Origin of the sequence: Brachybacterium sacelli (assembly GCF_017876545.1) — a bacterium.
In the GTDB taxonomy this organism is placed as follows: Bacteria; Actinomycetota; Actinomycetes; order Actinomycetales; family Dermabacteraceae; genus Brachybacterium; species Brachybacterium sacelli.
In genome coordinates this window covers 1,423,348-1,479,571 of the sequence record NZ_JAGIOD010000001.1, presented here as the reverse complement: position 1 = coordinate 1,479,571, position 56,224 = coordinate 1,423,348, and the positions used below count along the sequence as shown (strand labels likewise).

Here is a 56,224-nt window from a genome sequence, read left to right as displayed (position 1 = left end):
CGTACATCCGGTCGACGACCGCCCGGCGCGCCGGGTCATCCTCCAGGAAGGTGGAGATCCGGTAGCCGGAGGAGCGGAAGACCGGTGCCACGCGGGCCTCCTCCGCCTCGGGCAGCCCGAGGTGCACGTCCAGGTCGTAGGGCTCGGCCAGCTCGGTGCGCAGCAGAGTGCCGACGCTGCTGCCGGTGGCCCGGCGCAGGATCTCGGCCATGAGATAGCCGTAGGTCAGGGCGTGGTAGGCCACCTTCGTGCCCGGTTCCCACAGCGTCGGCTGCGCAGCCAGGCGCTCGGCCATCAGGATGTTGTCGACGGCCTCGGTCTGATCGACCGGGTCGGGGTCGACGTAGGGCAGACCGATCGTGTGGTCCAGCACGTGGTGGACCCGGGCGTCGACCTTGCCCCGCGCGGCGAACTCGGGCCAGTACTCGGCGATCGGTGCGTCCGGGTCCAGCTGCCCGCGGCCGGTCACCATCGCGGCGAGGGTGGCGGTCAGTCCCTTGGTGCCGGAGAACAGCACCGCGAGCGTGTCCGCGCTCCACGGCCTGCCCTCCGCGGCCATCCCGCCGTGCAGCTGAAGCAGAGGCTCGCCGGCGCGATAGACCGAGAACGCCATCCCGCCCTCGCCGGCGGCGACGTGCCCGCGGAACGACTCGGTCAGGCGCTCGACGAGGTCACCGGGCAGTCCCCCCGCCTCGCGGACGGTGACGGCCTCTCCGGCAGTGGACGCGGTGGACTCGGCGGACGTGGACATCAATGAACAGCTCCTCGAAAGCGATGGATGGTGATGGGCGTGCGGGCGATCTCCGCCGCCCGCAAGGGTGCTTCGTGGGTGATGGTGGGCAGGCGACAGATCTCCGCCGCCCGCAAGGGTGCTCTGGGGCAGCCGGTCTCCGCCGTCCGCAGGGGTGCTCTGGGGGCGGCCGGTCTCCGCCGCCCGCAGGGGTGCTCGGGGGCAGCCGATCTCTGCCGCCCGCAGGCAGGTCCGCTCTGCGCTTGTCAGGTACTGGCGCTATAGCGTGCGCTCTGGCACATGCACCAGTGCGCACGCTATAGCGCCAGTACTCGCACAACTACGACTCAGACTGACCGGGCAGGTGCTGCCGACAGCCCGCCCCGGTAGGTGCTGCCCTGCCGCTCAACCCGCGTCCCAGCAGGTGCTGCGCGCAACCCGTCCCAGCAGGTGCTGCGGACAGCCCGAGCTGGGCAGATTGAGCGGTGCAGGTGCTGCCCGGCCGCGGGGGCGTCAGATCCGGATCGCGCGCCCGATCCAGTCCGGCGCGGACGCGGCCCCGTGCTCAGTGATCCGCGCGGCGACCGCGTCGGGGAAGGGCGCGGCCCGGGCCGGCTCCCCCGCGACGTGCAGGCACAGGATCTCCTCGGTGGCCACGAGCTCGTCGTCCACGGTCATCTCGTGCGCCAGGTGCAGCTTCCTGGCCGCCGAGCCCGCGATGGTCGTGGTCACGGCGAGCTCTGCGCCGCGGGCCACCTCCTGCAGGTAGCGCACGTGGGCCTCGACGGTGTACAGCGAGGAGCCGGCCGCCTCCCGCGAGGCGGCATCGAGCCCGATCCGGTCCATCACCTGATCGGTGGCGAAGCCGAACACGAGCACGTAGTAGGCCTCGGAGAGGTGCCCGTTGTAGTCGATCCAGTCCTCCCGCACGGGGGTGCGGTAGACCGGCAGGGCGCTCACGCGGCGTCCCGGCGCAGCTGGTCGATCACCTGGCGCACGGCGATGATCGCCCGGTCGCGCTCGGCGACCAGGTCGGGCACCGAGCGCCCTGCAGCCTCCTCGTCGCAGCCGGCGACCACGGACTCGCGCAGCTCGTCGGTCAGCTCGGGTGCTTCCAGGCGGGTCCACGGGGACTTCAGGGACGGTCCGAAGTGGTCGAGCATGTGGGCCATGCCTCCGGGGCCGCCGGCCAGGTGGAAGGTGAGCATCGGACCCTGCAGGGGCCAGCGCAGGCCGGGGCCGTCGGTGATGGAGCGGTCGATCTGCTCGACCGTCGCCTCGCCGTTGTCGACCATGTGCAGGGCCTCGCGCCACAGCGCCTCCTGCAGGCGGTTGGCGATGAAGCCGGGCACCTCGCGATCCATGGTGATCACGGACTTGCCCAGGTGCTCGTACCACTGCGAGGCCCACTGCACGGCCGCCGGGTCGGTGGCTTCCCCGCCGACCACCTCGACCAGCGGGATCAGGTACGGCGGGTTGAAGGGGTGGCCCACGACCAGCCGCTCGGGGTTCGCCGCCTGCACGGCCATCTCCGTCATCGAGTAGCCGGAGGTGGAGGAGGCGATCACGACGCCGTCGGCTGCGTGCGCATCGATGTCCGCCAGCAGCTGCTGCTTCATCTCGAGCACCTCGGGGGCGCTCTCCTGGACGAACTGGGCACCGTCGAGGGCCTCGGCGAGGTCGGTGTGGACGCTGATGTTCTCGGGGTCGGCGTTCTCGGACAGGCCGAGCTGGGTGAGCGCGGGCCAGGCGGCGTCGATCAATCGGCGCACGCGGTTACCGGCCTCGGGCGAGGGGTCCCAGGCCTGCACGCGGTAGCCGCGGGCCAGGAAGTAGGCGGCCCAGCCGCCGCCGATGGTGCCGATGCCGACGCAGGCGATCGTGGTGATCGACTCCGGGGCAGGCGTCGCGGGAGTAGTGGGGGTGGAGGCGTCATCCGTCATGCGGCACCTGCCTTCCGGTCGAGCTGGAGGATGTCGCGGGCCTCGTCGGGCGTGGCCACGGCATCGCCCAGGGAATCGATGATCTTCCCGGCCTCCTCGACCAGTTGCGCGTTGGTGGCCTTGACGCCCTTGCGCAGGTACAGGTTGTCCTCCAGGCCCACGCGGACGTGACCGCCCAGCAGCACCGACTGCGCCACCCAGCGCAGCTGGTCACGGCCGATCGCGAAGGACGTCCACTGCGCGCCCTCGGGCAGCAGGTGGACCATCGCGTTCAGCAGTCCGGGGCTCGCCGGGGCGCCGTAGGGGATGCCCATGCACAGCTGGTACAGCGGCGGCGGGGCGATCAGGCCCTCGGCGACCATGACGTTCGCGAACCACAGCTGGCCGGTATCGAAGATCTCCATCTCCGGCTTCACGCCGAGTTCCTTGATGCGAGCGGCGCCCTCGCGGAGCATGTCCGGGGTGCTGACGTAGATCTGGCTGCCCTCGCCGAAGTTCAGCGAGCCGCAGTCGATGGTGCAGATCTCCGGGAGCAGCTGCTCGACGTGGGGCAGGCGCTCCAGGCCGCTGACCAGGTCGGTGCCCGGCAGCTGCGCGGTGGGGTCGCTGGGGTCGATCACCAGGTCGCCGCCCATGCCTGCGGTGAGGTTGATGACCGGATCGACGTCGCTGGCGCCGACCAGGCGCACGACCTCGCGGTAGAGCTCCACGTCGCGGGAACCCTGCCCGGTCGCCACGTCGCGCACGTGGACGTGGACGACGGAGGCGCCCGCGCGGGCGGCCGCGATCGCGTCGGCAGCGATCTGCTCGGGGGTGACGGGCACGTGCTCGCTCTTGCCGGTGGTGTCACCGGCTCCGGTGAGAGCACAGGTGAGGATGACCTTGCGGCTCATGGGTGGTCCCTTTCGTGCGGGGTGGAGTCTGTCTCGGGGGTCGGGGCGGTCTCTGGGGTCTGGGTGGTCTCGGAAGTCTCGGAAGTCTCGGATGTCTCGGAAGTCTCGGAAGTCTCGGAAGTCTCGGAGGACTCAGAAGTCTCCGAAGTCTCGGAGGAAGCGTTCGTTCCGGGGGCGGGGCAGAGCGGTGTCTCGCTCTCGGTGAGGACGACACGGCCGATGAAGCGGTGGAGCTGGGTGCGCATCTGCTCGACGCCGAGGGTGCCGACGAGCACCTTGATGCCGAGGCCGTCCAACAGACTGGTCAGCTGCGTGGTGAGGTCCTCGAGCGGGTCGGCGACGAACACCCCCGCCTGCTGCCCTTCGCGCAGCACGTCGAAGACGGTGCGGTACCAGCGCTGATAGGCGTCGGCCTGGTTCTGTTGGGAGCCGGCCCCGACGGCGACCTCGGACCAGCTCTGCAGCCAGATCGAGAACTCGTGCGAGCCGGCGCTCCCGGTGGGCAGCTGGAGCCCGATGAGGTGTTCGAGCCGTTCACGCGGGCCCGTGATCAGGTGCAGGGAGGCCACCTGCCGATCGAAGGCGAGCTTGACCGAGTAGCGCAGAGTCTCCTCGAACAGCTCCCGCTTGCTGGCGAAGTAGTAGTACACGGCGGCGGTGCTGACCCCGCAGTCGGCGGCGATCTCGGAGATCCGCACCCCGTGCAGGCCGCGGGAGGCGAACAGCCGCCACCCGGATTCGACGATCTCCTGGCGCCGGCGCACCTGCTCCGGGGTCTCGCGGATCTTGCGCGGCAGGCTGGCGGCCGCCGGCACCGCGGCCGGTCCGCTGGCGGAGTCCGAGCCGGAGATCAGCCAGTTGACGGTGACGCCGCCGACGGTCGCGATCCGGACCAGTTCGGCCGGGCTGAACCGTCGGGTCCCCCGCAGGGACTTGGACAGCTTGGTCTCGTCGAGCTCGAGGCGACGCGCGAACTCGCGCTGGGCGAGCCCGGAGTCGGCGATGCAGGTCCGGACCCGGGCCCGGACCCCGTCGGCGTCCCCCGTTTGCGATTCTTCGGTCACGGACTGAACGGTAGTCAGGTGGTGCGATGTCGGCAATGCATCTCCCCTGCGTCGATCGCTGCGCGGGGCGGGCCGTGACCGGGTCGGTCGAGCTCGCCCCCGTCCCGGCCTAGAGGGTCGGGACGTTCTGCAGCAGCTCCTGGGTGTAGGCGTGGCTCGGTGCGGTCAGCACCTGGTCGGTGGGGCCCTCGTCGACGATCACGCCGTGGTCGAGGACCGCGACGCGCTCGGCCACGTGCCGGGCCAGGGCGATGTTGTGGGTGACGAAGAGCATCGACAGGCCCCGCTCCTCGCGTAGACGCGAGAGCAGGTCGATGATGCTGGCCTGGACCGAGACATCCAGGGCCGAGGTGATCTCGTCGCACACGAGCACGCGGGGCATGTTCACCAGAGCGCGGGCGATCGCCGCGCGCTGGCGCTCACCCCCGGAGAGGTCCCCTGGCCGGCGCTCGAAGAACGACCGGCCCAGGCGGACGGCGTCCAGCGCCTCGCGCACCCGCTCCCGGCGCTCGGCCGCGCCCAGCTCACCGGACATCTCCAGCGGCACCGCGAGCGACTGGCCCAGCGTGCGCCGGGGGTTCAGGGAGGAGAACGGGGACTGGAAGACGTACTGGATGTCCTGGCGCTGGCCGACGGTGCGCTGCCGGGTCGAGGTCGCCAGATCCACCCCGTCGTAGCGCACCTGTCCCGTGCCGTGATCCAGCAGCCCGGCGATCACGCGCGACAGCGTGGTCTTGCCCGAGCCGGACTCCCCCAGCAGCAGCGTGCACTCCGAGGTGCGCAGCGTGAGGTCGACGCTGGTGAGCACCTGCTTGTCTCCGTACGACAGCGACAGATCGCGCACCTCGATCAAGGGCTCGCCGGCGGTCAGGGCCGGGGCCGCGTCCTGCCCGGCGGGCTCGTCGGCGCGGCGGAGGGCGGGGAGGGAGCCGGTCGTCGTGGTGCTCGGCTCCGGAGCGGACTCGGCGGCTGCGCCGCGCCGGCCAGGGCCGTCGGCCGCGCCAGGCCGGGCGGTGGCGTCGGCCGCCTCGGGCAGGGCGGGACCGTCAGACGCCTCGGGCCGGGTGGGACCGTCGGCCGCGCCGGCTGCTGCCTGCACGTCCTCCGCGGTGCGGTCCGCCTCCGCACTCTCGCGCTGGGCCAGCTCGGCGGCCTCGGCCTGCTCGGCCGCCTCGACGGCCTGGCGGCGGGCCTCGAACTCGCCGATGCGGTTCGTGCCGGCGAGGTCAGGGACCGCTGCCAGCAGCGTCCTGGTGTAGCGGTGCTGCGGGCTGCCGAGCACCCCCTGCGTCCCGCCCTCCTCGACGAGCTCGCCCTGGAGCATGACCGCCACCCGGTCCGCGATCTCGGCGACGACGGCCAGGTCGTGCGTGATGTACAGGCCGGCGACGTTGTTCGTCAGCGTCATCTCCCGGATGGTCTCGAGCACCACCGCCTGCGTGGAGACGTCCAGACCGGTAGTGGGCTCGTCGAGCACCAGCACGTCGGGATACATCGCGAACGCCATCGCGATGCCGATGCGCTGCTGCTGGCCGCCGGAGAGCTGGTGGGGCCAGCGCCGCTGGTGGGCGTCGTCGTCGGGCAGCCCGACCTCGCGCAGCACGCTGCGCACGCGGGCATCCCGCTCGGCGTCGTCGGCCCCGAAGCCGTGGATCTGGAGCACCTCGCGGATCTGTTCGCCGACGCGGATGGACGGGTTCAGCGACAGCGCCGGATCCTGCGGGATGTAGGAGACGCGCGAGCCGCGCAGGCGACGCAGCGCCTCCTCCCCCAGGTCCGTCATCCCGGCAGGGGAGGTGCCGTGGGAGGGATGGACCGTGACCGTGCCGCCGGTGTGGCTCAGCCCGCGGCGGAAGTGCCCCAGCGCCGCCAGCCCCACGGTCGTCTTGCCGGACCCGGACTCTCCGACCAGCGCCAGGATCTCGCCCTGGCGCAGCCGGAGGTCGACGCCCTTGATGACGTCGCGCCCGTCGGCGGTGGTGCTGATCCGGAGATCGTCGATCTCGAGGATGTTCCCTCCGGCGGCGACCTGGGCATGCCAGGCCGAGCCCTCGATCATCGGGGCGCCGGTGGGCGTGAGGGTCACCTCGGTCCCGCGTGCTCTCGACATCACTTCTCCCCTACGTTCGCGCTCGCGGAGGCCCGGGCGATCGAGTCCGCGATCAGGTTGGTTCCGATGGTCAGGACGGCGATCGCGAAGACCGGCAGCATCACGCCCCAGGGCTGGAGAGCCAGGGCGATGCGGTTCTCGTTGATCATCAGTCCCCAGTCCGCCGCCGGCGGCTGCATGCCCAGGCCCAGGAAGGACAGCGAGGCGATCGCGCCGATCGAGTAGGTCAGGCGCAGCCCGGCCTCCACCGTCAGCGGGCCGGTGATGTTGGGCAGGATCTCGCGGAACAGGATCCGGGCCCGCGGCATCGCGTACATCTCCGCGGCGCGGATGTAGTCCTCGTTGATGACGTCCAGGGTGGCCGAGCGGGTCACGCGGGCGATGCGCGGGGCGTGGGTGACGGCGATGACGGTCACCAGCACCCAGGCCTGCGGGCCCAGCACCGTGATGGCCAGCAGCGCGAACACCAGCTGCGGGATCGCCAGCAGCACGTCGTTGGCGCGCATGATCAGCGAGTCCAGCCGGCCGCCGGTGTAGGCGGCGACCATCCCGAACAGCAGTCCGAGGAACAGGCCGCCGGCGGTGGCGATCACCGCGAAGAGGAGCAGCGAGGTGCCGCCGGCCAGGAAGCGTGAGAGCACGTCGCGGCCGAGGTTGTCGGTGCCGAACAGCCCGGCGCCCTGGAAGGGGCGGGCGGCGAAGTCGGTCGCGGTGTAGCCGGTCGCCCAGGGCAGCAGCAGCGGCCCCAGGAACGCGGTGGCGACGACGAGCGCGGTGAGCACCACGCCGACCTTCGCCTGGCGCTGGGCCCAGAAGCGGGTGACGACGGTGTTGCGCCGATCCGGGACGGCGGGTGCGGCGCCGCGCGCGGCCGACGCGGTGCGCGGCTCGGTGTCGGGGGTGGTGGCCTGGGACATCACGAGGCACCTCCGGTGCGCAGCTTCGGGTTGGCCAGGATGCCGACGATGTCGGCCAGCAGGTTCACGACCACGTAGATCACCGCGACGATCATCGTCACCGCCTGCACGACCTGGACGTCGCGGTAGTTGACCGCGTCGATGAGGGCCTGGCCGAGCCCCGGGTAGCGGAACAGGAACTCGACGACGACGACGCCGCCGGCCATCCAGGCCAGCTGGATCGCGACCACCTGGGCGACTGGGCCGATGGCGTGCGGCAGGGCGTGACGCAGGATCACCCGGCGCTCGGGGACGCCCTTGAGCCGGGCCATCTCGACATAGCCGGAGTCGAGCACCTCGAGCATGGTCGCGCGCATCATCCGCGCGATGTAGGGGGTCACCACCAGCACCAGGACGGCGGTGGGCAGGATCAGCTGGCTCGGGAAGTCCCACACCTGACTGCCCGGCGGAGACATCGTCACCGCCGGCAGGACGGTCAGCACCGTGGTGGAGAAGAACGCGACCAGGGCGATGCCGATGACGAACTCCGGCAGCGCCGCCAGCACCAGGGAGACGCCGGTGATCGCGGTGTCCGCGGCGCGGCCGCGGCGCAGCGCCGACCAGACGCCCAGGGCAATGCCGGCCGGGACGCTGATCAGCGCCGCGGCGACCATGAGGAACACCGAGGCTCCGATCCGGTCGCGCAGCAGCTCGGCGACCGACTGCCCCGAGGCGACCGAGGTGCCCAGGTCGCCTGTGAGCAGTCCGCCCAGCCAGGAGAAGTAGCGCTGCCAGGCGGGCTGGTCCAGATGCATCTGCTGATGCAGCGCGGCGATCCGCTCCGGGGTCGCCTGCTGGCCGAGGATCGCCCGGGCCGGGTCGCCGGGCAGCAGCAGCGTGGCGCAGAAGATGAGCAGGGAGACGGCGAACAGGATCACGAGGCTGATGGCCAGCCGACGGACGATGAGCTTGGCGATCACTTGGTCTCTCCGATCCACACGCGGTCCAGCCGAAAACCTGACAGCGGGATGCCCGTGCGGTTCTCGACGAAGCCGCCGAGGTAGCCCTGGTAGGCATCGACCTGGTTGGCGAATCCCCAGACGAGGTAGCCGCCGCGGTCGTACAGGATCTGCTGCGCCTGCAGCACGAGCTCGCCGCGAGCGGCCTCGTCGACCTCGGCGCGGGCCTGCTCGACCAGCGCGTTGAACTCCTCGTCGTCCCAGTGCGTCTCGTTGAACGGAGCCCCGGGGGTGACGGCGGCGTTCGCCTGGGCGAGGAAGTTGCGGGTGTACCAGAACGACTGCGAGAAGTCGTACCCCAGGTAATCCGTCCAGTAGGCGGTGAGGTCCATCCGGTTGATGGTCACGGTGATGCCGGCGTCGGCGGCGTGCTCGGCGAAGACCTGTGCGGCTTCGACCACGCCGGCCTGGATGGGAGCAGTGGCCAGCTCGACCTCCAGGCCGTCGGGGTACCCGGCCTCGGCCAGCAGCCGCTTCGCCTCGGCGATGTCCTGGGCGCGCTGGGGCAGCTGGTCGGGATAGGCGGGGTCGAAGACGGCGAACATGTCATTGCCGATGGTCCCCTTGCCGGAGAGGACCTGCTCGACCATGCCCTCGCGGTCGGCGGCGAGGCGGAAGGCCTGGCGCACGCGCTCGTCGTCGAAGGGCGCCTTGTCCACGCGCATGGTGAAGGGCAGGTACATGCCGGTCTCGGAGTTCAGGATCCGGATGCGCTCGTCGGAGGCGATGACCTCGGTGAGCGCCGGCGGGATCTGGGCGACGGCGTCGACCTGGTTGGATAGCAGCGCATTGATCAGCGCGTCGGTGTCGTTGAAGTTCAACAGGCTGATCTCGTCGAGGTACGGGCCGTCCGCGCCCCAGTAGTGCGGGTTGCGCGTGAGCACTGTGGACTGGGCGGCAGTGAAGCTCTCGAGCATGAACGGGCCGGTGCCCACCGGGTCCTCGACCGTGAAATCAGCCGGGACGATGATCGAGGTGTACTGGCCGAGCTCCTCGTCCAGTGCGGTGTCCGAGGTGGACAGGCGGAACTCGAGGGTGTGCTCCCCGGTCTTGACGATCTCCTCGAGATGGCCGAGGGCGGCGGCGCCGCTCTTGGGATCCTCGGGGTCGATGATCCGCTCGAAGCTGGCGATGACGTCCTCGGCCGTCATCGGCCGCCCGTCGCAGAAGGAGACGTCCTCGCGCAGCTCGGCGGTCCACACGGTCGCGTCGTCATTGGGGGTGACCGAGGTGGCCAGCAGGGGTTGGAGGACGTAGTCGTCATCGAAGTACAGCAGCGTGTTGTACATGTTCACGGCGCGGGCGATGTCGCCGAGGTTGGTGGCGATCGCACCATCGAGGGTGTCGGAGGCGCCGCCGCCGACGAAGCCGACGCGGACGGTGCCGCCCTGCTGCGGCGGGCCCTCGAGGTCGACCTGCTGCACCGGGACCGCGCCGTCACCGCAGGCGGCCAGGACGGCGCTCAGGCCCAGTCCCAGGCCTCCGCCGAGGACCCCGCGACGGGTGGTCAGCCCCGGGCCGGGGCCGGGGCCTTGTGCGGCCCCGCCGTCGGGCGTCGCACCCGCACGATTCGGTGTAGTCATGAACGCCGATCCCCTTTCGTAGGCAACGGTTGTCCTCAGCGCCGCGGTCGACCATAGCCAGTAGTTGCGACAATCGCAAAGTTGACTGACTGCCATGAAGGGGCTATCGCAAGTTGCGGGGAGGCAGGATCGAGGGGAGGTCCGGGGCGCGTTCGCGGGACGACGACCCGTATCCTGGCCACGTGTTCTTCCTCATCGGGCTCGACACGAAGCTGCGACACCTCGGGGACGGGGAGACCCGCGAGTGCCCGCGCTGCCACAACACCACGCGGTGGCTCCGGATGCGCTCCTTCCGCCAGCTCACGCTGTTCTTCGTCCTACCGGTGCTGCGCTGGAAGCGGCGTCGGTACGAGAGCTGCGGGATCTGCGGAGCCGTGATCGACCTCTGAGGCTCGCGCCGCGCTCTTCCCTCCACCTCACGTCACACCCTCCCTCCGCCCCACGTCACGCCTACCCCTTTTCGTCCGTTCCCTCGATATGCCCCGAAGGAAGCACGTTTCAGGGGAACGGGCGTGCGCAACGCCCCCGCCCCCGGCGAGGCGGGGCCTCGCCGGAACAGGGTCGATGCACACGTCCCGCGCTGCCGGGGCCGCCGAGCCCTCAGTCCTCGCCTCCCACGCGCGGCGCGACCCGCCACGCCGCCGCCAGCACGAGCGCGAACGGGCCCGGCGCCAGCAGGAACAGGCCATTGGAGAGAGTCACCGAGACCCACACCCCGAGGGCGCCCACGACGAGCGCCGCGAGGAACGGCACCGGCGAGCGCGCCAGGACGTGCAGGGCGAGCAGCCAGCACCGCAGGCCCGTCGGACCCGTACCACCGGCACGCATCGGCAGCGACACCACGGCCCCGAGACCCGTCAGCACGGTGGTGGTGGCGCCGAGCGCGGTGGGCACGAGCATGACTGCTCCCCCGCCGGATGCGTGGGCGAGCAACGCGTTCAGGGTGAGATTCGCGAGCAGCGTGGGCACCGCGCAGATCCCGATCGCCCGTGGTGCGAGCCGGCGCAGGTCCCGTGCGTGCTCACGCAGGGCAGGCTGTGCGCCGTCGAGGACCTTGAGACTCGTCGCGATCAGCGCCATCAGCGTCGGCGCCACGGAGACCAGGCCGACCCCCGCGCCCACCAGCAGCCCGGCGCGGCTCGCCACCACCGTGGCGAGGGCGGCCAGTGTCACGAGCGCGCTGCCGAGGAGCAGCACCGGCAGGCTGCTCCAGGCCTCTCGGGCGGCGGCCCGCAGGTCGAGGCCACCCACCCCCGTCTCAGACAGCGGGTCGGACCCCGTCTCGGCCGTCGCGGCGGAGCCGGCACCCGCCTCGACCCCTGACCAGGCGCCACCGCCAGCACCGGCGACACCGGCATCGCCGAGCCCGGCACCACCGCCGACACCGGCGACACCAGCCCCGGTGCCGACCGGCGCCGCGCGGGCCCCACCCCTGACGGATTCCGCCATGCCTCAGCCCCGCACCCCGGCGGTGGCGATGCTGGCCACGAACTGCCGCTGGAAGATCAGGAACACGATCAGCACCGGCAGTACGATCATGGTGATCGCGGCGAACACCGTCGCCGGGGCCGCTCCCGCCTGGGCATCCTGCAGCGCCACCAGGCCCAGGGGCAGCGTCATGTTCTCCGGCGTGCTGAGGAAGATCAGCGGGGCGAAGTAGTTGTTCCAGGAGGCTTCGAACACCAGGATCGCCAGCGCCGACAGTGCCGGGCCGGACAGCGGCACCAGCATCCGGAACAGGATCCACAGGTGCCCGGCGCCGTCGAGGATCGCCGCCTCGTCGAGGTCGCGGGGGATGGAGTTGAAGTACTGGCGCAGGAAGAAGATCGAGAACACGTGGATCAGTCCGGGCAGCCACAGTGCGACCAGGGTGTCCACCAGTCCCAGGGTGCGCATCAGGATGAACACCGGGATGATCAGCAGCTGCGCGGGCACCATCATCGCGCTGAGCATGATGAGGAACGCGCTGGAGCGGCCGCGGAACTCGAAGCGGGAGAAGGCGTAGGCCGCCAGCACGCTGACGATCAGCGAGCCGCCGGTGGTGATCACGGCGACCATCACGCTGTTCAGGGCCATCTGCCCGACCGGGATCAGCTCGCCCACCGCGCGGAAGTTCTCCGTGGTGGTGCCGATCGGCAGCCAGTTCGGCGGGATTCGGAACGCCTCGGCCGGGTCGGTGAGACTGGTGGAGATCAGCCACACCAGGGGTGCCGCCATGATCGCGGCGAAGACCAGCAGCGCGAGGTTCAGCGCGATCCTGCCGGGCCGCGGCCCGCGGCGCCGGGTCGAGGGCGCACCCGCGGGGGGAGGCGTCGTGTCCGTCCGCGTCGTCGTCGTGGTCCCCGGGTTCGTCGTGCTCACTGCTGATGCACCCACTTCCTGGCGCCCCAGAACTGCAGCAGCGTCACCGCCATGATCACCACGAACACGAGGAACGCCACGGCGGAGGCGTAGCCGATCCGGAAGGACTGGAATCCCTGCTCGTACAGGTACATCACCAGCGTCAGCGTTGCGTCGTCGGGGCCGCCGCCGGTGATGATCTGGATCGGGTCGAAGATCTGGAACGCCCCGATGAAGGTGACCACCATGGCGAAGAACAGGGTGGGGGACATCATCGGCACGGTGACGTGCCAGAACACCTGGCGCCGGCCCGCCCCGTCGGTCTGCGCCGCCTCGATCAGCTGCTTCGGAACGGTCTGCAGGCCGGCCAGCATGATGATGAACGTGAACCCCAGGGTGTGCCAGAAGTCGATCCCGATGATCGCCGGCAGTGCCCAGGCGGGGTCGAGGAACCAGTCCGGCGGGGTGAGGCCGATCCGGTCGATGTAGTGGGTGATCACCCCGAAGCCGGGATCGAGCATGTACTGCCACAGCAGCGCCACCGCAGCCCAGGAGATGATGAAGGGGAAGAATACGGCGGTGCGCACCAGGTAGGAGACGACGCGGCTCGCGAGCGCGTTGACGGCCAGGGCCAGCAGCAGCGCGCCGACGACATGGGTGAGCACCGAGGCGAACGCGAACAGGAAGGTGTTGGCGAAGGCCTGGATCAGCACCGGGTCCTGCAGCAGCGTCGTGAAATTCTCCAGCCCCACGAACTCCGGCGGGGTCAGCAGGTCCCAGGAGTACAGGCTGAGCGCGATCGCGACCAGGAACGGGCCACCGATGAACAGCACGAACAGCAGCGCCGCCGGGCTGAGGAAGACGTACCCCAGCCAGTTCTGACGCAGGTCGCGGCGTCGCGGCCGCCCCGGCGACGGGGCCGCGGGGCTCGGCGTGGGCAGTGCGGCCGCGGCGCTCACAGCAGCGGTCCGATCTTGTCGTAGGTGCGCTTCAGCTGGCGCTCGGGCTCGGCGTATCCGGCGATGATCTGCAGCCAGCCCTCCTCGACGATGTCCTGGATCTCGGGGCCGCGCTCCGGGGAAGGCACCGGGGTGGCCGTCTCCAGGGCGTCGACCAGGCACAGCGCACCCTCAGGGGCGCCCTCGAGGAAGGCGTCTGAGGTGGCGACCGAATGCCGGGCGGGGACGATGGTGCCGCCGGCGCGGGCGAAGAACGACGCGCCCTCGACGGACATCAGGTACTTGATGAACACCCACGCCTCGTCGGCGCGCTCGGAGGCCTCGGTGATGTCCCAGGCGTCCCAGCCGACGGGCGAGCCGTGGACGCCGTTGTGGGGGAAGGGCACCATGCGGATCGCGTCGGTCAGCTCGATGCGCGCGGCGTTGACCATCCCGTAGGCGCCGTCGTGGAAGGCGGCCAGCTGCCCGTTCTGCATCAGGGACGGCGCGTCGTACGTGCCGCCGGGCTCGGGCGAGTAGCCCTTGGCGACCAGCTCCCGGGCGAAGGCGGCGGCCTCGATCGCCTCGGGGCTGTTGATGGTCGCGGTGGCCCAGTCCTCATCGAGGCTCGAGGTGCCGTTGTTGGTCAGCCAAGGAAGCACGTCGTGCCAGTAGCCCTGCTCGACGGTCATCAGGAAGACCCCCTGGGCCTTGAGCCGGCGGCCGGCCTCCATCAGATCGCTCCAGCTGAAGCCGTCCTCGGGCAGCTCCACGCCGGCCCGGTCGAGGAGGTCGGTGCGGCAGTACTGCACGATCGGGTTGTAGCCGCCGGGCATGTAGTAGGTGCTGCCGTCGGGCGAGCCGTACTTCTGCGACCACAGGCGCAGGTTGTCGTGGATGTCGTCGTAGTAGTCCTCGACCTCGTCCTGGTCGCGGGCGATCAGCTGATCCAACGGGGCGAGCACACCCTTGGAGGCGAACAGGCGCTGCCCCTCGGTGGCCATCTGGATGATGTCGGGCGGCTGTCCGCCGGCTATCTGGGTGGCGACGGCGTAGGTGAACTGCGCCCAGGAGCCGGACTTCGCCACCGCCTGCAGGGCGATCTCGGGGTGCTGCTCACCGAACTCGGCGAAGAGCTGCTCGAACTGTTTGCGCTGGTTGACGTCGCCGAGGAAGACGAACTCGACGGCGTCGCCGCCGGCACCCTCGGTGGCGGCGCCGGGGTCCCCGCCGCAGGCGGCCAGACCGGCGGCGAGCGCGCCCAGGCCCATCCCGCCGAGGGCCCCGCGGCGGGTCGGGCGCGGGGCGGTGGTCATGAGGCGCCGGTCCAGGAGGTGGAGCGCACGGGGAGCTGCCCGCCGAGGGTGACGACCTCGACGGCGTCCCCGACGGCGTGCGCATAGCCCCAGCCGGTGCCGGTCAGCAGCGGCACCCGGGTCCCGCCCGTCGGCCGGTCCAGGCGCAGTGCGCCGGTGCGGGCGTCCCAGGAGCGTCCGGTGGCGGCGTCCAGGAGGGTCCAGCCCGCCAAGGAGCGCACGTAGTGGTCGCCGCACTCGATGTGGTTGTAGGGGTTGCGGCGTCTGCCGTCGTAGCGGTCCCGCAGCCCGCGCAGGATCGCCGTTGCCTCGTCGGCCAGGCCCTCGCGCAGGCAGTGGGCGGCGACCTGCTGCTCGGTGCCGGTCCATACCTCGTCGGCGTAGCGCAGTGGGGTGGCCGGGCGGCCGCCGCGGGGCCAGGTGCACACCAGCAACCCGGTGTCGTCGCCGTCGGCGAAGGCCCGGAAGTCGTGCTCGAGGTCCGCGAAGCCGTGGCGGAGGTTGTGGCGCACGATCGCCTGCAGCGCGGAGCGCACGTGGTCCACCGGCAGCAGGTGGCCGAGGTCCAGCTCATGGGCCCACCACTGGCCGATCAACTGGTCGGCGAGGCAGCCTTCGCCCCACTGGAAGGGGCGTTCGGGGCCCTCCTCGAGCTCCTGGACGTAGTACTCCCCCGTGAACAGCAGCTCGTCGTAGGCGGCGCTGCCCCGCTCGAACAGGGCGCGGAGTTCGTCGGCCTCCGTGTGTTCGCCGCGGGGACGGGACATCTCCTCGACGGCGCGCAGGGCTGCGAGCCAGAGGGTGCCCATGAAGGTGTTGGCGCCGGCGAGGTCGATGTCGTGGGTGCTGGGCTGGATGCCGCGCAGCACGCCGGTGGCCTCCGGGTCCCAGGTGGTGCGGATATGGGCCAGCAGTCGGGTCAGGTGCTCCCAGCGCTGGTCGAGCCAGGCGTCGTCGATCGCGCCGGAGCGCAGTTCGCGGTAGGTCTTCAGGAGCACGCCGAGCATGCCGTCCAGGGCCGGGGTGAGCGGTCCGCCGATGGGGCGGTTCCACAGCTGCGGCAGGGAGGTGGGGGCGATGACGCGGTGCGGGACGGAGCCGTCCGGGGCCTGCAGCACGTCCAGCTCCGTCTCGCGCATCGAGCGTTCCAGGGTGGGGAACAGGGCTGCGAGGGCGTGGGCGTAGTTCCACACGTGGGTGCAGTTCAATGGGCAGGATCCGCCGACGACGCCGGCATGCCCGCCGGTCGAGGCGCCGTTGACGCCTTCGAAGCCGTAGAAGGTCCCGTCGGCGGCGTGGAAGCAGGTCGGGCTGCGCAGCACGACGGCCTGGGCGGCGAGGTGCTCGACGGCCTCCTCGTCGAGGCCGGAGTCCGTCAGCAGGTCGGTCCAGCAGCGGGTGGCGGCTTCGAGGTCCTCCCACTCCCGCTGGACCTGCTCGGCGACGGCGAGTGCGTCCGCATGGAGCGTGGCGTAGTGGTTGCCGAGCCAGAGCCGGGTCGGCGCGGACTGTGCGGCGAAGGCCCCGCCCTGGGGGAAGTCGACGTAGCGGTTCGGGAAGTACCAGGTCATCGCGAGGCGGATCGTGGCGGAGGCACCGGGCTCGAGGTGCACCGGGGCGGCGAGCCCGCCGTTCCAGGTGGCGCCGTGCGGGCTGGGGCCGTGGGCGCCGCGGGGCACGCCGGGATGGTGATCGGGCAGGTGCCCCTGCCCCGGAGGCGACGGGCGCTCGACGTGGCCGGTGCGGGCGTGGAGGAAGTCGAGGAACTCGCCGGGATCCTCCCACTGCGGCAGGGCCGTGGTCGCGGGGTGGTCGCAGGTCAGCACGGCCTGCCCGGCGCCCGGGGCGGACGGGTCGAGGCCGGCGTTCTCCAGCACCAGCGCGGTCCAGCCGTCATGGCGCCGCACGCGGTTGGTGTTGCCGCCGTAGCCGGCGGCGCGGACCCCGTCGGGTGCCGTGGTGCCGTCGTGGCCGACGGGGTTCTGCATCGCCGCACCCAGCCGAGCGGTCATCGCCACGGTGCCGGTGTTGGTCAGGGTGATCGTGAACAGCGCGGCCGGCAGGGAGCTGCGGTCGACGTCCTGCGGGATGAGCGGGGTGAAGGCCTGCAGGTGCACGTCCAGCGGGACGTCGAGCTCGTAGTCGACCTCGGCGACGGGATAGGTGGCACGGAAGCGGGTGGCTCGCGCTCCGCCGTGGCGCCCCAGCAGCTCACGCTGCCAGTCGGGGACGTGATCGTCGGTCACCAGCGGGGTGCCCGGCGCCTCCGGAGGCGGGGGCGGTGCCTGCAGGATGCGGGTCGAGTCCAGCGGCGGCTCGGGGTGCTGGGCGCGCACGGCGAAGAAGGTGTGCGGCAGGTCGCCGCCGTGGTTCCCGACGCCCTGCAGCTGCCATTGCCGCAGCGCGCCATCGGCGCAGAGGGCGACGTTGCCGGTGCCGATGCCGCCCAGCGGCATCGCGACATGACGGGCGTCGGTGTGGTCGAGCTGTCTCATACGTGCGCACTCCCATGTGGCAGTAATCGATTTCCTTCTCGTCCTGGCTCGACACCGTAGGCCGTGCGCTGCGCGGGGTCAATGCTCCGACGAGACTCGCGTAGGATGCCGCGAAGCGTTTTCGATGCTTTATGTCCGGATGCCCGCGAGATGGCATGACGGAGAGGCGTATAAGAAGCGAGCTGTCGGCGGGGGCCCCGAACGGAGATCACTGCGCAGAACAGCAGGATGTACCAGCAGGCCAAAGCCAAGGACGGGGTCTAGGTGAGACCGGGGCTCGTACTGTCGGCAGCCCTGAAATGGGCCACGTTCGACCACTGACAAGCTCCGTCCACCTGACAGAATTACCTAGACATCAGCCCTCGGGGACCGCCGTGATCATGCCGAGTCCTACGCTGATCCGGTCTGCGACCTCGATGACGTCCTCCGTGACCATCGGCAGATCGAGGGATCGTAGGTCGCTGATGCGGCCGGATATCGAGAGGGCGGCAACGATTCGGCCTCGCGCGTCGCGGATCGGGGCGGCGGCGCAAAAACGACCGAGGGCCACCTCCTGGTCCTCCATCGCCCATCCACGGCGGCGCGCCACGTCGAGGTCAGCGCCGAGGTCCGCGTGATCGGTAATGGTGCGCTCGGTGTACTTCGGGAGATCGCCGAGGAGACTGATCCGCTCCTGCTCGCTCAGATCGAGCAGCAGGCACTTGCCGAGCGCCGAAGCATGTAGCGGCTGGTCCATACCGATCATCGTGTGGGACTTCGAGGCGCGGGCGCCCTCGAAGTGGCACAAGTAGATCGCTCGACCCTCGTCCCGTACGCCCACATTCGAGGTCAGGCCGATGCGCTGGGCGAGCTCTTGCGCGCGGGCACGGGATTCCCGATGCACCGGGTCGTGGTTCAGTCCTTGGCTCGCCAATAGCAGCGCCGCGGTGCCGATGCGGTAGCCCTGCGGTCCTCGTCGCACGTATCCGAGGTTTTCGAGGGTCGCGAGGATTCGGCCCGTCGTCGAGGCCCCGAGATCGATGATCCGTGCGATGTCCGAGGCGCGCACCGACTCGGCGTCCGCCGTGCCGATCGCCTGGAGGACGGCAACGGCGCGTTCGATGCTCTGGTTCGACGGGGTGTTAGCCATGGCGACATTCTCCTGGACCCGTGCCCGGCTGCGGTGCGCAGCTCACATTCCTGGTCACGGAAGCGTGGTCCGGGCGCTGGGATTCGCGTAGACCTTGATCGCCTGAACCATCGCGTAGGGAGAGCCGTTGGTCCCCTCGACCACGAGACGCAGGGCGTCATACTCGCCCGCGGACACGTCATGGATGCGGTGGCGGATGCGATTGTCCCGCACCCCTGCCAGCTCCCTCCACTCCCCGTCCACGCTCCCCTCGAGCCGGTAGTCACGCACCAGCGTCGGCATAACCTCGTCCTTCGTCCGATGGTGGTGGAGATTGATGAGGTCGGTGTCGACGTCGTCGTTCAGCACGATCCGCACAGAACCGATCCGGACGGGCGCGTCCCATCTCAGGGTGAGGCTGGGCGCCGCCATAGCGTCCAGCGCAACATCGGATGCCCTATCGGTTTGACCTGCTGGGGCGAAGACCGCCTCGGAAGACCAGAGGTGCGGGCCGCCATAGGGGCGCTGGTAGCCGTCGGCGACCGCAGCCGCCCGGTAGGCGTTGGTGTCCGGAGCGATCCGGCCGGCGAAGGACCGCCCGCGGAGAGGACGCGCCTCCCACTGGGTGACGAGCTCGCCCTCCTCACTGGGAATCTGATGGTCGAACTGGGCGTCCCAAGCCTGCTTCCGAGTCAGGGCGAGAAGCCCGTACGGATTGCCATCGGTCAGATGCAGGGCCACCCCGGGGGTCGCCGAAACGACGAGGACGGCGTTCCGCGGCGTCTCCGGAGCCCAATCGAATCTCGCCGTGACCTCCCCCTCACCCACCGGGACCTCCACCTGCGTCGCTGCGATCCTCGCCACGGGCACATAGTTCTGGGGTTTACCCGTGTCCCACAGCTCCACGGTCGTCGACGCCGGCGCCTCCGCCGTGGCGCGCAGCGTAATGCTCTCCAGCGCTGGGTCGACGGGAACGACCAGGGCGACGTCCCGGTCCAGCGGGAATCGGTCCGACGAGGCGGACGGCACGGTGTCGATGGTCGTCAATTCGCTGCTCGCTGTGATCGTGGCCGATCGGGCGAGGTCCTCGTCATCGGTGGCGTGCAGGCCGATGACCGGGGCGTCCTCCCGGTGCAAGGTACGCAACAGCTCGGGCAGGTGATCCTGACCGAGAGCGCGCGGGGTGGTCCCGAGGTGGGCGCTCAGGTGCGCAGCGGTACCGGCCGCCTGGCCCAGCGTGGAGCAGGTGGCCATGACGCGGGTGCTGCCGAAAGCGATGTGGCTCGCGGAGATATTGCGACCGGCGAAGAGAAGATTGTCGACATTGCGGGAGTACAGGCTCCGATACGGGATCGCGTAGGTCCCATTGCTGTACCGCTGCTGCGCGCCGGGCTTCTCCGCATAGACGCCTTCGACAGGGTGCAGGTCGATCGACCAGCCTCCGAAGGCAACGGCATCGGGAAAGCTGCGCTGCTGGAGGATGTCCTGCTGGGTGAGCACGTAATCGCCGAGGAATCGGCGGTACTCCCGCTTCCCCGGGATGGCGCCCACCCATTCGAGGGTGAGGGTATCGGCGTCGAAGTCGCCGGAATTCTTGATGTGGTCCCAGATCCCGTACACGACCGACCAAAGCTCGTCGCGGATCCGCTCGTTCTCATCGACGGTGTCGACTTCCCCGCCCCACTCGATCCACCAGTAGTTGCAGCCGTTGTCGCCGGTGCGGATGATCCGGTTTCGAGGAATGGGGGTCTTTGAGATGTCCTTCGCGATGTTCGGCGGGACGAACTTCTCCGGCGCCCCGGTGTCATGGGTGTAGAAGAACAGGGAGCTGCCCAGGAGCTCGCGGTCGGCCTGCTCGGGCGCCCAGGTCTCCCCGTACTCGTCCTGCGATTCGCGCCCCACTCGGTACTGTGCCCCCGCGAGGTGGCCGACGAGTCCGTCCCCGGTGCAGTCCAGGAAGACAGGGGCGGACAGCTCGGTCTCGATCTCGCTGCCCATCGTCCAGCCCGTGACGGAGCGGATGACCCCCTCGCCCTCCATGTCGAGGGTCCGGACGTCGGTGTTCAGGTGAAGGGAGATGTTCGGCTCCGCGCGCACCAGGTCCAGCACGGTCTGATCCCAGTAGTACGGGTTGCCCTGTGGATTGCGGAACTGGTTCTCCAGGAACAGCTCGCCCATGATCCCGGTCTCCCGGGCGAAGCGCTGGGTACCGTGCGCGGTCGCCCCCACCACCCAGACCCGGATCTCGCTCGAGGAATTGCCTCCCAGGACTGGACGGTTCGTCACCAGCGCAACGCGGGACCCCAGTCGCGCCGCAGCAACCGCGGCGGACGTCCCCGCCAGTCCGCCGCCGACGACCACGATGTCCACGTCTTCCTTGATATGCCGCATGATTCGAGGCTAGCACTCTGCGCGATGCTCAAACCACTCAGTGATAGGCATGACCCGTTGAGTGATACGCTCAGGGACGGTGATCGCGCCCCGTCACGGAGGCGGTGCCCGCCACCCAAGGCGACGACAAGACCGGCCATCCGTGACGACACGGCCGAGGCGCCTTCTCCCGTCACCCCGCGGCATAGTGAGGAAGCTATCCATGACACAGGGATCAGATGCGACGGCAGACGTCGCGCCCCGGCCCTCCCCCCATGAGGGCCACCCACAGCCTCTTGGCAAGGTAGTCATCGCCGCCGGCGCCGGGCACTTCGTCGAGTGGTTCGACTTCGGCCTGTACGGCACCCTTGCCACCGCGATCAGCCTGCACTTCTTCAAGGCAGGCGACACCCACGCCGCCCTACTCTCGGCCTTCGCCGTCTTCGGCGCCGGATTCGTGATGCGGCCGCTCGGCGGACTGTTCTTCGGCTCCATGGGCGACCGCCTCGGGAGAAGAACCACCCTCGCGCTCGTCGTACTCATCACCAGTGTGGCCACCGCCCTGATGGGCGTCCTGCCGACGTGGCAGAACATCGGGGTCATCGCCCCCATCCTCCTGGTGATTCTGCGACTGGTCCAAGGATTCGCGGCCGGGGGCGAGAGCTCCGGCGCGACCGCCCTGCTGGCCGAGTACGCCCCGCCGAACCGTCGCGGATTCGTCTCGAGCTTCGTGGACGTCTTCGGGTTCCTGGCCTTCGTGGTCGGCGCGGGGCTCGTCCTCGCCTTCACGGCACTGCTCGGGGAGGACGCCCTGAACAGCTGGGGATGGCGCGCTCTCTTCCTCGTCGCCGTCCCACTGGGGCTGGTCAGCCTCTACCTTCGGATGAAGCTCGAGGACACCCCCGAGTTCCGCGCCGTGAAGGAGAAGGGGAAGGTCGTCGGAAACCCCCTTCGCACCTCCCTGCAAACTTCATGGAAGGCGCTGCTGTTCTGCGTCTGCTTCGTGGTCGTCAAGGCGGTCGGACACTGGACCCTGCAGACATTCATGCCCTCCTACCTGCAGACCGAACTGGGCTACTCGGCGATCTCGAGCTACGGCGCGCTGGTGATCGGGCTCCTCTTCATCATGCTCATGGTCCCGCTCTTCGGTCTGCTGAGCGACACGGTGGGCCGTCGCCCTGTGATGATCGCGGGCTGCGCCGGGTTCATCGTGTTCACCTACCCGACGCTGACCCTCATGTCTTCGGGGCACTTCCTCGCCGCGGCGGGAGCCTTGATAATCCTCGGGGTTTTCATGGCCGCCTTCGACGGCGCGATGAGCGCCGCGATGGCGGAGCTGTTCCCGACGAACATCCGCTACGGGTCCATGGCGATCGCCTACAACATCTCCGTTGCGGTCTTCGGTGGCATCACCCCGTTCTTCGCCACCTTTCTCATCACGTCGACCGGCAACACCTTCGCCCCGGCGTTCTACGTCATGGCGGCGGCACTGGTTACCTTGATCGCCGTCCTGCGCGCCCGCGAGACCTACGACGCGCCGCTCGCCATCGAGTGACATCGGAAGCACACCGCGCGCTCTCCTACCGCGGGCCGCCCGTCGAAGGACTCGCGTCGGCCCCTCCCCGATCCACTGAGAACACCCCAGGAAGAAGGAACACATGCGCATCGCCGTCACCGGAGCCGCCGGAAGAGTCGGTAGGGCCGTCGCCCAGGAACTCGTCGACCGAGGCCACCAGGTGCTGGGAATCGACCGCGTGCCGGCCGCCTCCCCCGCCGTCGGCATGGAGTACTTGACGGACGATCTGGTGAACCTGCCCGCCCAGGATCCCCGACTGGCAAATCTCGACGCCGTCGCCCACCTCGGGGCATATATGTCCTGGGACTCAGAGCAGGCCGACGCGGTCTTCTCAGCCAATGTCACCGGCACCCATCGGCTGATCCGCGCGCTGGAAGGCTCGCGGGTGAGCCGCTTCATTCTGGCCAGTACCGGCGAGGTCTACCCGGAGAACGCTCCTGAGTACCAGCCGCTCGACGAGCAGCATCCACGACGACCGCGCACCTGGTATGGGGTCTCCAAGGTCCTCGCGGAGGATCTCGTGGAGTTCGCGAGCACCCACGCCGGCTGGGCGACGGTGGTATTGCGGTTCTCCCACACCCAGGACCCTGCGGAAGTCCTCAATCCCGATTCGTTCTTCTCCGGACCTCGATTCTTCGCCTCCCGGCGCATCGGACGCGAGCGTGCCGCAGGTCGTGCGGCGGTCGTCGCCGCACTCGAGCCGGCGTCGCACGACGATGGGACGCTGCTAGTCGCCCACCGCGAGGACGGCGCCCCGGTGCAGATGGGCATCCTGGCCACCGCCGACCTCGCGCACGGCGTCGTGCTCGCTCTCGAGGCAGGGACCACCGCGCACGAGGTCATCGGTCTCGGCCCGGACACGTCCGCCGATCTCGCCCAGTTCAGCCGTGACCTCGCCGGTGCCGCCGGACTGCGGACGGTCGACGTCACGTTCCCGTCCGACGCCGCCCCGAGCTACACGACGTCCAATGTGCGGGCGCACGAACTACTCGGGTTCTCCCCCGAAGTCGGCCACGAGGAGTTCGTGCGCCTAGCCGCCGAAGCGCACGCGCGTCGATGACTAACTGGGCAGGAATGCGCACATCACATTCCGTCTCACGCGAAACTCAGATGCGCTACCCAGGCAGCATACGTTGACAGCGCGTAACCCTGGCCTGGGGTGACGATGGTTTTACCCACGCGTCAGGTATCGCTCTTCCGCACGGCTCGCCGTTATCTCGAGCGCATCTGCGTCTACGGGAGCGAAACGGGTCCCGAGTGGCCAACCAACCAGGATCCGCAATCGAGCAAATCTGCCGGCGGGTGTCCGGCGAGCATCATCGGGACCGCGCAGACCGGGCCGAGTTCGGGGGCACCCCTCCTCACGGGCTCAGCAGCAGCTCCAGGTCCGAGGCGTCCACCAGCGGATCATCGAGGTCCACGGTGATACGGGAGTGCGCCATCAGCCGGGCCCGGCCCGTGATCGTCGAGTTCCAGGCGGGGAAGTCTCCGACGACGGTGTCGCCGATCACGGTGCCGAGGAAGCGATTGCCCCGCGGCGAGATCGTCTCCAGCGTGTCCCCGGGCCCGAGATCCCCCTGCCCCGCCATCAGTGCGAGCCGCGCGGAGGTGCCGGTGCCCGTGGGGCTCCGACAGATCACGCCGGGGTGGACGTAGGTCGCCGAACGGGATTCGACCTTGCCGTTCTCCAGGGTCCGGACCCGCCCCATGAAGTGGACGAACGGCAGCGGGCCGACGTCCCCCAGGGTCGGGTGCTCCTGGCGCAGTCCCGGGCGGGCGGTGCGCACGAAGGCGTCACCGAAGGCGGTCAGGGCGATCTGTTCGTCGGGCGTGAGCTCGAAGCCGTGGTCGGCGGCATGGATCATCGCGAAGTAGGCGCCACTCCACACCAGGTCGAACTCCACGCGGCCGTAGTGGGGGACGTCCACCGACAGCCCGCGCTCGGCGACGTAGGCGGGCTCGCCCTGGGTGGTGATCGACTCGACGCGCCCGCCGACATTGCGAGCAGTGATCCGGGCCAGTCCCGCCGGGGACTCCAGGACCACGTCCTGCAGACCTTCGGTCATCTCGATCATCCCGCTCTGCAGCAGGGCGGTCGCGGCGCAGATGGTGTTGGACCCGGAATACATCGGGTACCCCATGGCCTCCATGATGATGTAGCCGGCCTGCGCCTCGGGATGGCCCGGCTCGACGATGAGATCCACCGACATCGCCGGGTCCCCGTACGGTTCCGAGAGCAGCAGCCGGCGCAGGCCGTCGCCCTCGCTCTGGAGGTAGCGGGCCTTCTCCAGCGCACTGCGGCCCGGCAACGGCTCGATGCCGGCGGTGACGATGCGGCTGACGTCGCCGCCGGACTGGGTGTCGATCAGCTCGACGACTCGTTCACGATCCATACGGCGCCCCCACGGTCTCCCAGTGCCGGTCGGGCACGACGACCAGCTTTCCGATGTACGACTTGCCCATGAACGTGCTCTGGGCCTCGTGGAACTCCGACAGCGGGAAGGTGCGGTCCAGCAGCGGACGGATGGTGCCGTCCTGGATGTAGTCCACCAGGCGTCGGAAGGCGGTGCGGGTCCCCTGGGAGGAGCCGTGCAGCTCGAGCTGCTTGAGGTACATCGTGCGCAGGTCGAGGTCGACCACGGGGCCGCCGATGGCGCCGGCGGTGCTGTAGCGGCCCTCCGGGCGCAGGATCCGCAGCAGGTCGTTGAACATCGGGCCCGCGACCAGATCGGCCACCACGTCCACCGGACCGTCGATGACTCGCTCGACCTCGGCGACCAGGTCCTCGGTGTCTCGCAGGATGACGTCCTCGGCGCCGATCTCCCGCAGCGCCTCCTCCTTGCCGGCGCTGGAGACGGCGTAGGGGATCGCTCCGCGGGCTCGTGCCAGTTGGATGATGGCGGAGCCGACGCCGCCGGAGGCGCCGGTGACGAGCACCCGCTCCCCCGCGGCCAGACGGCTGCGGACGAGCATCTGCTCCGCGGTCAGGTAGGCGCAGCAGAAGGTGGCCAAGCCGGCGTCGGAGATGTCGGCGGTGATCTCGTAGGCGTTCTCCGAGGGCACTGCGACGTACTCGGCGTAGCCGCCGTCGCGGCCGTGGCCGATGTAGTCGATGTCGGCCAGCGACTCGTCGCCCTCAGGACGGTTGTAGATGCTGAAGTCGACCATCACCCGTTCACCGAGGCGATCCTCGGAGACGCCGTCCCCGACCGCGACGATGCTGCCGACGATGTCCGTGCCCTGGATGCGGGGGAACTCCAGCGTCGAGCGGCCGCGCCGCCAGGTGGAGACCTCGCTGGGGTCGGTGTCGCTGCCGTAGGCGCCCTCGCGCACCCAGACATCGGTGTTGTTCATGCCGCAGGCGTGGACGTCGATCAGCACCTCCCCCGCCGCAGGGCTCGGCGTGCGGACGCTCTGGGAATACACGAGCTGGTCGAGCCCGCCGTGTCCCACGAGCTGCACTGCGCTCATCGTCTCTGGAATCGAGGTCACCGGAGTGCCTCCCCTCGTCGCCCTGGTGAGCACGCGGTGCCGCGGCCCGGGGACAGCCTGACCCCGCGAAAGGCGTCGTGTCCACTCGGCGCCACGACCTTCTTCGCGCGGTCCCTCAGGGCGTGACCGAGGAGCAGCCCCACCTCGCGGGATCCGACGCGCTCACTCCTGGTCGGGCCCGTGGAACAGGAGGTCCGCGGTGCTGACCACCACGCCCATGACGGCGAGGTTCGCCGAGAAGTGGGTGTCCGGGGCGGCGCGCTCGGCATCGCGGTGCAGGATGCCGTACGCGGTGAGGCGGACCAGGTCGCTGGTGGTGTACATCAGTCGCAGTGCCTCGTCGAGGTCCGGTCCGCCGTCCGGGCCCCGCGGCACCCGCGGCATGTCGGTGCCGTCATGGAGGACGTCGGGCAGGACGAGACCGTCGGCGCTGGTGACGTAGAACAGGGACGCGAAAGTGTCCGCGCCGCCCTCGAGGCCGCCGTGCTCGGCCTCCTGCTGCGACATCGTCAGCAGCAGGATGCCGAGCAGCGCGCGGGCGAACTGCACGAAGCCCTCCGGGTCCTCCTCGGCCGCCACGTACGGGGTCGCCGCCTCTCCCGGGCGGGCGCGGGTGCTGGTCAGCTCGATCCAGCCGCCGGCGATGAGCGCGGTCCAGGGACCGACGAGCTCCGGGACGTCCCACATCGAGCTGATCTGCTCCGAGCCCGACTCCAGCCCCCACTTCTGGACGAGGGTGTGCACGTCGGCCCGGCGCAGCGCTCCCGTCGCGGTGATCGCGCGGCCCTCGCCCACCAGTTCGAGCAGGCGGACCGCCCGCGGCACCAGCGGGACCCGGGCGTGCAGGGCCGCGAAGGCGGCCGGGTCCTCGGCCGCCTCGCCGTCCTCCTCGGCCGCCTCGCCGTCCTCCTCGGGCCAGTCGGCCCGCTCCTCGTCCGGGTCGGGCAGGAACCAGGGCCAGTCCGGTGCCCCGAGGCCCTCCGCCGCGTCGTCCCACTCGTCGTCCACCGGGTCTGCCCCCGCCCCATCTCCTCCGGGCGGGGGCGGGAAGAAGGCGGAGCCGCCCGTCGGCCGCGGCGACGGTCCGGAGGTCCCGGACGTGAAAGGCCTCCCGGGATTCGCCAGGCGCCCGGTGTCGGTCAGCTCGTGGCGCTCCCCGTCGGTGAGGGCGGTGTTGTACCACTCCATGAAGTCGGCGAGCTCCTGCTGATCCTCGAGCTGCACCCCGAGCGAGGCGGCGTAGTTGAGGATGTTGCCCGAGAAGGAACGACGGTCAGGGTCCTCGGCCGCTTCGAGCACGGAGAACTCGAGCTGCTCGAGCACGGTCCGGGCCCGTGCGGGGTCGATGCTCGCGCGATGCCAGCGCCGCCGCGAGGCGAGGAACTCGAGGAATCCGGTGAGTGCCGGGACGAGCAGCATCGCCTCCTCACGCGGCTGGACCATCTTGCGCGGCACGACCTGCGTGAGCAGCGAGTCGAGGAGTTCTTCGGTCCAATAGGTGGGGTCGGGGCTCTCGAGCTGATCGCCTTTCAGGCGCAGCAGCGTCTCGACCTGCGCCGCCTCGGCGTCGGCCCGGGCCTCCCCGGCAGAGGGACGGCGCCACAGCACGAACTGGGCCAGCAGCGCCCGACGGTCCCGCTCCGCCCGGCGGCTCGAGCCCGAGGCGGCGCCGCCCTGCGCACGGCGTGCGCCCTGTCCGTGTCTCATGTTTCCCATGCCCCCATGGTGACGTGCGAGAGGATGCGACGTCACCTGGGCGCTGAGCGCCTTTTCGTCCGATTGGCCGGAAATACCTGCCGTGAATCTGGATTTGCGCGAGGAGCGCGGACTACACTCGGAAACCGGCACTCCTGCGTCGAAGGAGGCGTCATGGCCGGTAAGAATGCAGGTCTGAAACGCCAGCTGTCCCTCGTCAGCCTCGTCGCCCTCGCGGCCGGCGCCGTGTACTTCCTGGGCTGCCTGTCCGCCTTCCGGCTGCGCGGGACGCACCCCGAGTGGGAGCGCCCCTTCCGCGCTCCCCTGGGCAAGGCGATGTTCGGCCTCGGCATGCTGGTCTCGGCGGCGATCACCCTCGTGGGCGTCACGCTGCTGCCGGCGAACGCATGGCCGCCGATCATCGCCTATCTCGTCATCGGGGCGCTGGTCCCCCTCGCCATGAGGTTCTACCGGGCGCGGGTCGACCCGGACTGCACGCCGATCATCCTGGGACCCGAGGATGTCGGCACCATCGAGGAGCGCGAGAATGCCTGATGTGACACCGGCCGCTGAGCCACCGACCACGTCCCCGACACCGGCACCTGAGCCGTCGCCGGCCGCTGAGGCGGCACCGGTCCCCGGGGCGTCGCCGACGGGGGCCGGCGCGGTCCGCGCCCTCGATCTGGTCCGCGCGCGCTTCCCGCGCACCCCCGAGGAGGACGAGACCGGGCTCCGCGAGCACGCCGCGCACCTCGCCGCGCTGCGGGCGAAGGTGGACGCCGCACCGTTGCGCGGCAGGGAAGCGGCGATGACCTTCGATCCGCGGCAGGGGACGTCATGACCAGCGCCGGCCCGCTCAGCCTGACCCAGGCGGCGCACGCCCTCACCCACGGTGCCACCACGTCGCGCGCACTGACCGAGGACTGCCTGGCCCGGATCGCGGCGCAGGATGCTGACCTGCGCGCCTTCATCAGCGTCGAGGCGGACCTCGCCCGGCGCCAGGCCGAAGCGGCCGACGCGCGGCTCTACGGCGGAGGCCGGCTCGGGACGCTCGACGGGCTGCCGATCGCCGTCAAGGACAACCTGTCCACCGCGGGCGGCGTGACGACGATCGGGTCCGCGATCTTCCGTGACCACGTCGCCACCGAGAACGCCGGGGTCGTCGACCGTCTCGAGGAGCAGGGTGCCGTCCGGGTCGGCAAGACGAACCTGCACGAGTTCGCCCTCGGGGTGACCACCGAGAACCCGCACTTCGGGATCTGCCGCAACCCTTGGGGCCACAAGCGGACCCCCGGCGGCTCGAGCGGCGGATCGGCCGTCGCGGTCGCCACCGGCATGGCGCTGGCCGCGATCGGCTCGGACACCTCGGGATCGATCCGGATCCCCGCCGCCGCCTGCGGGCTCCTCGGTCTGAAACCCACCTACGGACTCGTCAGCAGCCACGGCTGCTATCCCGAGGCGTGGAGCCTGGACCACGTGGGCGTGCTGACCCGTACCGCGCAGGATGCCGCCATCCTGCTCGACGCCCTCAGCGGGCACGATCCGCGGGTGCCCTCCTCGCTGCGGGTGGTCTCCTCACGGGCCGTCCGCGAGCTCGAGGAGACGCGGCCGCTGCGGATCGGCCTCGAGGAGCGATTCTTCCTCGAGGCGGTCGACCCCGACATCGAGACCATCGTGCGCGAGATGCTGGATTCCCTGGCGCGCACCGGGGCCCAGATCGAACTCGTCGCCCTCCCCTCGCTCGACGACGCGATCTACGCGCTCACCGTGATCGACACCGCCGAGACCACCGCCTTCCACGCCGAGCAGTTCCGCGAGCGCCCGCAGGACTACGGCGAGGACGTACGGCTGCTCCTCGAGTGCGGTGCGCTGCCCACCGCCGTCGACTACCTCCAGGCCCAGCAGATCCGTTCCCGGGTCCGCGACGAGTTCCGGCAGGTCTTCGAGCAGGTCGACGTGCTCGCCTCACCGACCCTGCCGATCCGCACCCCACGCGTCGGGGAGTCGACGGTCCGGGTCGGGGAGCAGGAGCGGGATCGCGACGGTGAGCTGATGCGTCTGGTCGGCCCCGCCAACCTCGCCGGCCTCCCCTCGACCTCGGTGCCCTGCGGGATGCTCGACGGCATGCCCGTCGGGATGCAGTTCGTGGGCCCGGCACTGGGAGAGGGCGCGGTGCTCCGGGCCGCCGCGGCGGTGGAGGAGCTGTTCCACCTGCCGCCCGTCACGTCCTGGGGCGAGGAGGGCTGAGGCCGCTGCGGAACGAGGCCGCAGCAGACCGAGGCCCACGCAAGCTGAGATCGCCACGGCCCGAAGCCGCCACAGGCCGGGACCGACGCAGGCCGAGATCGTCACAGGTCGAGGCCCCCGCGCGAAGGTCGACCCGACGGCCCGAGCCGCCCGACGCCCCGAACTGCCGGGGTAGTGGCGCACGTCACCACCCCCGTGTACTCTCTCTGCAACTCGCGACCATCCGCCCCGGTGGAGCTCGCGACATCGTGGCCTCCATCCGCGATGCATCGATTCGTACCAACCTAGTGACCTGCACCGACACTCCCCTGCGCCCTGGTCCGCAGGACCCCGTCGGCCCGGTCGGCCTCGTCGTCGCGGTCGGCCCCGTCAGCTTCGACCCGAACCCCCACCGCCCGAGACCCGATCCCACCGAAGGAGTCGACGATGACGCCCTCCTCCCCTCCCGGCCCACCTTTGAGCAGGCGCACGCTGTTCGCCGCCGGCGGCGCCTTCGCCGCCGCAGGGCTGGCCGGATGCGGCGGCTCCGGCCGCGCCGAGGTGACCTTCTACCAATCCAAGCGGGAGGCGATCCAGTACTTCGCGGGCCTGCTGACCGACTTCGACGATTCCCATCGCGACCTCAGGGTCGTCCATGACATCGCCACCAACCTCTCGGCGAGCTTCGTGCGGAAGACCCCTCCGGACATCGCCTGCCAGAACTACAACCTCGAGATGGCCCGCTTCATGGAACGGGGAGCCCTCTCCGACCTCGCCGACATGCCCGAGGCCGAGATGATCCGCGAGGACGTCCAGGACCTCGCCGACTGGTACCCCACCTACGAGGGCCGCACCTCCGTCATCCCGTTCTCCGTCGCCGGCGCCGCCGTGATCTACAACCGGCGGATCTTCGAGGAGCACGGCCTCGAGGTGCCCGAGACGTGGAGCGACTTCCTGGGCGTGTGCGAGACGCTCCGGGGCGCGGGGGTCACCCCGATCTACGGCACCTTCGCCGACCCCTGGACGGTCAACCAGGGCCTGTTCGACTACACGATCGGCGGCATGATCGACGTCCGCTCGTTCTTCGAGCAGATGAACGAGATCGGCGAGGACGTCGGCCCCGACTCCGAGGTCTCCTTCCAGACCACGATGCTCGAGCCGATCGAGCGCATGCTCGAGCTGCTCCCTTACCACCAGGACGATGCGGCCAGCCGCGTCTACGGCGACGGCAACACCGCCGTTGCCCGGGGCGAGGCCGCGATGCTGTTCCAGGGCCCGTGGGCGCTCGCGGAGATCGAGAAGGCGGGCTCCGAGGAGGAGCTGTCCACCTTCCCGCTGCCGGCCACCGAAGATCCCGCCGAGCGGAAGATCCGCGTCAGCATCGACCTGTCGCTGTGGATCCCCGAGGCCGCCGGCGAGAAGGACGGCGCCCGGGAGCTGTTGTCCTACTTCATGACCCCCGAGGTGCAGCACCCGTACAACGAGGCGCTGCTGGCGCTGGGCACCACGAAGGAGGCGCCCCCGGCGAGTGACCCGCGGATCGCGCCGATGCAGGAGTTCTACGACGCCGGGATGTACACCGGCGCGCCCTCCCAGTTCATCCCGCTGACGATCCCCTGGGAGAACTACCTGCAGTCCATCATCTACGGCGCGGATCCCGAAGGCGTGCTCGCCCGCCTGGACTCCGACTGGGCACGCCTGGCCTACCGCTCCTGACCCCGGACCCGATCAAGGATCAGCCCATGTCACAGACGACATCCACCGCCCCGCGGCGCGGAGCCGCCGAGCCGACGAGTCCCGCACCGAAGCGCGCGTCGACCCCGGCCCGCCGCCGCACCGACCCGATCTACTACTTCTTCCTGTTCCCGGCTCTCGCGCTGTTCACGCTGGCCGTCACGCTGCCGGCGATCGTCGGCTTCGGATACTCCTTCACCAACTCCATCGGCTTCGGCGACTGGGAGTTCATCGGCCTGCGCAACTACATCGCGGTGTTCCGCGACCAGGGCATCCTCGGCGCCTACGGCTTCACCCTCGGCTTCTCGCTGGTGACCGTGATCATCGTGAACCTCATCGCCTTCGCCCTCGCCCTCGGGCTGACCTCGCGGATCCGCTTCCAGGCCGCGCTGCGCACGATCTTCGTGCTGCCGATGGTCATCTCCGGGATCATCATCGCCTTCGTGTTCAAGTTCCTGTTCGCCAACACCCTCCCCGCCGTCGCGCAGGCGCTGGGCATCGACGCGCTGTCCTCCTCGATCCTGGCGAACGAGAGCCTCGCCTGGGTCGGGATCGTCATCGTCACCGCCTGGTCCACGATCCCCTCGACGATGCTCATCTACATCGCGGGACTGGTGACGGTCCCCAGCGATCTCTACGAGGCCGCCGCGATCGACGGCGCGAGCCCCGTGAAGAAGCTGTGGCACGTGACGCTTCCGCTGGTCAGCGGCTATGTCGTCATCAACACGATCCTCGGTTTCAAGAACTACCTCAACGCCTACGACATCGTCGTCGGCCTCACCGACGGCGGACCCGGCACCGCGACCCGCACGGTCGCCATGTCGATCTTCAAGGGATTCGAGGGCGGCGACTACGGCTACCAGATGGCCAATGCCGCGGTCTTCTTCGTCATCAGCATCGTCATCGCGGTGGTGCAGCTGCGCCTGACCCGCGGGAAAGCGACCTTCGGCGCATGAGCACCACCACCCCGCACCTCGCCCCGTCCCCCGCGACCGACGCCCCGGCGCGCCCCCGGCGCCGTTCACGGATCGGCCGCGAACGCCCCCAGTGGGGCGCCACCGTCATCCTGCTGGTCTGCTCGCTCGCGGTCCTGATCCCGCTGCTGGTCACGATCACCATGTCCCTGAAGTCCGACGCGCAGGCCGTCGAAGGAGAGGCTTTCGCGCTGCCCGACCCGTTCTCGCTGACCGGCTTCGTCCAGGCGTGGGAGCTCACGAACTTCCCGCGCAGCCTCGCGATGTCGGCCTTCGTCACCGTCATCGCGGTGACCGGCGAGATCATCGTGAGCTCTCTGGCCGCCTACGCGATCATCCGCAACTGGGATCGGCGCCTGTTCCGCTGGTCGTTCTTCTATCTGCTGGCGGCGATGTTCATCCCCTTCCCGGTGGTCGCGCTGCCGCAGGTGCAGCTGACCGGCATCGTCGGCCTCGACAACCCGCTCGGTGTCGCACTGCTGCACATCGTGTTCGCGCTCGCCTTCAACACGATGCTGTTCACGGCGTTCCTGCGGTCCATCCCGCTCTCGCTGGAGGAGTCGATGCGGGTCGACGGCGCCACCACCTGGCAGGTGTTCTGGCGGCTCATCTTCCCGATGCTCGGCCCGATGGCCGCGACCGTCGGCATCTTCGCGTTCCTGGGCTCCTGGAACGACTTCATGATGCCGAGCCTCATCACCTCCGACCCCACGCTGCAGACCCTGCCGGTGCTGCAGAACATGTTCCAGTCGCAGTTCAACAACAGCTACAACATCGCCTTCGCCAGCTACCTCATGGCCATGGCGCCCGCGATCATCGTCTACCTGTTCACGCAGCGCTGGGTGATCTCGGGACTCACCCAGGGGGCGGTGAAGTAGTCCGATCCCGCGCGAGCAGTTCGTGGAAGGCGGCGCGCACCTCCTCGAAGCCCTGCGAGTTTCTCGATGGGTGGATGCGGTTGGCCAGGAGGCAGTACCAGCTGTCCCGAGACGGGTCGAGCACGAGGCCGGTGCCGGTGAAGCCGGTATGGCCGAAGGCCCGGTCCCCGAAGCCCTCGCCGAGGTAGGTGCACTGCTCGCGCGGCCACCAGCCCAGCGGGCGGCCGTCCTCGGCCCCGAGCATCGCCCGCTGGAGCTCGGGGGCGAGCAGCTCCCCGCACAGCAGGGCCCCCGCAAGGAGTCCGAGGTCGTGCGCCGTGCCGAAGAGCCCGGCGTGCCCGGCCGGGGCTCCGAGCACGACGGCGTTCTCGTCGTGCACCGTGCCGCGCACGAGGCGTCCGCGCCACGGGCAGTCCTCGGTCGCGACGGCACGTGCCGGGTCCACGGGGCCGAAGCGCGTCTCGTGCATGTCCAGCGGATGCGTGATCTCGCGGGCCACGAGCTCATCGAGCGGCAGTCCTGTGGCGCGCTCCGCGACCAGGCCGAGGGCGATGAACCCCATCGAGGAGTAGCGCCAGGTGCCGGGGTCGGTGAACTCCAGGTGGGCGAGGGCGTGCAGGAACGAGTCGCGATCGGCGTGCTCGCGCCACAGCGGCGTCGGCCCGGGCGCTCCCGAGGTGTGGGTGAGCAGGGAGCGCAGGTCGGCGCGAGTGATCGGGGTGTCCGGCCAGTCCTCCAGCGCCTCCCCCACTCGGGTGTCGAGCGCGAGCAGGCCGCGGTCGACCAGGCGCAGCAGGGTGAGGGCGACGATCGGCTTGGTGACCGAGGCCAGGTCGAACAGGGCGTCCGGTCCGATCGGGCGGGGGTCCTGGCGCGAGGGCGTCCCGACCCGACCGCTGCGCTGCACGCCCGCGGAGGAGCCGGCGGCCCATGCGGCGGCGCTGAAGGAGCCGTTCTCGCGCGCTGCGGCCAGCAGATCGTCGACCTCGCGTGCGACCGGGTCGACCTGCCCGCGACCTCCTGGGCTCGACGACGGCGATGACGAGGCCCGGACCCCGCAGGGCTCGCTCGCCGCCGGGTCAGCCGGCATCGCGCAGCCCGGTCATGGCCTCTCCGAGCGCTCGGGCGTGACCGGCGAGCAGCTGGGCCGCGGTCTCGTCCTGCGGCCGCATGAAGGTGAAGCCGACCAGCACCAGGAACGTCGTGCCCTGCTCGTCGGTCGGTGCGGCGAGCGTCCACGTCGATCCGCTCGGGTACTCCTCCACCGGCCCGTCGTCGGTGGTCGCCCCCTCGGACCACAGCGGGTGGGCCGGCAGCTGGTCCCCCACCTGCAGCGCCAGCGGCAGCCGTTGCGGGTTCTCGACGCCGAGCACCACTGCGCGGCCGTCCGCGACGCTCACGCGGGCGGCGAGGTGGCCCGTCGCGCGGGCCAGCGCGTCGAGCGAGTCCGCGCTCACGCCGCCGAGCGGATCGTTGCGCACCACCGCCGCGGCCAGGCCCTGCAGTTGCGGGCCTGCGAGATAGAGGCCGCGGGCGGGCGAGTGTGCGTAGCCCTGGCTGCACAGGTCCAGCAGCAGGCGCCGGCAGGTGCCCTTGCTCGTGTCGCTGACCTCGGACAACTCCGCCAGACGCACGGGGTGCTCCGCGGTCCCGAGCGCGTGCAGAAGTGCCATGACCTTGTCCGCCACGGACCGCGCGGAGGTGTTGACGTCGTCATCCATGCCCACTAGCGTAAGCCACTGTCGTGCCGTTGAACAGAACGCACGTTCCATCTACCGGCATTCATCATCGACGATGAGAGCACGAGGCGAGAGCATGACCCCTCCGCACATCCCCACCCGCCGCGAGGCGCTGCGCCTGGGCGTCTACGGCTCCGCCCTCGGCGCCGTGGGGCTGACCGCCGGCTGCGGCAGCGAGGCCGACGCCACCGGCGCCCGTGCCCTGCGGATCGCCCAGAAGAGCGAGCCGACCGGGCTCGACCCGCATCTCGAGAGCGGCCTGGACGGGATGAACGTCCTCATCAACATCTTCGACATGCTCACCGAGCGCGATGCGGAGGGCGAGCTGGTGCCGCGCCTGGCGAGCGGCTGGGAGGCGATCGACGAGCACCGCTGGCGCTTCCGGCTGCGCGAGGACGTCGTCTTCCACAACGGCGAGGTCTTCGACGCCCGCTCGGTGAAGTTCTCGATCGAGCGCCTGATCGACCCCGAGACCGCCTCGACCATCGTGGAGCTGCGCGCCGTCGACCACGTCGAGATCATCGATGACCACACCGTCGACCTCGTCATGGCCGACCCCGATCCCGTCATTCCCGAGAAGGTCTCCCTCTTCGGCGGGGCCATGCTCCCTCCCCGGCACTTCGCGGAGGTCGGCGCCGAGCGGTTCGCCGCACAGCCCGTCGGCACCGGGCCGTTCCGCTTCGTCTCCTGGCGCAAGGCGCAGCTGCTGCGGCTGGAGGCGAACGAGGAGCACTGGAACGGTCGCCCCGCCTTCGACGAGCTCCACTTCACCGCCATGCCCAATCCCGCCTCGGCGCTCGCCGGCATCCAGTCGGACGTGATCGACATGGTCTCCGCCCTCGACCCGGAGGCCGCCCTCCAGCTCGAGGGGTACAAGGACGTCGAGCTCGCGAAGTACCCCGGCATCCGCATGTACTTCGTCGTCCTCGACACCCAGCACGAGATCCTCCGCGACGTGCGCGTGCGTCGCGCCCTCAACCACGCCGTCGACGTCCCCCTGCTCATCGAGGCCGTCCTGAACGACTCCGGTCGCGAGGCCGCGACGATCGTCCCCCAGGAGGCCTTCGGCCACGACCCCGATGTCCCCGCCTTCGCACGCGACCCGGGAGAGGCCCGGCAGCTCCTCGCGGAAGCCGGTCACGCCGACGGCTTCACGCTGCGCTTCACCTCCTCCAACGAGGACCAGCTGGTCTGCGAGGCCCTCGCCGGCATGCTCGGCGAGATCGGCGTGCAGCTCGACCTCGAACTGCTCGAGCCCGGCACCTTCGCCGAGAGGCTCAGCGCCGAGGACCCCTCGTCGCTGGGCTCGATGTACCTCACCGGCAGCACCGGCTGGACCCTCGACGGCGGCGCGACCCTGCAGTCCTACGTCCGCTCCGACCGCAAGCGCAGCCGCATCCGCTCGGAACGGGCCGACGCGATGATGGACACGATCGAGCAGTCCATCGACCCCGACGTCCGGCTCGAGGCGCTGCACGAGATGCAGCAGTGGCTGCACGAGGAGGCCCCCTTCCTCTTCCTCTACCAGGCCGATCTCGACTTCGCGACCAACGGCGAGATCCAGTGGGAACCCAACGTCAACGGCACCCTGGCGATGGAGACCGCACGATGAGCCCTTCGCGCCGCCGCCTCCTGCGCACCGCCGGCGTGCGCCTGCTGTCCTCCCTCGGCGTCCTCTGGGCCGCCGTCACCATCGTGTTCGTGCTCTCCCGCGCCTCCGGGGACCCCGTCGCCCTGCTGCTGCCGGAGGACGCCGACGCCACGCAGATCGCCCAGATGCAGGCCACCCTCGGCCTGGACCGGCCGCTGATCATCCAGTACCTCGACTACCTCGGCGGGCTGCTGCGCCTCGACCTCGGCGAGTCCCTGCTGTACAAGGAACCGGTCACCAGCCTCATCCTCGAACGACTGCCCGCCACCGGCCTGCTGGCGCTGTCCGCCCTGCTGATCACCGTGGTCGCGGCGTTCCTCGCCGGCTCGGTCGCCGCCCTGCGCCGAGGCAGCGCCGTGGACCGCCTGGTGATGGGCGCGGTGCTGGTGGGCCAGTCGACCCCCGCCTTCTGGGTCGGGATCCTGCTGGTGCTGCTGTTCGGGGTGCAGCTGCAGGTGCTGCCGGCCGCCGGCTACGGCACCCTCGCCCACCTGGTGCTGCCCGCCGTGACCCTCGCGATCTTCTCGGTGGCGGTGGTGGCGCGACTGCTGCGCTCCTCCCTCGTGGAGGTGATGGGGCAGGACCACGTGCGCACCGCCCGGGCGAAAGGGGCCGGGGAGCTGCGGGTCCTCCTCGGCCACGGTCTGCGCAACGCCTCCCTGCCCGTGATCACCGTGCTCGGCCTCGAGCTCGGTGCCCTGCTGGGCGGAGCGATCCTCACCGAGCAGATCTTCAACTGGCCCGGCATTGGCCGGCTCACCATCGACGCCATCAGCTTTCGCGACTTCCCGCTGGTCCAGGGCACCGTCGTGCTCTTCGCCGTCACCTTCGTCGTGGTGAACCTGCTGGTGGACCTCTCCTACGCGGTCATCGACCCGCGAGTGAGGAGCGAGGCATGAACGCCACCGCCCTTCCGGACCTCTCCCCCACCGGTGCGCGGTCCCCGTCGGCCCGCAGCCTCCGGCGCCGTCTCGACCTGCCGCTGCTGGCTTCCACCGGGTTCCTCGGCCTCGTCGTGCTCGCCGCCCTGCTCGGGCCGCTGGTGGTGACGGACCCCGGCGCCCAGAACCTGCTGCAGCGTCTGGCCCCGCCCGGCACCGACGGGCATCTGCTTGGCACCGACCAGCTGGGCCGGGACGTGCTGGCCCGCCTCGTCGCCGGCAGCCGCGTCTCCGTGCTCGTCGGCCTCACCGCGGCGGTGCTGTCGGGCGTGATCGGCTCGGTCATCGGCATCGTCTCCGGCTACGTGGGCGGGGGGATCGACCGGCTGCTGATGCGGCTGACCGACGTGCAGCTCGCCTTCCCCACCCTGCTGCTGGCGCTGGCCGTGATCGGCTTCGTGGGGCCGGGCCTGGTCACCGTGATCGTCGTGCTCGGCATCACCGGCTGGGTGTCCTATGCCCGCGTGCTGCGCGCCGAGGTGATCTCCCTGCGCACCCGGGAGTTCGTCCAGGCCGCCCAGGTGATGGGGGTGCCTGGGCACCGGATCATGCTGCGGCACATGCTGCCCAATGTCGTCGGTCCGCTGGCGACCATCCTGACCCTCCAGGTCGGCACCGTGATCCTCGCCGAGGCCGCCCTGAGCTTCCTCGGCCTGGGGATCCCCGCCTCGATCCCCACCTGGGGCTCCATGCTGGCCGACGGTCAGCTGTACATGGGCACCGCCTGGTGGCTCGCCGTCATGCCCGGCACCGCCCTACTGCTGACCGTGCTGTCCATCAACATCGCCGGGGACGCCGTGCGCGACCGGTGGGACCCGAGGACGTACACCTCATGACCCCGACTCCGCTGCTCGAGATCTCCGACCTGCACATCTCCTTCTCCTCGCACCGCTCCGAGGTGCCCGCCGTGCGCGGCATCGATCTCGCCCTCGAGGCGGGCCGCACCCTCGCCCTGGTCGGTGAATCCGGCTCCGGCAAGTCGAGCACGGCCCTGTCCGTGCTGCGACTGAACCCGGAACCGCCCGCGACCTATCCGCGGGGCCGGGTCGCCTTCGACGGCACCGACCTGTTGAGCCTGGATCCGCGGCGGCTGCGGGCGGTGCGCGGCCGTGACATCTCGATGGTGTTCCAGGACCCGATGGCCACGCTCAACCCGCTGCGGACCGTCGGCAGCCAGCTGATGGAGGTGCTGGCCATCCACCGCACCGGCACCCGCACCGAGCGGCGCCGGCGCATGCTCGAGGCGCTCGAGCAGGCCCGTGTCCCGCAGCCGGACCAGCGCGCCGCCCAGTACCCGCATCAGCTCTCCGGCGGCCTGCGCCAGCGGGTCATGCTCGCCATGGCCCTCATGAGCCGGCCCCGTCTGCTGATCGCCGACGAGCCCACCACCGCCCTGGACGTGACCACCCAGGCGGAGATCCTCGACCTGCTGCGCACCCTCCAGCGCGAGACCGGCATGGGGATCCTCCTGATCACCCACGACCTCGGCGTGGTCGCCTCCGTCGCCGATCACGTGGCCGTCATGCACGGCGGCCTCCTCGCCGAGCAGGGTGACGTGCTGCAGGTGTTCGAGGACCCGCAGGCCGAGTACACCCGCAGCCTGCTCGCGGCCACACCCCGCCTGGAGATCGGAGAGCCCGCATGAGCGAGAGCAGCCACGACACCCCGGTGATCAGCGTCCGCGGTGTCGCCAAGACCTACCGGCGGCGCCACCGCGAGACGACGGTGCTGACGGACATCGACCTCGACATCCGCGCCGGAGAGACCCTCGCCCTGGTCGGCGAGTCCGGCTCCGGCAAGACCACCCTCGCCCGCATCGTCGTCGGCCTCACCGGCGCCACCGCCGGGCAGGTGCTCACGCTGGGCGAGGATCTCGCCGGCGACCGTCGGCGGGCCTCCGCGCAGCGCGCGCACACCCTCCAGATGGTCTTCCAGGACCCCTACGCGAGCATGAACCCGCGCCTGCGGATCCGCGACGTGATCGCCGAGCCGCTGGTGACGCACCGCCGCGCCGCGCTCGGTGCGAGCGGGATCCGCGCCGAGGTGGCGCGGCTGCTGGAGGCGGTGGACCTCGACCCGGATCTGGCCGCTCGCTTCCCGCACGAATGCTCGGGCGGGCAGCGCCAGCGGATCGCGATCGCCCGCGCCCTCGCGCTCGAGCCGCGCCTGCTCGTGCTCGACGAGCCGACCAGCGCCCTGGACGTCTCGGTGCAGGCGACGATCCTGGACCTGCTGCGCGAGATCCAGCAGCGCACCGGGGTGGCGTATCTGTTCGTCAGCCACGACCTCGCGGTGGTCTCCGGGATCGCCGATCGGATCGCGGTGATGGCCGACGGGCGGATCGAGGAGGCCGGCCCGTGCCGCGAGGTGCTCTCCGCCCCGTCCTCGGCGGTGACCCGGCGTCTGCTGGACTCCATCGCCCATCCCGATCCCCGCCGGGCGAATCCCGCCCACGCGAGCGCCGGAGCGACCTCGTGATCCGCGTGCTCACCGGGGCGCCCCTTTGCCCCGCCCGGGGACGCGACGCGGCCGAGCGACACGAAGCGGCGGAGTGGCGCGATGCGGCGGGGCGGTCGACGGCGGGGCGGCGCGTCGCCGCCGCGCGGTCAGCGGCGGGAGGGCACCCCGCGCTGCAGCAGCAGCGCCACCCCGCCCAGCAGCGTCGCGTCGTCCCCGACGATCGTCGTGGTGGCCAGGCGTGGCTCGGTCTCGCCGCCGGTGCGGGAGAGGTCCCGCAGCGTCGCGAGGATCCGCTCGCGGAACCCGGCGCTCGCCCGCGCCGCCTCCCCGTGCAGGATGAACAGCCCCGGCATGCAGAGCTGCTGGATGTTCGCGAGTCCGAGGGCGAGGTTCTCGGCGTACTCCCCGACCACCGCCGCGGCCCGCGGGTCCTCGACCGCTCGGCGCTCCCAGGAAGCCAGATCGTTCTCGATCATGCCCAGCTCGCGGCCCTGTTGACGCAGCCAGGCGGTGGTCGCGATCGTGCGCCAGCAGCCGTATTTGCCGCAGCTGCACTCGAGCTGGCGGCTGGCGACGGTCATGTGCGCACCGCTGCGGCCCCCGTCGGGCGCGAGGATCATGCCCTGGTAGAGGATCCCCACCCCGAGCGTGCCGCCGGTCGCGACGGAGGCGAAGGTCTCCTCTCCCTGCCCGGCCCCGAAGTAGTGGTCGCCGTGGACCTGCAGGCGGGCACGGTGCTCGAGCAGCGCCGGCGCGTCCACCAGGGCGCTGAGGTGATCGGCGACGGCGCATCCCTCCAGCGCCGGCATGTCCACGACCTGCACCATGCGGCCGCGGGCGGTGTCCAGCACACCGCCGGCGGAGAGGACGCAGCCGCCCAGTCGACTGCTCCGGGCGAGCCCGGTCGCCACCCGGTCCAGACCGGCCATGATCTCCTCGCGGGAGCCGGAGGGGTCGAAGGTGAGCTCGCGCCGGGCCCGGAACCGCCCCGACGGGTCGATGAGCGCGCCGTGCACCCGGCCCGGCAGCAGCTCGAGCGCGAGGAAGGAGCCCTCCCGTGAGGCAGGCGGCTCGAAGGACAGGACACGACCGGACATGCGGCCACAGTAATGGTGCCGCCCGACGCTCTGACGAAGGAGCTCACCCATGACCCACCTGGCCACACTGAGACGGCAGGACGTCGCCGCGCTCGCCCCGCACGCGGTGGCGGTGCTGCCGATCGGGTCCCTCGAACAGCACGGGGAGCACCTGCCGCTGGGGACCGACTCCCTGCTGGTGGAGGCCGCCTGCGAGCGCGCCCTGCAGGAGCGGGAGGACGTCGCGCTCTGCCCGACGCTGCCCTACGGCTTCAGCGGCCACCACCAGTTCGCCGTCGCCCTCAGCCTTCCGCCGCAGACCCTGCTCGACGTGCTCTCGGCCTTGCTCGACTCCCTCGTGGCGGCCGGTTTCCGGCGGGTGCTCGTGGTCAACGGGCACGGCGGGAACATCGAGATGATGAGCCAGGCGGTCAAGCTCGCCGCCCTCAAACACCCGATCCTCGCCGGCAGCTGTAGCTACTGGCAGCTCGGCCGCACCTCCCGGGGCACCCCCGGCCACGCGGGCCGCTTCGAGACCGACGCGATGAGCGCCGCCCATCCCGAGCTCGTCGCCGCCGGTGGCGTCGGCCCCCGCGAGCTGCCGCTGTTCGACCAGGAGCTCGTGCCCGGCCTCCACCTCGAGCGCCACGGTGAATGGCCGCGCACCGGCGGGGTCACCGATCCCCCCGGCGAGGGCGATCCGGAGCGGGGCGAGGACATCCTCGCCACGGCGGCCGACGCCCTGAACGCGGCGGTGGACGCCCTGCTCCGCGCCGATCTGCCCTCCGGGGGCCACCCCGCCGACGAAAGAGAGACCCCATGAAGATCGTCGACCTCGAGGTCCACGTGGTGAACCTGCCCATGCGCACCGGATTCACCTCCTCGTTCGAGATCAAGCGCGGAGAGACCCGCACCATCGTGCGCCTGACCACGGACGACGGCCTCGTCGGCTGGGGCGAGACCATGTGGGGCGCCCCCGTGGCGCGCCTGGTTCGTCAGCTGGCCGACGACGTGATCGGCACCGATCCGCGCGCGCTCGAGGCCTTCCACGCCCGCCATCGCATGCTGCCCTTCTTCCACGGCTACCTCGGGTACGCGGCTCTCGCCGCGATCGACGTGGCCTGCTGGGACCTGCTGGGCAAGGCCGCGGGGATGGGCGTGGTCGACCTGCTCGGCGGGCGGGTGCGCGAGCAGATCCCGCTCACGGCGCTGATCACCCGGTCCGACGGCGACGAGCGCGACTACCCGGGGTCCCTCGCGGACGCCGCCGAGCAGGTGGTCGCCGAGCACGGTTTCACCGCGGTCAAGCTCAAGGGCAGCACCGATGCCCGCTCCGACGTCGCCATCATGCGGGCGCTGCGCGAGCGGCTGCCCGAGGTGGAGCTGCGCGTGGATCCCAACGCGGCCTGGAGCGTACCCGCCTCGATCCGGGCCGGGCGGGCGCTGGAGGACCTCGACCTGGAGTACCTCGAGGACCCCTGCGAGGGGCTCGAGCAGATGGCGCGGGTGGCCGAGGCGGTGCGGATCCCGCTGTGCACGAACATGTGCGTGGTGCGCTGGGAGGATCTGGCCCCGGCCGTGCGGCTCAAGGCCGTCCAGGTGATCCACGGGGACGTGTACAAGTGGGGCGGCATCGCGATCACCAAGCACCTCGCCGCGCACTGCGAGGCGTTCGGGCTGGGCATGAACCTGCACAGCGGCGGCGAGCTGGGCATCGCCACCGCCGCCCACCTCGCGATCGTGGCCAGTACCCCGGTGCTCTCCAGTGCGATCGATTCGATGTACTACCTCCACGACGACGACATCATCGACCCGCTCCCGCTGGTCGCCGGCCACCTGCAGCTGCCCGACGGCCCCGGGCTCGGCGTCGAGGTCGACGAGGACAAGCTCGCCCACTACGCGGCCCTGAACGCGCGGGAGGGCGACTACACGGGGTGAGCGCGGGCCGGAGGCGCCCGGCACGACCGCAAGGTCCGTGGGGTTGCCCCGGCACCGAGCCCGTCCCGACAATGAAGCATGACGGTCACCCTCCGGTCCCTGGACATCGCAGTTCCCGCCACCGAGCTCGCGCAGGCGGAGGTCCGAGACGTCTTCGCCGCGCAGGACGACCTCACCCGCCTCGGCAAGCGCCTGGTCGCGACGTCGTTCGACTCCTCGGGGATCGAGCGGCGCTACAGCGCCCTGACCGAGTGGGACGGCCCGCCCGCCGAAGGCGATCCCGTGTTCTTCGAGGCCGGGACCGGACGCTTCCTCAACCCCACCACGGGTGCCCGCAACGAGGTCTTCGTCCGCGAGGCCACCGAGCTGTACACCCGGGTCGCGGGGGAGGCGCTCGAGCACGCCGAGGGGCTCGGGGCCGCGGACGTCACCCACGTCATCACCGTCTCCTGCACCGGGTTCTTCGCCCCCGGACCGGACTACCGGATCGTGCGCGCCCTCGGCCTGAACGCCTCCGTGCAGCGCTATCACCTGGGGTTCATGGGCTGCTACGCCGCGCTGCCGGCCCTGCGCCAGGCCCAGACCATCTGCCGGGCCGACCCCGACGCCGTGGTGCTGGTGGCCACCGTCGAGCTGTGCACCCTGCACGTGCGCACCTCCAACGACCCCGACACCATCGTCGGCTCCTCCCTGTTCGCCGACGGTGCCGCCGCCGCAGTCGTCACCGGACGCGACCTCCCCTCGAGCACACCGCTGCTGCGGCTGGACCACTTCGAGACGGTGCTGACGCCCGTCGGCGAGGAGGCCATGGCCTGGAACATCGGTGACAACGGCTTCGAGATGGTGCTGGGCACCTACGTCCCCCACATCATCGACGAGCACATCACCGGCGCGCTCGTCCCGCTGCTCGCCCATGACCCCGCGCTGGCCGAGATGCCCTATCGCGACATCGAGCACTGGGCGATCCATCCCGGCGGCCGCAGCATCCTGGACAAGGTCGAGGACAAGCTCGAGCTGACCGAGGCACAGCTGCTCCCTGCTCGGGAGACACTGCGCGACTTCGGCAACATGTCCAGCGCGACCGTGATGTTCGTGCTGGCGAAGATCCTGCGCGAGGCGACCCCCGGGACCGAGGAGCGAGTGTGCTCGATGGCCTTCGGTCCCGGCCTCACGGTGGAGACGGCGCTGCTGTCCACGATCGGCGCCCCGGTGGAGCGTCCATGATCCTGCCGCCCCTGGGCGAGCGGGACGTCCGCGCGACCGAGCGGATGGACGACCCCGACTGCGACCGGGCGATGCTCGAGCGCACCTATTCCCAGTTCCGCCTGGTCAACTCCCTGGTCGCCGGCTGGCGCGCCACCTATCGCGAGCGTCTGCGCCCGCACCTCCACCGCGAGGGCGTCACCACACTGCTGGACATCGGCAGCGGCGGCGGGGACCTCGCCCGAGCCCTCGCCCGCTGGGCCCGCCGCGACGGGTTCGACCTGCGGGTGACCGGTATCGATCCCGATGAGCGGGCCCATGCCTGGGCGCGGCATCGGCCGCCCGTGGCGGGGGTGCAGTTCCGTCGGGCGGATTCGAGCGCACTGGTCAGCGCCGGCGAGCGCTTCGACCTCGTCGTCTCCAACCACCTGCTCCACCACCTCGCGCAGGACGCGCTGCAGAACCTGCTGGCCGATTCGTGCCACCTCGCCCGCGCCACCGCCGTCCACAGCGACATCCAGCGGGACCGTCTCGGCTACGCCCTGTTCTCCCTCGGCACCCGGCCCGTCTTCCGCGACTCCTTCATCCGGGAGGACGGGCTGACCTCGATCCGCCGCAGCTACACCACCGGCGAGCTGCGACCGCTGGTGCCCGAGGGCTGGGCGGTGACGGCGACCGCCCGCTGGCGGCTGCTGCTCACCCTCGAGGCCGACAGGTCGTGAGCGAGGAGAACTGCGATGTGCTGATCGTCGGCGGCGGGCCGACGGGGCTCCTGCTCGCCGCCCTGCTGGCCCGGCGCGGTGGGGACGTGCTGGTGCTGGAGCGCCGCACCGCCCCCGCCGAGCACTCGCGCGCCATCGGGCTGCACCCGCCGGCGCTCGCGGCTCTGCGGGACGTGGGCCTGGAGCGCGCCGCCGTGGAGGCCGGGGCACCGATCCGCTGCGGTCGGGCGCGGAGCCGGGGACGGGAGCTGGGCGAGGTGCGGTTCGCGCGGGCGTGGCCGGGCAGGCCCTTCGTGCTGGCCCTGCCCCAGAGCCGCACCGAGGCGCTGCTCGCGGACCGTCTGGCCGCCGTCGCTCCGGACGCGTTGCGGCGCGGGTGGGAGGTGACGGGGCTGCGGGAACTCGGCGGCGGGGTCGAGGTGACTGCTCGTCGGGCCGACGGGAACGGAGCCGACGAGCAGCCCGGGGACCAGGCGACCCACGCGACGGGGAACTCGACGATGGCCGCGACCGTGGCAGCGACGCACGAGGAGGCCGCCGTCTTCCGCGCCCGCGTCGTGGTGGGCGCCGACGGGGCTCGCTCGACCGTGCGCGACCTGCTCGGGATCGACACCACCGGGGTCGAGCACCGCGACACCTACCTCATGGGCGATCTGGCCGATCCCGACGGCGCCGGGGAGGACCGGGACGCGATCATCCATCTCGAGCCCGGCGGCGTCGTCGAATCCTTCCCCCTGCCCGGGGCACGGCGCCGCTGGGTGGTCCACAGCGGACGCGCGGGACTCCCCCGCCGCTCCCCTGAACTGCTGACCGCTCTGATCCAGCAGCGCACCGGCACTCGCCTCGATCCGACGACGACCAGCATGATCAGCCCCTTCACGGTGCGCCGGCGCACGGCGCGGCGCTTGCTGACGGAGCGCTGCGTGCTGCTCGGAGACGCCGCGCACGAGGTCAGCCCCATCGGCGGCCAGGGAATCACCCTGGGGTGGCTGGATGTGCTCGACGTCGCGCCGCTGCTGCAGCGGGCCGCGTCGGATCCCCGCCCGCTGCCCGAGCAGGCGGCCTGGCGCAGGCTCGCCCGTCGCTGGCGGCGCCGCACCCTGGTGGCAGGACTGCTCGGCCATGCCAACACCGCCCTGGGGCGTCCGCTGCCGGCGCCGCTGGCAGGGCTGCGGACCGTCGCGGTGGGAATCGCCCTGCGCACGCCGCTGCGGCACCTCATGGCGTGGACGTACTCTATGGGGTGGGGGCTGCGCATCTAGACTCACGGTGACGGCTGCCGACCCGGCAGATCCCCGCCGTGAATCGTGAGAACAGAAGTCCCACACCCCGTACGGGCGACAATCACTCCAGGAGTACCGAGGCATGCGCAGAACGCTGCCCAGCAAGGCACGCATCACGCGAACAGCTGGCCCGCAGGGGGCTTCCTGGAGCGGAGACGACGGCGCGGAGCACCCGGCTCAGGTGGGCGATGAGTGAGCCGAGCTCGCAGCATGTCGGCCGCTCCCCCCTGCTGACCGGCCTCAGCTACCCGCTTCTCGCGATCGGAATATTCTGCCTTCTCGCAGGAATTGAAGGCATCGGCATGACCTTCATGGCATGTGCGACATTCCTGATCGGCGTCAATGAATTATGCCTGTACATGGCGCGGAGCCGCGTTCCGCAGGAGAACGACACGGCGGAGATCGCCGAATAGCCCCGGCATCAGATACCAGGCACGGGCGCTCACCTCATGCCGCCTGCCGCCGACGGAGCAGCAAGCACATCCGCCGCGAGATCCCGCCGCCCTGCACCCGGTCCGGTGCGGGACAATCGCCCCATGCCCGCCCCCATCACGGTCACCGAGGACTTCCGCCGCGCCCTGGACCACCTGGCCGCCGGTGACCACCTCTTCCTCACCGGCCGAGCCGGCACCGGCAAGTCGACGCTGATCCGGCACTTCCTGGAGACGACGGACCGCAATGCGCTCACGGTCGCCCCCACCGGGATCGCCGCCCTGAACGTGGACGGGTACACGATCCATCGCCTGTTCTCCTTCCCGATCGGGGTGACCGAGGAGATGGTGCGCGGGCCCCGCTACTACCCGGGCCGCTTCGCGAGCACCCTCGCCGAGCTCGACGTCCTCATCATCGACGAGGCCTCGATGGTGCGGGCGGATCTGTTCGACGCCCTCGCCACGGCCCTCGAACGCTTCGGTCCCCGGCCCGGCGAACCCTTCGGCGGGGTGCAGCTGGTGCTGGTCGGCGACCTGTACCAGCTGCCGCCGGTGGTGCACGACAGCGAGGCGGCCCACCTCGAGCAGCGCTACGGCACCCCGTTCTTCTTCTCCGCCCGCTCCTTCGACCGGGACACCGTCGGTGTCGTCGAACTGACCACCGTGTTCCGCCAGATCGGCGACGACCGCCTGGTGGAGCTGCTCAATGCCGTGCGCGAGGGCACCCTGCTCGAGGACGCCCGGGCCGAGCTGAACGCGCGCACGGATCGGGATTTCGAGCCACCGCTGGAGGAGTTCTGGCTGACTCTGGCGACCACCAACCGCATCGTCACCTCCCGTAACCGGCAGATGCTCGAGCGCCTCCCCGATCCGCCGCGGACCTTCACCGCCGAGATCTCCGGGGACACCGACGGCTTCGAGAAGCCCACCGAGGTGCAGCTGCATCTCGCCGTCGGCGCGCAGGTGATGATGCTGAACAACGACCCGCTGGACCGCTGGGTCAACGGCACGTTGGGTCGGATCACCACGATCGGCCGCGACACCGACGGGCCCGTCGTCGAGGTGCGTCTGCGCGACGGGCGCCTCGAGCGGGTGCGCGAGCACACCTGGGACATCACCCGGCCCTCCGTCGAGGGTGGGCATCTGGTCCACCAGGTCATCGGCACCTTCACACAGCTGCCGATGAAGCTCGCCTGGGCGATCACCATCCACAAGTCCCAGGGGCAGACCCTCGACCGCGTCGTCGTGGACCTCACCGGCGGCACCTTCGCCAACGGCCAGCTGTACGTCGCGCTCTCGCGCTGCACCAGCCTCGAGGGGCTGGTGCTGCGGCGCGACGTGCTGCCGCGGGACCTGAAGTCCGATCCCCGGGTGCGGCGCTTCCTGTCCGCCTCGGCCGAACCCGCTGAGACGCTCGGCGAGGTGTACCTCTCCGCGCTGACCGTAGGCAACGTCGGCGACAAGTACCGCCCTCGCCCCGTGGAGATCGCCGTGGTCACGGACGACGGTGACGAGGCCACCACCGTCGTGAACCCCACCAGCGACCTGTTCGCCGCCCGCACCGAGTTCGGGCTGACCACCCGAGATGTGCAGCTGGCTCCTCTGTTGGCGCAGGCCTGGGCGGCGCTGGCTCCGCTGCTGGCCGGCCGTCTCCCCGTCGGCCTCCGCATCGACGAGCAGCTGGCCTGGATCGATTTCGAGCTCAAGCGGGGCGACGTGGTCGAGCCGATGCCACTCGGCATCGACCTGCCCACCACCGCGCTCACGGCCGACGAACGCAGGGCGCTGCGCTCCCCCACCGCGCTCGAACGCGCCCGCGCCACCGCGGAGGTCGTGCGGCGGCTGCGGGCCGAGGACGCCTGGACCGGTCACGGTGCCACGGCGTTCCCGCAGCTCACCCGCGGGACGGGTTACCTGCTCGCCCGCAGCAGCGGCGCGAGCGGCATCGCCGGCCCCGAAGGGTTCGTCGTCGGCGGGAACCTCTCGGCCCAGGACGATCCCGCGCAGGTGCTCGCCGAGTCGCTCGGGGCCGCCTGGGACCGGGTGCCGGCCCCGGACCAGGAGGTCGTGGACCGCCTGCGTGACGTCGAGGCGCACTTCGGGGTGCGGGCGCTGCCGGAGGACTTGGAGGTCGCCGGCCAGCAGGCCGCGGCCGAGGTGCTCGTCCCCGGCGCGCGGGTGTGCTTCACCGGGGAGGTGGTCCATCCCGACCGCGGCTTGCTCGACCGTGAGCGGATGCAGCGCCTGGCCGAGCAGAACGGGTTGACCCCGGTCCAGAACGTCACCAAGACGAGGACCGACGTGCTGGTCGTGGCCGAGCGCGGCACCCAGTCCCGCAAGGCCAAGAATGCCGCCGCCTGGGGAAAGCCCGTGCTGGACGCGGAAGAGTTCCTGGAGTGGGTGGACGCGAACGGCTGACCTCCCAGTCGGCGTGAACCTGCTCTCCTCGCCGAAGATCGCTGGTCCGTTGTCCGGCGCGTGGCCTCTGGGCCGATCAACCGGTGAGGTCACCATCCACGAGCGATCCGTGGCGAGCCCGGTACGGACCGTGCGGCGTCTCGCGAGACCCCGCGGATCCGGATCCTTCCCGCTGTCGGAGTAGTCTGTCGCCGCTGACGAGCCGGTTCGGACGCCTCCCGACCGGCCGCACGACGAACACCCCGGAAGGATGTCGACCATGGGCTCTCCCCGCGTCACGGTGCAGGAAGCTTGGGATGCTCTCGCCCAGGGCAACGAGCGATTCATGCAGGGCCGGCTGCGCCATCCGGAGCAGGATGCGGCACGACGCAGCGAGCTGACCGGCTATCAGGCCCCCGACGCGGCCTTCCTGGGCTGCGCCGATTCCCGGGTGGCCGCCGAGATCCTCTTCGACTGCGGCCTCGGCGACCTGTTCGTGGCGCGCAACATCGGCCAGATCGCCAATGAGAACACCATCGCGACCATGGAGTTCGCGGTCGCCGAGCTCGGGGTCGCCGTGATCGTGGTGCTCGCCCACGGCTCCTGCGGTGCGGTGCGGGCCGCGATCGACCAGACCACCGCCTCCCCGAGCGAGGTCACCCCGGCGATCAAGCAGGAGCTCGAGCTCATCCAGCCCGCCGTGCAGCGCGAGTGGCTCAGCACGCACCAGGACACCCCCTACGTCGACCCGTCTCTGATCGACGCCGACGCGGTCGGGCGCCGCCACCTGGACGAGACGATCCACACCCTCATGCGGTCCTCGCGAGTCATCAGCGACGCGGTCGCGGCCGGCGAGCTCGGCATCGTCGGCTGCCAGTACCAGCTCGAAGAGGGCCGGGTCGCGCCGATCACCGCGGTGGGGCAGCTGACGCTCGAGGCCTGACGCATCGTCGCCCGGCAGATGCCTCTCTCGGCGCGACGCGAACTCGACTGGCACGCGCCCGTTGCCCACCTTGCATAATTCCAGCAAACCCCGGAGACTCGCAGTTCACCACCGTCGAGTCGAGCGAGGTCGCCCCATGTCCCAGCACCCCCAGCGCACCGTCGAGGCTGTCGACAAGTCCTTCCCGCTGAGTCTCGTCGGCCGCCCGATCACCGCGCTCGATGAGCCGCTGGCGGAGTTCTCCACTCCCCTGCTGGTGCTCGACGAGCAGGCGATGGCCCACAACCTGCAGGTGATGGCCGCCTGGACCGCCGAGCGCGGGCTCGAGCTGATGCCGCACGGGAAGACGACGATGGCGCCGGTGCTGTGGCGGCGCCAGCTCGACGCGGGCTGCACCGGGATCACGGTCGCGACCGGCTGGCAGGCCGACGTCGCGCTGCTCGCGGGCGTGCCCACCGTGCAGCTGGCCAACACCTGCACCGATCCCGCGCTGCTGCGCCGCCTGGCCGCTCATCTGCTCGAACATCCCGAGCAGGAACTGGTGTGCTGGGCGGATTCCCTGGCCACCATCGACCTGCTGGAGCGGGAACTGCCTGCCGGCTCGCGCCTGGGCGTGCTGGTGGAGCTCGGGGCCGACGGGGGCCGCACCGGCGCCCGCGACGAGGCCACCGCCGTGGCGATCGCCGAGCGCGTGGCCGCTTCCTCCACGCTCGCCCTGTACGGGGCGGCCGGGTACGAGGGCGCGCTCGCCCATGATCGCGCCGCGGAGTCCCTGCGCGTCGTCGGCGCCTACTGCGACCGCCTGGCCGCGCTCGTCGTGCGGCTCCGCCCGCTGATCGAGGGCACCCCGTGGGTCACCGCGGGCGGCAGCGCCTACTTCGATCTGGTGGCCGACAGCTTCGCACCGCTGACCGACGTGCGGGCGATCCTGCGCTCGGGCGCGTACCTCGTGCACGACTCCGGCTTCTACCGGGGCATCTCCCCGCTGGATACGACGCGGGACGTCGACGAGGCGCAGGCCCTGCTGCCGGCGATGCGCGCCTACGCCCGGGTGGTCTCGATGCCGGAGCCGGGTCTCGCGCTGCTCGATGCCGGCAAGCGCGACGTGCCCTTCGACGAGGGCCTGCCCACACCGCTCGCCCACGCCAGGAGGCTCGGCGGGCAGGAGCAGCCGCTGGAGGCGGAGATCACCGCGCTGAACGACCAGCACGCCTTCCTGCGCTGGGAGGGCGATTCCTCGCTCGCGCTCGGCGACGTGGTCACCCTGGGCCTCTCGCACCCGTGCACGGCCTTCGACAAGTGGCGGCTGATCCCGATCGTCGATTCCGGGACCGGCACCGTGCGTGAGGCCGTCGAGACGTTCTTCTAGGAAGGCTGCGCGGGAGAGTCCGGCCGGGAGCGCCCGCGACTGCTCACCAAACTGCCGGCGCGCCCCCGTCCACGACCAGGACCTGCCCGTCGCGCAGCGCCCAGTACGGCCGCTTCTCGGTGTCGTAGCGCGCCGCGACCTCACCTAGCAGCGTCGTCTCCGGGTGTCCCGGCGAGCGCAGGTGCGGGACGACGGGGCGGTCCAGGATTCCGAGCCCGTCGTAGCGGACCTCGCCGTGGGTCGCGAGGCAGTCCTCCACCGGGTCGCAGTGCTCCAGCCCGTGCAGGCTCGGCGCCAGGACACACGCGCCGGCGCTGAAACCTGCGCAGACGAAGGCGTCCCGTCGCAGGCCGTCGAGCAGGAGCGCGTCCATCCCTGACCTCGCCAACGCCATACGCAGGGTGAAGACGTTCCCGCCGCGGATCCAGAGGAAGTCCGGCCGACCCACGGCGGCCTCGATCGAGGAGGGGTCGTGCTCGCGCAGGTCCAGGTCCACCGCCTCGAGGCCGAGCTCCGCCAGGGAGGCGATCTGGCGCCGGGTATCGGTGGCGCGGCAATCCTGATCCCCACCGTCCAGGGCATTGGCGATCACCGCTCCGCGCCGCTCGCCGCGCACCATGGACGCGAGGAGGTCAGGGCGGTCGCCGAGCTGGTACGACGACAGGTACAGCCTCATGGGAGAGACGATCGCACACCCGCGCGAGGCGACAGCGCCAGCGCTCCGGCGACCAGCACCGCGAGCAGCATGACGGCGCTGTGGGCATACTTCGCCGCCGCGGAGACGTCACCGATCAGCGGGAAGTACGTGAAGGCCATCAGACCGCGTGCGAGCAGGAAGCCCAGCCCGACGGCCGCTGTCTGGCTGATGCCCCACCGCCTCCTGCGCACAGAGAGCAGCAGGAGGACCCCGAACCCAGCGGTGATCGCGACCGCACCGGCCACTCCCGGCCACGTCGGCGGCACGAAGTCCGGAGCCGCCGCGGCCACCAGAGCCGGGAGGACGACCGCCCACAACGGGATCTCGCCGCGGCGCGAGGGCCGCTCGCTCGCCTCTCCTCGTCCGCGACGACCGACGAGGGCGGCCGTGCCCACCAGTACCACGACCACCCCGACGGCGCCCACCAGCTGCGGCATGCTCGCTGACCAGGACTGAGGATCGGTGACGATCAGAGCTGCTGCCGCAAGATACGCGACCCCGGCGAGAACCGTCCCGAGCGGGCCGAGCCACGGCGTCCTCGCCCGTTGCGGCGCCCACGCCTCGGCCAGAGCGACCGGGGCCGCGAAACTGAACAGCAGGTGCCCGATGAGAAAGGTGAAGGCGTTGTATCCGCTGAACCCGAGTGCCGGGATCAGTGTCGGCTCGCGGCTCTCGGCCCAGCCCTCGTAGCCGCCGTAGTCGGCGGCGAACAGCGACTGGTCGATGAGACACGCCTGCACCACACCGAGTGCGGCGAACTGCAGCAGCATGCTCGGCCAACCCCAGCCGGCACGACGGCTCAGCTCACGGACGAGCAGGGCCGGAGCACCGTAGAGCGCCCCGAAGATGACCAGCGCGACGGCGATCGCGATCGGGTCGCCCGTAGTCTCGTCGTACGCGAGCAGCAGCTCGGCCCCGATGCCGCACAGCGCCAGCAGGCCGACGACCTGGGCCGCACGGCCCGACCGCCGGCGGCCGCGACACCCGTGGATCCGGCGCTGTCCGTGAGAAGGCTGCTGTGGGTGCATGCCACCACGCTAGGAATCAGACGGCGTCCCCACATCGGCCGCGCGGCCGGTGCGTCGGATCGCCGGCATCGTCCGAACGGCCCATGCGTCGGCACACACGCGCAACCTCAAGGACTTCCAGGGATGTCCGGGGCTCGACGTCATGAGCCCCTGGGAACTCGGAGCGTAGTTCCCGGCCGCAGCGGCGGCGCCCGGCACGCTGAGCTGCCCGAGGTGGCGTCCTCAGCCCCGCCGCACCTCGTCGAGATACCCGTAGATCGTCACCCGGGAGACACCGAGCCGGGAGGAGACCTTGTCCGCCGCGCGTTTGATCCGGAAGGCGCCGCGCTCCTCGAGCAGGCGCAGGATCTGGATCCGGTCGGCCTTGGCCAGCGACGGCACGGGCTTGCCGACCGCGGCGATCGCCTCCTCGACCATGTCCTCGAGCACGCTGGAGATGTCCGGTCCCACCAGCTCCCTCGGTCGCTCCACCACGTCCTCGCGGGCCTCCGGCACGAGCGCACCGAGCGCGGTCATGGCGGTCTGGACGGGTGTGAGGTCGACGTTGATGCAGAAGGCGGCGATGACGCTCCCCGCCTGGTCGCGGTAGTAGACCGAGGAGCTGATCAGCTCCCGCCCGTCGGCGGTGCGACCCCGGTACCCGTGGGCGTCGTGGTCGGTGCTCTGGTCGCGCAGCACCTCGACGCCCAGGTTGGTGGACGGCCCGCCGACGGTCCGCCCGCTGAGGTGCCCGTTCACGATCGCGGCGACCGAGCTGTCGAGGTCCCCGCGACTGAGGTCGTGCAGCACCACCTCGCAGTGCGGGCCGACGACCGCGGCGATGGCCTCCATCAACGGGGTGAGTGTCCGGTAGGCCTCCTCGAAGCTCGCGAACCGCGCGTCCGCCCTGGGCGGAGACGGGACGAGGGGGCTCGGTGCGGCATCCATGGAGCCATCATGACACCCCATTGGACGTAACCTCTGTCAAGCATGTATAAATCCAGTCAATACAGCTCGTCGAGGAGGACCTGCATGCAGCCGACCGCCCAGTCCGCGGCCCCGTCCGCGCGACTCACCCCCACGCAACGGCGCACCATCGCCGGCGGTTCCATCGGCACGCTGATGGAGTATTTCGACTATTACCTGTACGGCCTGGCGTCGGCCGCGGTCTTCCCCGCCGTGTTCTTCTCCTCCGACTCGGCCTTCGTCGCGCAGCTCTCCAGCTTCGCGACCTTCGCCGTCGGGTTCCTGCTCCGCCCTGTCGGCGGGCTCGTGTTCGGCTACATCGGCGACCGCTTCGGCCGCAAGCTCACCCTCATGATCACCGTAGTCGGCATGGGGCTGACCACCGCCGCGATCGGTCTGATCCCCTCGGATGCCTCGATCGGACTCGCCGCCCCGATCCTGCTGGTCATCGCTCGCATGTTCCAGGGGTTGTTCGTCGGCGGCGAGATGGGCGGGGCGGCGACCATGGTCGTCGAGCACGCCCCCGTCGGCCGTCGCGGACTGTACGGCGCGTTCCTCATCAGCGGCGCCGGCATCGCCAACGTCGCCTCCGCGGGCATGATGGCGGGCCTCGGCGCCGGCCCGGAGTCGTTCTTCATGACCTGGGGATGGCGCATCCCCTTCCTGTTCGCGCTGGTCCTGGCGATCATCGCGGTCATCCTGCGCCGCCACCTCGAGGAGTCCGAGGAATTCACCCAGCACAGCCGCGACGTCGCCGAGAAGAAGGTCGCCGCCCCCTCGCCGCTTCGCGAGGTGCTGCGCCACCCCAAGAACGCCGTGCTCGGAATCCTGATCGGCCTGCCGCAGTCGATCGCCGGTTACGTGGTGCTCACCTTCGGCCTCGCCTTCATGGTCTCCGACGGCATCCCCGCGCAGGTCGGCTTCATCGGCACCATGATCGTCGGCGCGCTGCAGATCGTCATGGCCCCCGCCTACGGCGCCCTCTCGGACCGGATCGGTCGTCAGCGGGTCTACATCGCCGGTTGCGTCGGCTTCGCGCTGCTGGTGTGGCCCGCCTTCGCCCTGTACGGCACGCATGAGCCGGCGCTGATCTGGCTGGGCATGATCGTGGGCTTCGTGATCCCGGGCATCGCGATGCAGGGCACCCTGCAGACCATGCTCACCGAGATGTTCGACGTCGAGCAGCGCACCACCGGCGTCAACATCGGGTACCAGCTGTCGAACACCTTCGGCGGCGGCCTCGCCCCGCTGATCGCGACGGCGCTGGTGGGCTGGGCCGGAGGCTCGATCTGGCCGGTGGTCCTCTACGTCGTGGTGATCAGCACCGTCGGCGCGGTCGCCACCGCCACCGCCACCGTGCGGCCCGATACCGCCGACCCCGGGCGCCTGCACGCTCTGCGAGGATCGGGAGCATGAGCAGGAACCGAGCGGGGGAACCAGGGCGCGAGCCGGAGGGAGCTGCTGTGCCACTGCTGATCCGGGGCGGCCGCGTCGTCGAGGGCGGGACCGTGCGCGAGGCCGACGTGCTCGTGGTCGGCGAGCGCATCGCCGCCGTCGGCGAGATCCCTGCCGCCGATGCCGCGGGCGCAGAGATCCTCGAGGCCGACGGGCGCCTGGTGATGCCGGGCTTCATCGATGCCCACTCCCACGCCGAGGGCGCCGTCTTCGACGAGGACGTGCAGCTCGCCCTGCTGCGGCAGGGGATCACCACGGTCATCGGCGGTCAGGACGGGGTCTCCTATGCGCCTGGCGACGGAACCTGGGCCGGTGAGTACTTCGCAGCGATCAACGGCGCGCATCCCACCTACCGCGGGCCCGGGGTCGCGGAGCTGCTGGCCACGTACGACGCCGCGGTGCCCCTGAACGTCGCCTACCTGGTGCCTGCGGGCACCGTGCGCCACCAGGTCCTCGGCGGGCAGGAGCGGCCGGCCACCGTCGAGGAGCGTGCGCGGATGGCGGCTCTGGTCGCCCGCGGGGTGGCCGACGGGGCGGTCGGGCTCTCCACCGGGCTCGACTACACG

The 56,224-nt window shown here is 70.8% G+C and carries 50 protein-coding genes (2 of these 50 running past the window's edge); 25 read left to right on the top strand and 25 right to left on the bottom strand.

Annotation, left to right across the window (positions count from 1 at the left end; all coding sequences use genetic code 11):
• The 9 genes from JOF43_RS06515 to JOF43_RS06475 all read right to left on the bottom strand — a co-directional run.
• Positions 1-751, bottom strand: partial view of a serine hydrolase domain-containing protein gene (locus tag JOF43_RS06515; RefSeq protein ID WP_209900423.1) — the 5' portion only. It extends 431 nt beyond the left edge of the window; only the first 751 of its 1,182 coding nucleotides appear in the window; it begins with the start codon at positions 749-751; its stop codon lies off the left edge, out of view.
• Between the two features lie 492 nt (positions 752-1,243).
• On the bottom strand, positions 1,244-1,690 hold the full coding sequence (locus tag JOF43_RS06510) for a thioesterase family protein (protein WP_342592098.1): 447 nt from the start codon (positions 1,688-1,690) through the stop codon (positions 1,244-1,246).
• On the bottom strand, positions 1,687-2,673 hold the full coding sequence (locus JOF43_RS06505; protein ID WP_209900421.1) for a 3-hydroxyacyl-CoA dehydrogenase NAD-binding domain-containing protein: 987 nt from the start codon (positions 2,671-2,673) through the stop codon (positions 1,687-1,689). The genes JOF43_RS06510 and JOF43_RS06505 overlap by 4 nt, the downstream gene beginning before the upstream one ends.
• Entirely contained in the window at positions 2,670-3,566 is an 897-nt protein-coding gene (locus JOF43_RS06500; protein WP_209900419.1) for a beta-keto acid cleavage family enzyme, read from the bottom strand. The genes JOF43_RS06505 and JOF43_RS06500 overlap by 4 nt, the downstream gene beginning before the upstream one ends.
• Positions 3,563-4,630, bottom strand: coding sequence for a TetR family transcriptional regulator C-terminal domain-containing protein (locus tag JOF43_RS06495; RefSeq protein ID WP_209900418.1), 1,068 nt, complete (start codon positions 4,628-4,630; stop codon positions 3,563-3,565). The genes JOF43_RS06500 and JOF43_RS06495 overlap by 4 nt, the downstream gene beginning before the upstream one ends.
• Positions 4,631-4,739: 109 nt before the next feature.
• Positions 4,740-6,740: an ABC transporter ATP-binding protein gene (locus JOF43_RS22545; protein WP_245354035.1), complete on the bottom strand. Its 2,001-nt coding sequence runs from the start codon at positions 6,738-6,740 to the stop codon at positions 4,740-4,742.
• The gene (locus JOF43_RS06485) at positions 6,740-7,657 is read right to left on the bottom strand and encodes an ABC transporter permease (protein WP_209900416.1); all 918 of its coding nucleotides are present in this window, start codon (positions 7,655-7,657) and stop codon (positions 6,740-6,742) included. Before JOF43_RS06485 ends, JOF43_RS22545 begins: the two co-directional genes overlap by 1 nt.
• Positions 7,657-8,616: an ABC transporter permease gene (locus JOF43_RS06480; protein ID WP_377783893.1), complete on the bottom strand. Its 960-nt coding sequence runs from the start codon at positions 8,614-8,616 to the stop codon at positions 7,657-7,659. The genes JOF43_RS06485 and JOF43_RS06480 overlap by 1 nt, the downstream gene beginning before the upstream one ends.
• On the bottom strand, positions 8,613-10,238 hold the full coding sequence (locus JOF43_RS06475; protein WP_209900414.1) for an ABC transporter substrate-binding protein: 1,626 nt from the start codon (positions 10,236-10,238) through the stop codon (positions 8,613-8,615). The genes JOF43_RS06480 and JOF43_RS06475 overlap by 4 nt, the downstream gene beginning before the upstream one ends.
• A gap of 182 nt (positions 10,239-10,420) precedes the next feature.
• Between JOF43_RS06475 and JOF43_RS06470 the strand changes: the two genes are divergently transcribed.
• On the top strand, positions 10,421-10,627 hold the full coding sequence (locus tag JOF43_RS06470; protein WP_209900412.1) for a zinc ribbon domain-containing protein: 207 nt from the start codon (positions 10,421-10,423) through the stop codon (positions 10,625-10,627).
• 211 nt (positions 10,628-10,838) lie between these two features.
• On the opposite strand, the gene JOF43_RS06465 is transcribed toward JOF43_RS06470, so the two are convergent.
• The 7 genes from JOF43_RS06465 to JOF43_RS06435 form a co-directional block, all read right to left on the bottom strand.
• Positions 10,839-11,687 (bottom strand): hypothetical protein, encoded by an 849-nt coding sequence (locus tag JOF43_RS06465; protein ID WP_209900410.1) that lies wholly within the window; start codon positions 11,685-11,687, stop codon positions 10,839-10,841.
• A 3-nt stretch (positions 11,688-11,690) separates the two neighbouring features.
• Positions 11,691-12,599 (bottom strand): carbohydrate ABC transporter permease, encoded by a 909-nt coding sequence (locus tag JOF43_RS06460; RefSeq protein WP_209900409.1) that lies wholly within the window; start codon positions 12,597-12,599, stop codon positions 11,691-11,693.
• Entirely contained in the window at positions 12,596-13,537 is a 942-nt protein-coding gene (locus tag JOF43_RS22540; RefSeq protein WP_209900407.1) for a carbohydrate ABC transporter permease, read from the bottom strand. Before JOF43_RS22540 ends, JOF43_RS06460 begins: the two co-directional genes overlap by 4 nt.
• Positions 13,534-14,832, bottom strand: a complete 1,299-nt coding sequence (locus JOF43_RS06450) for an ABC transporter substrate-binding protein (RefSeq protein WP_209900405.1) — start codon at positions 14,830-14,832, stop codon at positions 13,534-13,536. Before JOF43_RS06450 ends, JOF43_RS22540 begins: the two co-directional genes overlap by 4 nt.
• Entirely contained in the window at positions 14,829-17,327 is a 2,499-nt protein-coding gene (locus JOF43_RS06445; protein ID WP_209900403.1) for a GH116 family glycosyl-hydrolase, read from the bottom strand. The genes JOF43_RS06450 and JOF43_RS06445 overlap by 4 nt, the downstream gene beginning before the upstream one ends.
• A gap of 355 nt (positions 17,328-17,682) precedes the next feature.
• Positions 17,683-18,456 carry an IclR family transcriptional regulator gene (locus JOF43_RS06440; protein ID WP_209900401.1) on the bottom strand — a complete coding sequence of 258 codons (774 nt, stop codon included), beginning with the start codon at positions 18,454-18,456 and terminating at the stop codon, positions 17,683-17,685.
• A gap of 54 nt (positions 18,457-18,510) precedes the next feature.
• On the bottom strand, positions 18,511-20,826 hold the full coding sequence (locus tag JOF43_RS06435; protein ID WP_209900399.1) for an FAD-dependent oxidoreductase: 2,316 nt from the start codon (positions 20,824-20,826) through the stop codon (positions 18,511-18,513).
• Between the two features lie 202 nt (positions 20,827-21,028).
• On the opposite strand from JOF43_RS06435, the gene JOF43_RS06430 reads away from it, so the two are divergent.
• A complete protein-coding gene (locus JOF43_RS06430) occupies positions 21,029-22,360 on the top strand; it encodes an MFS transporter (RefSeq protein ID WP_209900397.1) in 1,332 nt (443 codons plus the stop codon).
• 103 nt (positions 22,361-22,463) lie between these two features.
• Entirely contained in the window at positions 22,464-23,441 is a 978-nt protein-coding gene (locus JOF43_RS06425) for an NAD-dependent epimerase/dehydratase family protein (protein ID WP_209900396.1), read from the top strand.
• A gap of 301 nt (positions 23,442-23,742) precedes the next feature.
• Here JOF43_RS06425 and JOF43_RS06420 read toward each other — a convergent pair whose 3' ends face one another.
• From JOF43_RS06420 to JOF43_RS06410, 3 genes are all read right to left on the bottom strand, one after another.
• Positions 23,743-24,774, bottom strand: coding sequence for a proline racemase family protein (locus JOF43_RS06420; RefSeq protein WP_209900394.1), 1,032 nt, complete (start codon positions 24,772-24,774; stop codon positions 23,743-23,745).
• Entirely contained in the window at positions 24,764-25,852 is a 1,089-nt protein-coding gene (locus JOF43_RS06415; RefSeq protein WP_209900392.1) for an alcohol dehydrogenase family protein, read from the bottom strand. Before JOF43_RS06415 ends, JOF43_RS06420 begins: the two co-directional genes overlap by 11 nt.
• A 183-nt stretch (positions 25,853-26,035) precedes the next feature.
• On the bottom strand, positions 26,036-27,589 hold the full coding sequence (locus JOF43_RS06410; protein ID WP_209900390.1) for a hypothetical protein: 1,554 nt from the start codon (positions 27,587-27,589) through the stop codon (positions 26,036-26,038).
• 153 nt (positions 27,590-27,742) lie between these two features.
• Between JOF43_RS06410 and JOF43_RS06405 the strand changes: the two genes are divergently transcribed.
• From JOF43_RS06405 to JOF43_RS06380, 6 genes are all read left to right on the top strand, one after another.
• Positions 27,743-28,123: an APC family permease gene (locus JOF43_RS06405; RefSeq protein ID WP_209900388.1), complete on the top strand. Its 381-nt coding sequence runs from the start codon at positions 27,743-27,745 to the stop codon at positions 28,121-28,123.
• Entirely contained in the window at positions 28,116-28,409 is a 294-nt protein-coding gene (locus JOF43_RS06400; protein WP_209900386.1) for a hypothetical protein, read from the top strand. Before JOF43_RS06405 ends, JOF43_RS06400 begins: the two co-directional genes overlap by 8 nt.
• Entirely contained in the window at positions 28,406-29,815 is a 1,410-nt protein-coding gene (locus tag JOF43_RS06395; protein WP_209900384.1) for an amidase, read from the top strand. Before JOF43_RS06400 ends, JOF43_RS06395 begins: the two co-directional genes overlap by 4 nt.
• A 426-nt stretch (positions 29,816-30,241) precedes the next feature.
• The gene (locus JOF43_RS06390) at positions 30,242-31,510 is read left to right on the top strand and encodes an ABC transporter substrate-binding protein (RefSeq protein ID WP_209900382.1); all 1,269 of its coding nucleotides are present in this window, start codon (positions 30,242-30,244) and stop codon (positions 31,508-31,510) included.
• A gap of 26 nt (positions 31,511-31,536) precedes the next feature.
• Complete coding sequence (locus JOF43_RS06385; protein WP_209900381.1) at positions 31,537-32,484, top strand: carbohydrate ABC transporter permease; 948 nt, start codon at positions 31,537-31,539, stop codon at positions 32,482-32,484.
• Complete coding sequence (locus JOF43_RS06380; protein ID WP_209900379.1) at positions 32,481-33,380, top strand: carbohydrate ABC transporter permease; 900 nt, start codon at positions 32,481-32,483, stop codon at positions 33,378-33,380. The genes JOF43_RS06385 and JOF43_RS06380 overlap by 4 nt, the downstream gene beginning before the upstream one ends.
• Here JOF43_RS06380 and JOF43_RS06375 read toward each other — a convergent pair.
• Positions 33,358-34,470 (bottom strand): serine hydrolase domain-containing protein, encoded by a 1,113-nt coding sequence (locus tag JOF43_RS06375; RefSeq protein WP_209900377.1) that lies wholly within the window; start codon positions 34,468-34,470, stop codon positions 33,358-33,360. The two genes, JOF43_RS06380 and JOF43_RS06375, sit on opposite strands and share 23 nt — an antisense overlap.
• Complete coding sequence (locus JOF43_RS06370; RefSeq protein ID WP_209900375.1) at positions 34,460-35,101, bottom strand: helix-turn-helix domain-containing protein; 642 nt, start codon at positions 35,099-35,101, stop codon at positions 34,460-34,462. The genes JOF43_RS06375 and JOF43_RS06370 overlap by 11 nt, the downstream gene beginning before the upstream one ends.
• A gap of 94 nt (positions 35,102-35,195) precedes the next feature.
• On the opposite strand from JOF43_RS06370, the gene JOF43_RS06365 reads away from it, so the two are divergent.
• From JOF43_RS06365 to JOF43_RS22530, 5 genes are read left to right on the top strand one after another with little or no spacing between them, the layout of a single operon-like run.
• Positions 35,196-36,731 (top strand): ABC transporter substrate-binding protein, encoded by a 1,536-nt coding sequence (locus tag JOF43_RS06365; protein ID WP_209900374.1) that lies wholly within the window; start codon positions 35,196-35,198, stop codon positions 36,729-36,731.
• Complete coding sequence (locus tag JOF43_RS06360; RefSeq protein WP_209900372.1) at positions 36,728-37,669, top strand: ABC transporter permease; 942 nt, start codon at positions 36,728-36,730, stop codon at positions 37,667-37,669. Before JOF43_RS06365 ends, JOF43_RS06360 begins: the two co-directional genes overlap by 4 nt.
• Positions 37,666-38,547: an ABC transporter permease gene (locus tag JOF43_RS06355; protein WP_209900370.1), complete on the top strand. Its 882-nt coding sequence runs from the start codon at positions 37,666-37,668 to the stop codon at positions 38,545-38,547. Before JOF43_RS06360 ends, JOF43_RS06355 begins: the two co-directional genes overlap by 4 nt.
• Positions 38,544-39,356: an ATP-binding cassette domain-containing protein gene (locus tag JOF43_RS22535; protein ID WP_245354034.1), complete on the top strand. Its 813-nt coding sequence runs from the start codon at positions 38,544-38,546 to the stop codon at positions 39,354-39,356. Before JOF43_RS06355 ends, JOF43_RS22535 begins: the two co-directional genes overlap by 4 nt.
• Positions 39,353-40,189, top strand: a complete 837-nt coding sequence (locus JOF43_RS22530) for an ABC transporter ATP-binding protein (protein WP_245354033.1) — start codon at positions 39,353-39,355, stop codon at positions 40,187-40,189. Before JOF43_RS22535 ends, JOF43_RS22530 begins: the two co-directional genes overlap by 4 nt.
• A gap of 128 nt (positions 40,190-40,317) precedes the next feature.
• On the opposite strand, the gene JOF43_RS06345 is transcribed toward JOF43_RS22530, so the two are convergent.
• Entirely contained in the window at positions 40,318-41,268 is a 951-nt protein-coding gene (locus tag JOF43_RS06345) for an ROK family protein (protein WP_209900368.1), read from the bottom strand.
• A gap of 49 nt (positions 41,269-41,317) precedes the next feature.
• On the opposite strand from JOF43_RS06345, the gene JOF43_RS06340 reads away from it, so the two are divergent.
• From JOF43_RS06340 to JOF43_RS06300, 9 genes are all read left to right on the top strand, one after another.
• Positions 41,318-42,070 (top strand): creatininase family protein, encoded by a 753-nt coding sequence (locus tag JOF43_RS06340; protein ID WP_209900366.1) that lies wholly within the window; start codon positions 41,318-41,320, stop codon positions 42,068-42,070.
• Positions 42,067-43,185 carry a mandelate racemase/muconate lactonizing enzyme family protein gene (locus tag JOF43_RS06335; protein WP_209900364.1) on the top strand — a complete coding sequence of 373 codons (1,119 nt, stop codon included), beginning with the start codon at positions 42,067-42,069 and terminating at the stop codon, positions 43,183-43,185. Before JOF43_RS06340 ends, JOF43_RS06335 begins: the two co-directional genes overlap by 4 nt.
• A 78-nt stretch (positions 43,186-43,263) precedes the next feature.
• The gene (locus JOF43_RS06330; protein ID WP_209900362.1) at positions 43,264-44,409 is read left to right on the top strand and encodes a type III polyketide synthase; all 1,146 of its coding nucleotides are present in this window, start codon (positions 43,264-43,266) and stop codon (positions 44,407-44,409) included.
• Positions 44,406-45,110, top strand: a complete 705-nt coding sequence (locus tag JOF43_RS06325; RefSeq protein ID WP_209900360.1) for a class I SAM-dependent methyltransferase — start codon at positions 44,406-44,408, stop codon at positions 45,108-45,110. Before JOF43_RS06330 ends, JOF43_RS06325 begins: the two co-directional genes overlap by 4 nt.
• Positions 45,107-46,372 (top strand): FAD-dependent oxidoreductase, encoded by a 1,266-nt coding sequence (locus JOF43_RS06320; RefSeq protein WP_209900358.1) that lies wholly within the window; start codon positions 45,107-45,109, stop codon positions 46,370-46,372. The genes JOF43_RS06325 and JOF43_RS06320 overlap by 4 nt, the downstream gene beginning before the upstream one ends.
• Before the next feature lie 209 nt (positions 46,373-46,581).
• On the top strand, positions 46,582-46,806 hold the full coding sequence (locus tag JOF43_RS06315; protein ID WP_209900356.1) for a hypothetical protein: 225 nt from the start codon (positions 46,582-46,584) through the stop codon (positions 46,804-46,806).
• A gap of 123 nt (positions 46,807-46,929) precedes the next feature.
• Positions 46,930-49,242, top strand: a complete 2,313-nt coding sequence (locus tag JOF43_RS06310; protein ID WP_245354032.1) for an AAA family ATPase — start codon at positions 46,930-46,932, stop codon at positions 49,240-49,242.
• Positions 49,243-49,501: 259 nt separating this feature from the next.
• Positions 49,502-50,164 carry a carbonic anhydrase gene (locus tag JOF43_RS06305; RefSeq protein ID WP_209900352.1) on the top strand — a complete coding sequence of 221 codons (663 nt, stop codon included), beginning with the start codon at positions 49,502-49,504 and terminating at the stop codon, positions 50,162-50,164.
• Positions 50,165-50,300: 136 nt separating this feature from the next.
• Positions 50,301-51,533: a type III PLP-dependent enzyme domain-containing protein gene (locus JOF43_RS06300; protein WP_209900350.1), complete on the top strand. Its 1,233-nt coding sequence runs from the start codon at positions 50,301-50,303 to the stop codon at positions 51,531-51,533.
• A 43-nt stretch (positions 51,534-51,576) separates the two neighbouring features.
• On the opposite strand, the gene JOF43_RS06295 is transcribed toward JOF43_RS06300, so the two are convergent.
• From JOF43_RS06295 to JOF43_RS06285, 3 genes are all read right to left on the bottom strand, one after another.
• Positions 51,577-52,209: a Type 1 glutamine amidotransferase-like domain-containing protein gene (locus JOF43_RS06295; protein ID WP_209900348.1), complete on the bottom strand. Its 633-nt coding sequence runs from the start codon at positions 52,207-52,209 to the stop codon at positions 51,577-51,579.
• The gene (locus JOF43_RS06290) at positions 52,206-53,258 is read right to left on the bottom strand and encodes a hypothetical protein (RefSeq protein WP_245354031.1); all 1,053 of its coding nucleotides are present in this window, start codon (positions 53,256-53,258) and stop codon (positions 52,206-52,208) included. Before JOF43_RS06290 ends, JOF43_RS06295 begins: the two co-directional genes overlap by 4 nt.
• Before the next feature lie 222 nt (positions 53,259-53,480).
• Positions 53,481-54,185: a helix-turn-helix transcriptional regulator gene (locus JOF43_RS06285; protein ID WP_209900346.1), complete on the bottom strand. Its 705-nt coding sequence runs from the start codon at positions 54,183-54,185 to the stop codon at positions 53,481-53,483.
• 84 nt (positions 54,186-54,269) lie between these two features.
• On the opposite strand from JOF43_RS06285, the gene JOF43_RS06280 reads away from it, so the two are divergent.
• Positions 54,270-55,619 carry an MFS transporter gene (locus JOF43_RS06280; RefSeq protein WP_209900344.1) on the top strand — a complete coding sequence of 450 codons (1,350 nt, stop codon included), beginning with the start codon at positions 54,270-54,272 and terminating at the stop codon, positions 55,617-55,619.
• Positions 55,616-56,224 carry the beginning of an N-acyl-D-amino-acid deacylase family protein gene (locus JOF43_RS06275; protein ID WP_209900342.1) on the top strand. The gene runs 1,071 nt beyond the window's last position, so 609 of the gene's 1,680 nt are visible here — the first part of the coding sequence; its start codon is at positions 55,616-55,618; its stop codon lies beyond the right edge, outside the window. The genes JOF43_RS06280 and JOF43_RS06275 overlap by 4 nt, the downstream gene beginning before the upstream one ends.

Bases quoted from the DNA above. Each gene is read 5' to 3' on its own strand.
- JOF43_RS06465 (WP_209900410.1), bottom strand. From the start codon at position 11,687: ATGGCGGAATCCGTCAGGGGTGGGGCCCGCGCGGCGCCGGTCGGCACC.
- JOF43_RS06475 (WP_209900414.1), bottom strand. From the start codon at position 10,238: ATGACTACACCGAATCGTGCGGGTGCGACGCCCGACGGCGGGGCCGCA.
- JOF43_RS06295 (WP_209900348.1), bottom strand. From the start codon at position 52,209: ATGAGGCTGTACCTGTCGTCGTACCAGCTCGGCGACCGCCCTGACCTC.
- JOF43_RS22535 (WP_245354034.1), top strand. From the start codon at position 38,544: ATGACCCCGACTCCGCTGCTCGAGATCTCCGACCTGCACATCTCCTTC.
- JOF43_RS06315 (WP_209900356.1), top strand. From the start codon at position 46,582: ATGAGTGAGCCGAGCTCGCAGCATGTCGGCCGCTCCCCCCTGCTGACC.
- JOF43_RS06395 (WP_209900384.1), top strand. From the start codon at position 28,406: ATGACCAGCGCCGGCCCGCTCAGCCTGACCCAGGCGGCGCACGCCCTC.
- JOF43_RS22530 (WP_245354033.1), top strand. From the start codon at position 39,353: ATGAGCGAGAGCAGCCACGACACCCCGGTGATCAGCGTCCGCGGTGTC.
- JOF43_RS06300 (WP_209900350.1), top strand. From the start codon at position 50,301: ATGTCCCAGCACCCCCAGCGCACCGTCGAGGCTGTCGACAAGTCCTTC.
- JOF43_RS06385 (WP_209900381.1), top strand. From the start codon at position 31,537: ATGTCACAGACGACATCCACCGCCCCGCGGCGCGGAGCCGCCGAGCCG.
- JOF43_RS06285 (WP_209900346.1), bottom strand. From the start codon at position 54,185: ATGGATGCCGCACCGAGCCCCCTCGTCCCGTCTCCGCCCAGGGCGGAC.
- JOF43_RS06485 (WP_209900416.1), bottom strand. From the start codon at position 7,657: ATGTCCCAGGCCACCACCCCCGACACCGAGCCGCGCACCGCGTCGGCC.
- JOF43_RS06345 (WP_209900368.1), bottom strand. From the start codon at position 41,268: ATGTCCGGTCGTGTCCTGTCCTTCGAGCCGCCTGCCTCACGGGAGGGC.
- JOF43_RS06340 (WP_209900366.1), top strand. From the start codon at position 41,318: ATGACCCACCTGGCCACACTGAGACGGCAGGACGTCGCCGCGCTCGCC.
- JOF43_RS06325 (WP_209900360.1), top strand. From the start codon at position 44,406: ATGATCCTGCCGCCCCTGGGCGAGCGGGACGTCCGCGCGACCGAGCGG.
- JOF43_RS06360 (WP_209900372.1), top strand. From the start codon at position 36,728: ATGAGCCCTTCGCGCCGCCGCCTCCTGCGCACCGCCGGCGTGCGCCTG.
- JOF43_RS06330 (WP_209900362.1), top strand. From the start codon at position 43,264: ATGACGGTCACCCTCCGGTCCCTGGACATCGCAGTTCCCGCCACCGAG.
- JOF43_RS06380 (WP_209900379.1), top strand. From the start codon at position 32,481: ATGAGCACCACCACCCCGCACCTCGCCCCGTCCCCCGCGACCGACGCC.
- JOF43_RS06450 (WP_209900405.1), bottom strand. From the start codon at position 14,832: ATGACCACCGCCCCGCGCCCGACCCGCCGCGGGGCCCTCGGCGGGATG.
- JOF43_RS06505 (WP_209900421.1), bottom strand. From the start codon at position 2,673: ATGACGGATGACGCCTCCACCCCCACTACTCCCGCGACGCCTGCCCCG.
- JOF43_RS06415 (WP_209900392.1), bottom strand. From the start codon at position 25,852: ATGAGCGCAGTGCAGCTCGTGGGACACGGCGGGCTCGACCAGCTCGTG.
- JOF43_RS06425 (WP_209900396.1), top strand. From the start codon at position 22,464: ATGCGCATCGCCGTCACCGGAGCCGCCGGAAGAGTCGGTAGGGCCGTC.
- JOF43_RS06310 (WP_245354032.1), top strand. From the start codon at position 46,930: ATGCCCGCCCCCATCACGGTCACCGAGGACTTCCGCCGCGCCCTGGAC.
- JOF43_RS06410 (WP_209900390.1), bottom strand. From the start codon at position 27,589: ATGGGAAACATGAGACACGGACAGGGCGCACGCCGTGCGCAGGGCGGC.
- JOF43_RS06440 (WP_209900401.1), bottom strand. From the start codon at position 18,456: ATGGCTAACACCCCGTCGAACCAGAGCATCGAACGCGCCGTTGCCGTC.
- JOF43_RS06305 (WP_209900352.1), top strand. From the start codon at position 49,502: ATGGGCTCTCCCCGCGTCACGGTGCAGGAAGCTTGGGATGCTCTCGCC.
- JOF43_RS06420 (WP_209900394.1), bottom strand. From the start codon at position 24,774: ATGGATCGTGAACGAGTCGTCGAGCTGATCGACACCCAGTCCGGCGGC.
- JOF43_RS06290 (WP_245354031.1), bottom strand. From the start codon at position 53,258: ATGCACCCACAGCAGCCTTCTCACGGACAGCGCCGGATCCACGGGTGT.
- JOF43_RS06405 (WP_209900388.1), top strand. From the start codon at position 27,743: ATGGCCGGTAAGAATGCAGGTCTGAAACGCCAGCTGTCCCTCGTCAGC.
- JOF43_RS06370 (WP_209900375.1), bottom strand. From the start codon at position 35,101: ATGGATGACGACGTCAACACCTCCGCGCGGTCCGTGGCGGACAAGGTC.
- JOF43_RS06400 (WP_209900386.1), top strand. From the start codon at position 28,116: ATGCCTGATGTGACACCGGCCGCTGAGCCACCGACCACGTCCCCGACA.
- JOF43_RS06365 (WP_209900374.1), top strand. From the start codon at position 35,196: ATGACCCCTCCGCACATCCCCACCCGCCGCGAGGCGCTGCGCCTGGGC.
- JOF43_RS06445 (WP_209900403.1), bottom strand. From the start codon at position 17,327: ATGAGACAGCTCGACCACACCGACGCCCGTCATGTCGCGATGCCGCTG.
- JOF43_RS06500 (WP_209900419.1), bottom strand. From the start codon at position 3,566: ATGAGCCGCAAGGTCATCCTCACCTGTGCTCTCACCGGAGCCGGTGAC.
- JOF43_RS06375 (WP_209900377.1), bottom strand. From the start codon at position 34,470: ATGCCGGCTGACCCGGCGGCGAGCGAGCCCTGCGGGGTCCGGGCCTCG.
- JOF43_RS06280 (WP_209900344.1), top strand. From the start codon at position 54,270: ATGCAGCCGACCGCCCAGTCCGCGGCCCCGTCCGCGCGACTCACCCCC.
- JOF43_RS06435 (WP_209900399.1), bottom strand. From the start codon at position 20,826: ATGCGGCATATCAAGGAAGACGTGGACATCGTGGTCGTCGGCGGCGGA.
- JOF43_RS06335 (WP_209900364.1), top strand. From the start codon at position 42,067: ATGAAGATCGTCGACCTCGAGGTCCACGTGGTGAACCTGCCCATGCGC.
- JOF43_RS06355 (WP_209900370.1), top strand. From the start codon at position 37,666: ATGAACGCCACCGCCCTTCCGGACCTCTCCCCCACCGGTGCGCGGTCC.
- JOF43_RS06390 (WP_209900382.1), top strand. From the start codon at position 30,242: ATGACGCCCTCCTCCCCTCCCGGCCCACCTTTGAGCAGGCGCACGCTG.
- JOF43_RS22545 (WP_245354035.1), bottom strand. From the start codon at position 6,740: ATGTCGAGAGCACGCGGGACCGAGGTGACCCTCACGCCCACCGGCGCC.
- JOF43_RS06430 (WP_209900397.1), top strand. From the start codon at position 21,029: ATGACACAGGGATCAGATGCGACGGCAGACGTCGCGCCCCGGCCCTCC.